Source organism: Bacillus sp. XT-2 (genome assembly GCF_025696525.1).
In the GTDB taxonomy this organism is placed as follows: Bacteria; Bacillota; Bacilli; order Bacillales; family Bacillaceae; genus Bacillus; species Bacillus halotolerans.
Window position 1 is genome coordinate 1 of the sequence record NZ_JAHVOC010000006.1, and the last position, 57,671, is coordinate 57,671.

Annotated in this window: 51 protein-coding genes, 5 tRNA genes, 2 rRNA genes and 3 pseudogenes (1 of these 61 running past the window's edge); 39 read left to right on the top strand and 22 right to left on the bottom strand. The window is 42.9% G+C overall.

Features of this window, described 5'->3' with window-relative positions; genetic code table 11:
- The 4 genes from KXD37_RS15565 to KXD37_RS15580 form a co-directional block, all read left to right on the top strand.
- Nucleotides 1-109: ribosomal RNA gene (locus KXD37_RS15565) — 23S ribosomal RNA — on the top strand; the annotation flags it as partial.
- A gap of 53 nt (nt 110-162) precedes the next feature.
- Nucleotides 163-278, top strand: a 5S ribosomal RNA gene (rrf, locus tag KXD37_RS15570).
- A 595-nt stretch (nt 279-873) separates the two neighbouring features.
- Nucleotides 874-2,307 carry a SulP family inorganic anion transporter gene (locus KXD37_RS15575; protein ID WP_059352999.1) on the top strand — a complete coding sequence of 478 codons (1,434 nt, stop codon included), beginning with the start codon at nt 874-876 and terminating at the stop codon, nt 2,305-2,307.
- A gap of 145 nt (nt 2,308-2,452) precedes the next feature.
- Nucleotides 2,453-3,373, top strand: coding sequence for a bile acid:sodium symporter family protein (locus KXD37_RS15580; protein WP_081638220.1), 921 nt, complete (start codon nt 2,453-2,455; stop codon nt 3,371-3,373).
- A gap of 9 nt (nt 3,374-3,382) precedes the next feature.
- On the opposite strand, the gene KXD37_RS15585 is transcribed toward KXD37_RS15580, so the two are convergent.
- The 13 genes from KXD37_RS15585 to KXD37_RS15645 all read right to left on the bottom strand — a co-directional run bounded on the left by KXD37_RS15585 (nt 3,383) and on the right by KXD37_RS15645 (nt 17,821).
- Nucleotides 3,383-4,135, bottom strand: coding sequence for an alpha/beta hydrolase (locus KXD37_RS15585; RefSeq protein ID WP_127696147.1), 753 nt, complete (start codon nt 4,133-4,135; stop codon nt 3,383-3,385).
- The gene (gene feuC, locus KXD37_RS15590; RefSeq protein ID WP_106021132.1) at nt 4,132-5,142 is read right to left on the bottom strand and encodes an iron ABC transporter permease FeuC; all 1,011 of its coding nucleotides are present in this window, start codon (nt 5,140-5,142) and stop codon (nt 4,132-4,134) included. Before feuC ends, KXD37_RS15585 begins: the two co-directional genes overlap by 4 nt.
- Nucleotides 5,135-6,139, bottom strand: a complete 1,005-nt coding sequence (locus KXD37_RS15595; RefSeq protein ID WP_024120017.1) for a FecCD family ABC transporter permease — start codon at nt 6,137-6,139, stop codon at nt 5,135-5,137. The genes feuC and KXD37_RS15595 overlap by 8 nt, the downstream gene beginning before the upstream one ends.
- 18 nt (nt 6,140-6,157) lie before the next feature.
- Nucleotides 6,158-7,111, bottom strand: a complete 954-nt coding sequence (gene feuA / locus KXD37_RS15600; RefSeq protein ID WP_099043616.1) for an iron ABC transporter substrate-binding protein FeuA — start codon at nt 7,109-7,111, stop codon at nt 6,158-6,160.
- A gap of 90 nt (nt 7,112-7,201) precedes the next feature.
- Nucleotides 7,202-8,782 (bottom strand): AraC family transcriptional regulator, encoded by a 1,581-nt coding sequence (locus KXD37_RS15605; RefSeq protein ID WP_106021238.1) that lies wholly within the window; start codon nt 8,780-8,782, stop codon nt 7,202-7,204.
- A 203-nt stretch (nt 8,783-8,985) separates the two neighbouring features.
- Nucleotides 8,986-10,230, bottom strand: a complete 1,245-nt coding sequence (locus KXD37_RS15610; protein ID WP_263463643.1) for an exo-beta-N-acetylmuramidase NamZ domain-containing protein — start codon at nt 10,228-10,230, stop codon at nt 8,986-8,988.
- 13 nt (nt 10,231-10,243) lie between these two features.
- A complete protein-coding gene (locus KXD37_RS15615) occupies nt 10,244-12,172 on the bottom strand; it encodes a glycoside hydrolase family 3 protein (RefSeq protein WP_263463644.1) in 1,929 nt (642 codons plus the stop codon).
- 22 nt (nt 12,173-12,194) lie between these two features.
- Entirely contained in the window at nt 12,195-13,532 is a 1,338-nt protein-coding gene (gene pbp4b, locus KXD37_RS15620; protein WP_095714752.1) for a penicillin binding protein PBP4B, read from the bottom strand.
- 54 nt (nt 13,533-13,586) lie between these two features.
- Nucleotides 13,587-14,954 (bottom strand): PTS transporter subunit EIIC, encoded by a 1,368-nt coding sequence (locus KXD37_RS15625; RefSeq protein WP_127696137.1) that lies wholly within the window; start codon nt 14,952-14,954, stop codon nt 13,587-13,589.
- 25 nt (nt 14,955-14,979) lie between these two features.
- Nucleotides 14,980-15,831, bottom strand: a complete 852-nt coding sequence (locus KXD37_RS15630; protein ID WP_127696135.1) for a MurR/RpiR family transcriptional regulator — start codon at nt 15,829-15,831, stop codon at nt 14,980-14,982.
- A 15-nt stretch (nt 15,832-15,846) separates the two neighbouring features.
- The gene (gene murQ / locus KXD37_RS15635; RefSeq protein ID WP_127696133.1) at nt 15,847-16,761 is read right to left on the bottom strand and encodes an N-acetylmuramic acid 6-phosphate etherase; all 915 of its coding nucleotides are present in this window, start codon (nt 16,759-16,761) and stop codon (nt 15,847-15,849) included.
- A gap of 110 nt (nt 16,762-16,871) precedes the next feature.
- Nucleotides 16,872-17,354, bottom strand: a complete 483-nt coding sequence (locus KXD37_RS15640) for a GNAT family N-acetyltransferase (RefSeq protein ID WP_101860238.1) — start codon at nt 17,352-17,354, stop codon at nt 16,872-16,874.
- A gap of 11 nt (nt 17,355-17,365) precedes the next feature.
- Entirely contained in the window at nt 17,366-17,821 is a 456-nt protein-coding gene (locus tag KXD37_RS15645) for a DUF523 domain-containing protein (protein WP_024120027.1), read from the bottom strand.
- Between the two features lie 181 nt (nt 17,822-18,002).
- Between KXD37_RS15645 and KXD37_RS15650 the strand changes: the two genes are divergently transcribed.
- From KXD37_RS15650 to KXD37_RS15775, 26 genes and pseudogenes are all read left to right on the top strand, one after another.
- Nucleotides 18,003-18,077: transfer RNA gene (locus KXD37_RS15650), tRNA-Glu, on the top strand.
- 3 nt (nt 18,078-18,080) lie between these two features.
- A tRNA-Val gene (locus KXD37_RS15655) sits at nt 18,081-18,156 on the top strand.
- Nucleotides 18,157-18,160: 4 nt separating this feature from the next.
- Nucleotides 18,161-18,233: transfer RNA gene (locus tag KXD37_RS15660), tRNA-Thr, on the top strand.
- A 19-nt stretch (nt 18,234-18,252) separates the two neighbouring features.
- A tRNA-Tyr gene (locus tag KXD37_RS15665) sits at nt 18,253-18,337 on the top strand.
- A 4-nt stretch (nt 18,338-18,341) separates the two neighbouring features.
- A tRNA-Gln gene (locus tag KXD37_RS15670) sits at nt 18,342-18,413 on the top strand.
- A 229-nt stretch (nt 18,414-18,642) separates the two neighbouring features.
- Nucleotides 18,643-19,206, top strand: a complete 564-nt coding sequence (sigW, locus tag KXD37_RS15675) for an RNA polymerase sigma factor SigW (RefSeq protein WP_010332813.1) — start codon at nt 18,643-18,645, stop codon at nt 19,204-19,206.
- A 13-nt stretch (nt 19,207-19,219) separates the two neighbouring features.
- Entirely contained in the window at nt 19,220-19,846 is a 627-nt protein-coding gene (rsiW, locus tag KXD37_RS15680; protein ID WP_059292084.1) for an anti-sigma-W factor RsiW, read from the top strand.
- Nucleotides 19,847-20,007: 161 nt separating this feature from the next.
- Complete coding sequence (cdaA, locus tag KXD37_RS15685) at nt 20,008-20,829, top strand: diadenylate cyclase CdaA (RefSeq protein WP_024120028.1); 822 nt, start codon at nt 20,008-20,010, stop codon at nt 20,827-20,829.
- The gene (locus KXD37_RS15690) at nt 20,822-22,276 is read left to right on the top strand and encodes a YbbR-like domain-containing protein (protein WP_024120029.1); all 1,455 of its coding nucleotides are present in this window, start codon (nt 20,822-20,824) and stop codon (nt 22,274-22,276) included. The genes cdaA and KXD37_RS15690 overlap by 8 nt, the downstream gene beginning before the upstream one ends.
- An 18-nt stretch (nt 22,277-22,294) precedes the next feature.
- Nucleotides 22,295-23,641 (top strand): phosphoglucosamine mutase, encoded by a 1,347-nt coding sequence (glmM, locus tag KXD37_RS15695; RefSeq protein WP_044162156.1) that lies wholly within the window; start codon nt 22,295-22,297, stop codon nt 23,639-23,641.
- A gap of 429 nt (nt 23,642-24,070) precedes the next feature.
- Entirely contained in the window at nt 24,071-25,873 is a 1,803-nt protein-coding gene (glmS, locus tag KXD37_RS15700; protein ID WP_024120031.1) for a glutamine--fructose-6-phosphate transaminase (isomerizing), read from the top strand.
- Nucleotides 25,874-26,168: 295 nt separating this feature from the next.
- Nucleotides 26,169-26,792 carry an undecaprenyl-diphosphatase gene (locus tag KXD37_RS15705; protein ID WP_083504421.1) on the top strand — a complete coding sequence of 208 codons (624 nt, stop codon included), beginning with the start codon at nt 26,169-26,171 and terminating at the stop codon, nt 26,790-26,792.
- Nucleotides 26,793-27,861: 1,069 nt separating this feature from the next.
- Nucleotides 27,862-29,379, top strand: coding sequence for an NADH dehydrogenase subunit 5 (locus tag KXD37_RS15710; RefSeq protein ID WP_106022456.1), 1,518 nt, complete (start codon nt 27,862-27,864; stop codon nt 29,377-29,379).
- Nucleotides 29,380-29,393: 14 nt separating this feature from the next.
- On the top strand, nt 29,394-32,012 hold the full coding sequence (locus tag KXD37_RS15715) for a DUF2309 domain-containing protein (RefSeq protein ID WP_263463645.1): 2,619 nt from the start codon (nt 29,394-29,396) through the stop codon (nt 32,010-32,012).
- A 76-nt stretch (nt 32,013-32,088) separates the two neighbouring features.
- On the top strand, nt 32,089-32,610 hold the full coding sequence (locus tag KXD37_RS15720) for a carbonic anhydrase (protein ID WP_263463646.1): 522 nt from the start codon (nt 32,089-32,091) through the stop codon (nt 32,608-32,610).
- A 63-nt stretch (nt 32,611-32,673) separates the two neighbouring features.
- Nucleotides 32,674-32,964: a DUF6407 family protein gene (locus tag KXD37_RS15725; protein ID WP_101860230.1), complete on the top strand. Its 291-nt coding sequence runs from the start codon at nt 32,674-32,676 to the stop codon at nt 32,962-32,964.
- 56 nt (nt 32,965-33,020) lie between these two features.
- The gene (locus KXD37_RS15730; protein WP_003241432.1) at nt 33,021-33,383 is read left to right on the top strand and encodes a DUF2294 domain-containing protein; all 363 of its coding nucleotides are present in this window, start codon (nt 33,021-33,023) and stop codon (nt 33,381-33,383) included.
- Nucleotides 33,384-33,598: 215 nt separating this feature from the next.
- Nucleotides 33,599-33,901: an ArsR/SmtB family transcription factor gene (locus KXD37_RS15735; protein WP_024120036.1), complete on the top strand. Its 303-nt coding sequence runs from the start codon at nt 33,599-33,601 to the stop codon at nt 33,899-33,901.
- 129 nt (nt 33,902-34,030) lie between these two features.
- A complete protein-coding gene (locus KXD37_RS15740; protein WP_103672228.1) occupies nt 34,031-35,203 on the top strand; it encodes an MFS transporter in 1,173 nt (390 codons plus the stop codon).
- Between the two features lie 170 nt (nt 35,204-35,373).
- Nucleotides 35,374-35,519, top strand: a pseudogene (locus KXD37_RS15745) (hypothetical protein); the annotation flags it as partial.
- A gap of 228 nt (nt 35,520-35,747) precedes the next feature.
- On the top strand, nt 35,748-36,263 hold the full coding sequence (locus KXD37_RS15750; RefSeq protein WP_101860228.1) for a HEAT repeat domain-containing protein: 516 nt from the start codon (nt 35,748-35,750) through the stop codon (nt 36,261-36,263).
- 4 nt (nt 36,264-36,267) lie between these two features.
- A pseudogene (locus KXD37_RS15755) lies at nt 36,268-36,351 on the top strand (TlpA family protein disulfide reductase); the annotation flags it as partial.
- A 218-nt stretch (nt 36,352-36,569) separates the two neighbouring features.
- Nucleotides 36,570-37,547 carry an alpha/beta fold hydrolase gene (locus KXD37_RS15760; protein ID WP_254518001.1) on the top strand — a complete coding sequence of 326 codons (978 nt, stop codon included), beginning with the start codon at nt 36,570-36,572 and terminating at the stop codon, nt 37,545-37,547.
- 1 nt (nt 37,548) lies between these two features.
- The gene (locus tag KXD37_RS15765) at nt 37,549-38,220 is read left to right on the top strand and encodes a response regulator transcription factor (protein WP_105955650.1); all 672 of its coding nucleotides are present in this window, start codon (nt 37,549-37,551) and stop codon (nt 38,218-38,220) included.
- Nucleotides 38,217-39,203, top strand: coding sequence for a sensor histidine kinase (locus tag KXD37_RS15770; protein WP_167492249.1), 987 nt, complete (start codon nt 38,217-38,219; stop codon nt 39,201-39,203). The genes KXD37_RS15765 and KXD37_RS15770 overlap by 4 nt, the downstream gene beginning before the upstream one ends.
- Nucleotides 39,204-39,260: 57 nt before the next feature.
- Nucleotides 39,261-39,524: a hypothetical protein gene (locus tag KXD37_RS15775; protein ID WP_038954136.1), complete on the top strand. Its 264-nt coding sequence runs from the start codon at nt 39,261-39,263 to the stop codon at nt 39,522-39,524.
- Here KXD37_RS15775 and KXD37_RS15780 read toward each other — a convergent pair.
- Nucleotides 39,509-40,279 carry a serine/threonine-protein kinase gene (locus KXD37_RS15780; protein WP_106021154.1) on the bottom strand — a complete coding sequence of 257 codons (771 nt, stop codon included), beginning with the start codon at nt 40,277-40,279 and terminating at the stop codon, nt 39,509-39,511. The two genes, KXD37_RS15775 and KXD37_RS15780, sit on opposite strands and share 16 nt — an antisense overlap.
- A 132-nt stretch (nt 40,280-40,411) precedes the next feature.
- Nucleotides 40,412-41,269, bottom strand: coding sequence for a hypothetical protein (locus KXD37_RS15785; RefSeq protein ID WP_127696116.1), 858 nt, complete (start codon nt 41,267-41,269; stop codon nt 40,412-40,414).
- A 129-nt stretch (nt 41,270-41,398) separates the two neighbouring features.
- Between KXD37_RS15785 and KXD37_RS15790 the strand changes: the two genes are divergently transcribed.
- From KXD37_RS15790 to KXD37_RS15805, 4 genes are all read left to right on the top strand, one after another.
- On the top strand, nt 41,399-42,574 hold the full coding sequence (locus KXD37_RS15790) for a DUF4885 domain-containing protein (protein WP_255004842.1): 1,176 nt from the start codon (nt 41,399-41,401) through the stop codon (nt 42,572-42,574).
- A gap of 355 nt (nt 42,575-42,929) precedes the next feature.
- Nucleotides 42,930-44,318 carry an amino acid permease gene (locus KXD37_RS15795; protein WP_024120047.1) on the top strand — a complete coding sequence of 463 codons (1,389 nt, stop codon included), beginning with the start codon at nt 42,930-42,932 and terminating at the stop codon, nt 44,316-44,318.
- 111 nt (nt 44,319-44,429) lie between these two features.
- Complete coding sequence (locus KXD37_RS15800; protein ID WP_010332841.1) at nt 44,430-44,678, top strand: sigma-G-dependent sporulation-specific acid-soluble spore protein CsgA; 249 nt, start codon at nt 44,430-44,432, stop codon at nt 44,676-44,678.
- 17 nt (nt 44,679-44,695) lie between these two features.
- Nucleotides 44,696-44,887, top strand: coding sequence for a DUF5370 family protein (locus KXD37_RS15805; protein WP_024120048.1), 192 nt, complete (start codon nt 44,696-44,698; stop codon nt 44,885-44,887).
- A gap of 30 nt (nt 44,888-44,917) precedes the next feature.
- Here the strand turns inward: KXD37_RS15805 and blaOXA are convergent, their stop codons facing one another.
- Nucleotides 44,918-45,727, bottom strand: a complete 810-nt coding sequence (gene blaOXA / locus KXD37_RS15810; RefSeq protein ID WP_188323486.1) for a class D beta-lactamase — start codon at nt 45,725-45,727, stop codon at nt 44,918-44,920.
- Nucleotides 45,728-45,886: 159 nt separating this feature from the next.
- Here blaOXA and KXD37_RS15815 point away from each other — a divergent pair, with 159 nt between their 5' ends.
- Nucleotides 45,887-47,140, top strand: coding sequence for a cytochrome P450 (locus tag KXD37_RS15815; RefSeq protein WP_263463647.1), 1,254 nt, complete (start codon nt 45,887-45,889; stop codon nt 47,138-47,140).
- A 39-nt stretch (nt 47,141-47,179) separates the two neighbouring features.
- On the opposite strand, the gene KXD37_RS15820 is transcribed toward KXD37_RS15815, so the two are convergent.
- Entirely contained in the window at nt 47,180-47,440 is a 261-nt protein-coding gene (locus tag KXD37_RS15820; RefSeq protein ID WP_024120051.1) for a hypothetical protein, read from the bottom strand.
- A gap of 268 nt (nt 47,441-47,708) precedes the next feature.
- Here KXD37_RS15820 and KXD37_RS15825 point away from each other — a divergent pair, with 268 nt between their 5' ends.
- Nucleotides 47,709-49,328, top strand: a complete 1,620-nt coding sequence (locus KXD37_RS15825; protein WP_024120052.1) for an APC family permease — start codon at nt 47,709-47,711, stop codon at nt 49,326-49,328.
- A gap of 39 nt (nt 49,329-49,367) precedes the next feature.
- On the opposite strand, the gene KXD37_RS15830 is transcribed toward KXD37_RS15825, so the two are convergent.
- Nucleotides 49,368-50,249, bottom strand: a complete 882-nt coding sequence (locus KXD37_RS15830) for a glycerophosphodiester phosphodiesterase (RefSeq protein WP_095714522.1) — start codon at nt 50,247-50,249, stop codon at nt 49,368-49,370.
- 98 nt (nt 50,250-50,347) lie between these two features.
- On the bottom strand, nt 50,348-51,682 hold the full coding sequence (gene glpT / locus KXD37_RS15835; RefSeq protein WP_024120054.1) for a glycerol-3-phosphate transporter: 1,335 nt from the start codon (nt 51,680-51,682) through the stop codon (nt 50,348-50,350).
- A 282-nt stretch (nt 51,683-51,964) separates the two neighbouring features.
- On the opposite strand from glpT, the gene KXD37_RS15840 reads away from it, so the two are divergent.
- The 3 genes from KXD37_RS15840 (at nt 51,965) to KXD37_RS15850 (ending at nt 54,476) form a co-directional block, all read left to right on the top strand.
- Nucleotides 51,965-52,213 carry a YbeF family protein gene (locus KXD37_RS15840; protein ID WP_024120055.1) on the top strand — a complete coding sequence of 83 codons (249 nt, stop codon included), beginning with the start codon at nt 51,965-51,967 and terminating at the stop codon, nt 52,211-52,213.
- Between the two features lie 95 nt (nt 52,214-52,308).
- The gene (locus KXD37_RS15845; protein WP_188323488.1) at nt 52,309-53,226 is read left to right on the top strand and encodes a helix-turn-helix domain-containing GNAT family N-acetyltransferase; all 918 of its coding nucleotides are present in this window, start codon (nt 52,309-52,311) and stop codon (nt 53,224-53,226) included.
- Nucleotides 53,223-54,476, top strand: coding sequence for an MFS transporter (locus KXD37_RS15850; RefSeq protein WP_188323792.1), 1,254 nt, complete (start codon nt 53,223-53,225; stop codon nt 54,474-54,476). The genes KXD37_RS15845 and KXD37_RS15850 overlap by 4 nt, the downstream gene beginning before the upstream one ends.
- 26 nt (nt 54,477-54,502) lie before the next feature.
- On the opposite strand, the gene KXD37_RS15855 is transcribed toward KXD37_RS15850, so the two are convergent.
- From KXD37_RS15855 to KXD37_RS15865, 3 genes and pseudogenes are all read right to left on the bottom strand, one after another.
- Nucleotides 54,503-54,931 carry a hypothetical protein gene (locus tag KXD37_RS15855; protein ID WP_188323489.1) on the bottom strand — a complete coding sequence of 143 codons (429 nt, stop codon included), beginning with the start codon at nt 54,929-54,931 and terminating at the stop codon, nt 54,503-54,505.
- 60 nt (nt 54,932-54,991) lie between these two features.
- On the bottom strand, nt 54,992-57,169 hold the full coding sequence (locus KXD37_RS15860; RefSeq protein ID WP_263463648.1) for a glycoside hydrolase domain-containing protein: 2,178 nt from the start codon (nt 57,167-57,169) through the stop codon (nt 54,992-54,994).
- Nucleotides 57,170-57,201: 32 nt separating this feature from the next.
- A pseudogene (locus KXD37_RS15865) lies at nt 57,202-57,671 on the bottom strand (DMT family transporter); it runs 494 nt beyond the window's last position.

Below are 57,671 nucleotides of genomic sequence, written 5' to 3' on the forward strand. Positions count from 1 at the left end.
TTCCGCAAGGAAGTAAGATCCCTGAAAGATGATCAGGTTGATAGGTCTGAGGTGGAAGTGTGGCGACACATGGAGCTGACAGATACTAATCGATCGAGGACTTAACCTAATTTCTAATGATGTCACACCTGTTATCTAGTTTTGAGAGAACACTCTCAATTGTTTGGTGGCGATAGCGAAGAGGTCACACCCGTTCCCATGCCGAACACGGAAGTTAAGCTCTTCAGCGCCGATGGTAGTCGGGGGTTTCCCCCTGTGAGAGTAGGACGCCGCCAAGCAAGGTAAAGACCAGTTCAGCTGAACTGGTCTTTTTTATATTTGTACTGATTCGTTTTTCTCGATGTTCATTTTTTCAAGGTTTCGGCTTTTGAAGCTCTCTAGTATTTTTAATACTAATACAATAGCCAGCATGATCAACATGCTGAGCGGCACGCCGGTTAACCGATTATGTTTATCACCCGCAGGATTTAACGGTGGTTTCATGCGCTGTAGATAGGCCGCAGCTTTCTGAGCTCTTTACGGAAGAAACGCCGCTGGAAAACTCGAGTCCGCCATCCAAAACTTGATGGGCATAGACCCGGTATCAATGTTCAAGCAGTCAAAACGATTCTTGTTTCTGATCCTGATATGATGTATCATGGCAAATGGCTCAAATATGTTGAGCCATTTTTTTTCTTCAGCATTTGACCTTGCACATTTGATTAAAATTTATTATGATACTCTTTGTATAATAACTCCTTACCTCAATACACTATACTCAACGTTTCCCCTTTTTCTCCGAAAGTTTTTCTTTTCATTTTCTTCCGTAAAATAATTAAGCTCCCAATACAACAGAAACGGTGCGGATTTATTTTTAAAAAGGAGTCGTTATATTTGAATAGTTTTACATTAAAACAGCAGTGGTTCGGTAATATCCGAAAAGATATTCTTGCTGGTATTTTGGTGGCGTTAGCCTTAATACCTGAAGCGATTGGTTTTTCTATTATTGCCGGCGTTGATCCAATGGTTGGTCTTTATGCTTCATTTTGTATTGCCATTATTATTTCTATTTTTGGCGGAAGACCGGGGATGATTTCGGCTGCGACTGGTTCGATGGCTGTTGTGATGGTGTCGCTGGTTGCCGATTACGGGCTTCAGTATTTATTTGCGGCCACCATTTTGACAGGTGTTATTCAGGTGATCTTAGGCATCAGTAAAATTGCGAGATTAATGAAATTCATTCCTCGTTCTGTGATGATCGGGTTTGTGAATGCGCTGGCGATTCTGATTTTTTCTGCGCAGCTGCCTCAATTTGAAGGTGCATCTTGGAGCATGTATGCGATGCTTGCCGGATCATTGGTTATTATTTATGTACTGCCTAGGTTTACGACTGCGGTGCCATCTCCGCTTGTCGCAATTATTGTGATGACGATTATTGCGGTCACATTCCATGTGGATGTGCGGACGGTTGGAGATATGGGCAATATCTCTAGTTCATTGCCTCATTTTCTAATACCTGATGTTCCATTTACCTTCGAAACGCTCAAAATTATTTTTCCTTATTCCATTGCTTTGGCGTTTGTCGGTTTGCTTGAATCTTTGCTGACAGCACAGATTATTGATGAAATGACGGATACGGACAGTGATAAAAATAAAGAGAGCCGCGGACAGGGAATCGCGAATATCGTCACTGGATTTTTTGGCGGTATGGCGGGCTGCGCTATGATCGGACAATCTGTTATTAATACAAAAGCGGGCGGCCGCGGACGGTTATCAGCCTTTGTTGCCGGTGCTTTTCTTATGTTTTTAATTGCCGTTTTGAGTCATGTTGTTGTAAACATTCCGATGGCTGCGTTAGTGGCTGTTATGGTTATGGTATCTGTCGGCACATTTGATTGGTCTTCTTTAAAAGGCTTGAAAAAAGCGCCGATTACAGATTCAATTGTAATGGTTGTGACGGTGATTACGGTTGTCGTGACGGATGACTTATCGAAAGGCGTATTCGTCGGTGTTCTGTTAAGTGCCGTATTCTTCGTAGCCAAAATCTCGAAGCTGAAGATCGTTTCTCATGCAGAAGATCAAAAGCTGAGAACGTATCAAGTGAAGGGACAGATCTTTTTTGCGTCAGTAACTGATCTTACGAATGCGTTTATCTATCAAGAGGATATCGAGCGAGTTGTCATTGACTTGACCGATGCTCACGTATGGGATGATTCAGGAGCGGCTGCGCTTGATAAAATTGTTGCGAAGTTTAAAGAGCAAGGAATTGAAGCTGAATTAAAGGGGCTGAATAATGCAAGTAAAGCCCTTATGAAACAGATGGCATAAAAGTATGAAAGTCCAGATTGATGAGATCTGAGCTTTTTTATATAACATATGGTTGAACTGCATTGATATAATAGAGAGAAAGAAATTTTTAATAGGGGACTTGTATATGATGCTTCAGAAGCTGAACCGTGTATTGGGGAAAGTCATGCCGCTTTTGACACCGACTAGTGTTGTGCTTGGCGTGCTGCTGTCTCAGTTTTTAAATGGATATGAAAGCGCAGTGCCTTGGATATTTGCTTTTATTACGTTTGCGGGCAGCTTGAGCGCGAACTTTCAGTCTTTAAGACACGCCTTGGCGCATCCTCTTCCTATGATTCTTGCATTATTTGTTCTTCATATTTTTATGCCGCTTTTCGCCTGGGGCAGCGGACATCTCATATTTCAAGGTGATCCATTAACGATCACGGGTTTGACATTAGCAGTTGTCATTCCTACAGGAATTACGAGTTTGATTTGGGCTGCAATGTACAAAGGAAATGTTGGTTTGACGCTTTCTATCATATTGATTGATACCGTGCTGTCGCCGTTAATCGTTCCGCTGAGTCTTTCTGTGCTGGCCGGTGCCCAGGTTCACATGGATATCTGGGGAATGATGAAGGGTCTGATTGTGATGGTAGTGATTCCTTCATTCCTGGGCATGCTGTTTAATCAGATGTCATCTCCAGAAAGAACCGCGGCGTTGAGCAGTACGCTGTCTCCCTTTTCAAAGCTGTGCCTGATGGCCGTGATTGCGATTAACAGCTCTGCGATAGCTCCTTATTTCAAAGCGATTGATTTAAGATTTTTAGGGATTGCTGTCACTGTTTTTTGTATCGCGTTAACCGGGTATGCTGCGGCGTGGTTTATCGGAAAAATGATGAAAAGGCGGCAGGAGGAAATTGTCTCTCTTATTTTTACGGGAGGCATGAGGAATATCAGTGCCGGCGCTGTTCTTGCCGTCACTTTCTTTCCGTCTCAGGTGGCTGTTCCGGTTGTGATTGGCATGCTGTTTCAGCAAATCCTGGCTGCCTTGTTCGGCTATATGCTGAACCGTTTCGAATTAAAACCGGTCTTGCAGAAGGCATGAAAAAACCGCTCATATGTTGGAGCGGTTTTTTCCGTATAGCCATTCCAGCGCATTGATAAATTGTTTGCAGAAATGCTTGCGGTGGTGCACCGCCCCTTTTTCAATGACGAGGCACAGCTGATCTTGAGTGAACCCTTTTTCTATTAGGCTCTCGTGCACGTATTTTGTTTTTTGGAGCATCGTCTGCTGAATCGATTGTTTTCCGGCGCCTTCTTCACTGCCGACAGACATAAAAATACGCGTTGAACCCGGTCTTACAGAGGAAGTATAGATAGTTTCTGCTGCGTTCTCGTACCAGTATGAACTTGAGAGAGATCCTATTTTTCCAAATAATGATGAATGTCTCAGAAAGGCGAACATTGAGATGAGGCCGCCTAATGAGGCGCCGATCATACCTCTGGATTGAGCCCTTCTGGAGACATTCCAATTTTCTTCCACAAACGGAATGAGCCGGTTTGTTATTTCAGAAAGATAGTCAGCCCCCTTACCGCCGAAGTCTAGAAACTGATCACTGAGTGATGCGGCGGGCCAAGGAGTGTACTCGTCGAGCCGGTTTTTAGGCTCTATGCCGATCAGCACGAGCTCAGGCACCCTGTTTTGATGAAACCTGTTTTCTATCAGTTCTAGTTGACCTTGAAACAAAGAACCGCCATCCTGTACGTAAACAGAAGGAAATGCCCTGCTGTCCGTACTGTAGGAAGGAGGGAGATACAGCTTAAACATCCTGTCGCCCGCCTTATGCTCTGATAAAGATCCGTTCAAACACTCTCCCCCTTTTTTTGCTTGAAAAGCAGGTATAAGAAATACGGAACACCGAGTATCGCCAAAATAATGCCGGCTGGCACTTCTGCGGGCTGGAAAAACAGTTTTCCGGCAAAGTCTGCGCTCAATACAAGCAGCATGCCGATCAAACCGCTCAAAGGCAAAATATAGCGGTGTTCGACACCGGCCAATCTCCGGGAAATATGAGGCGCGATTAAGCCGACAAATGCCATGCTTCCCGCTACAGAGACACAGGCGCTAATGATGGCGACACAGGCGACGAGCAGAATGGTTTTTTCTTTATTTGACGAAATGCCAAGGCTTCTGACTGTGTCTTCGTCAAAGCGGATGGTATCGAGCAAACGAGACTTGGCCAGAAGAATCGGAATAAACAGCAGCATCCACGGAAGAACAGCTGTGATATATGTCCAGTTTGCCGACCAGATGCTGCCGTTTTTCCATACCATGGCCATTTCATAATCTTGCGGGTCCATTTTTAATGATAGAAACAAAGACAAAGCGCTGAATCCTGAATTAATCGCGATTCCTACCAGAATAATTCTGCCTGAATCTAAATTGCCTCTGTTCCAAGCGAATATGTAAATCATGACTGCAGCAGCCAGTCCGCCGATCAGGCCGAAAAACGGCATTCCCATTGCCGCGACAATCGAAGTTACTTCTTTCTGGCCTTGGAACAACAGCATAAACGCCACAATACCTGCCCCTGCTCCCGCATTGATTCCCAATATTCCCGGGTCTGCAAGACCGTTTCGTGTGATGGCCTGAATGACAGCTCCTGCTATGCCAAGTCCGAGTCCGATAATGGCTGCCATGACAATCCGCGGCAGTCTTAAGTCAAACAGCAAAACTTCATACTGCGGATTGGGATTGATCTGAAAAAGAGTGGAGAGCAGCTCTGTCGGACGAACAGAAAATGATCCGCTGGTCATGCTGAAATAACTGACGAGGAGAATCAATACGATTAACACTGCATATTTTTTAGCCATTTTGCTCTCCTCCTTTTCGTTTGATCAAATAAAGGAAGAAAGGAACGCCGATAATAGAAGTCACAACCTCAATCGGTGTTTCAAATGGATAATTGATAAATCTGCTGGCGAGATCGCACAGCGTTAAAAAGACGCCGCCCAAGATGCAGGAACAAGGAATCAGTCTGTTATAATCTGAGCCGACGAGAAATCTCGTGATATGCGGGACGACTAAACCGACAAACGCAATTTTTCCGGCAAGCGCTACAGCACTTCCGGTTAAAATGATGACAGAGATCATTGCCATGATTTTGATCGTTTTTTTCTTTTGGCCCAAACTCTTAGAGATATCGTCGCCTAGTGATACAGCGGTCACCTTTTTGCTGAGAGAAACAGCTATGACGATACCCGCAAGGAAAAATGGAACGGCAAGCTTTAGAAAGTCGGGGCTCATTTGATGAAGTCTGGCGCTGTACCAGAAACTCAGATCCTGTGAAATTTGAAAATAGATCGATATGGCAGCCGCTAAACTATTAAGCAGCATGCTTGTGACTGTGCCAATGATGGCTAGCTGTACGGGCGTAAACCCGTTAGGCAGCATTGTTGCCAGGCCGAATACCAATGCAGCTCCAAATGCGGAGCCGATAAAAGAGTAAATAATCATTTCAAGCGAAGATGATTGCGGAAGCAGAACCATACAAAGCGTGATGATAAACGCGGAACCATCTGAAACACCCATAATTGAGGGCGATGCCAAATAATTGCGTGTGATGCCTTGCATGAGCGCTCCAGATACAGCAAGGGCTGCCCCAATGAGCAGAGCGCCGGCAGCCCTTGGAATCCGGGAATGCCATATGATTTGATGGTCTGTGTTTCCCGGATCAAAATGAAAAAGTGATGCAAAGACAATATCAGCATTAAGCTGCTTTGCGCCATAGAGGACGGAAAGCAGCAATGATAATGCAATAGCAAATGGAGAAGTAATCAAAATGATACGTGTCCACTGTTTTGAATACATACAAAAACCTACTCTAATTTAGTCTTGTGTTAATTTTTCAGATGCCGCTTTCAGGAAGCGGACTTTGCTCCAAGCCGTACCGCCTTGTGCAAGAGGATCAACTGAATTGACGTACACATGATCTTCTTTGACTGCTGTGAGGCTTTTCCAGATTGGATTTTTCTCTAAATCTTTTAATGCATCAGGTTTATCCGCATTTTCATCATCAGAAAATTGGACGAAAATGTGGTCAGGGTTCATTTCACTGAGTTTTTCTAATGAAATCAGCTCTTGCGCTTTTGCGGCTTTGACTTCATTCGGTGCTTTAAGGCCTAAGTCGCCATAAAGAGTTGAGTTGAAGTACACTTGTTCAGGATAAATGTAAATATTCCCTTGTCTGATTCTGATGACAAGCGTTTTTGAATCTTTTGCTTGTTTACTGATTTTCGTTTTTGTTTCTTTTAGATCCTGTTCATAGTCTGCAATGATTTTTTTCGCTTTTTTCTCTTTTCCAGTCAGCTGGGCAAGCAGCATCATATTTTCCTTCCAGTTTGATGAGATGTGTGAAACCGGAATGGTCGTGCCGGCCGTGCTTATTTTTTTCAGGGTTTTTTCAGGGAACTTTGTAGATGCCAGGATCACGTCTGGCTGCATCTCAAGAATTTTTTCAATGTTTGGTTCCATTTTTTCCCCTGTAGGTGTTGCTTTATCTGTGATGTCCTTGAACATTTCAGGGAATTTTCCGGAGAATGAGATTGCACCCTGCGGATGAACGTCCAGCAGTTTTGCGTCTTCCATGGATTCAACGCTTCCCGTAATGGCAATCTTATCTGTCGGTACGTTTACTTCGTACGTTTTATCCAAATACTCGATTTTCTTTTTCTCGGACTTTGTGCCGCTCGCTTTGCTCGCAGAGGATTCTTCCTTGCTGCCGCAAGCTGCCGCCGTGAGTGCGAGAAGCAAGATTAATAAGGTAAGAGATAGCTTTTTCATCTATAGTGCCTCCTGTTCAATTGATAACTATTATCAATTGGAATTATAGAGAATGAACAGACATAACACCATGGACAAATTCCATATTTATCATGGACTATCACCGGATAGCATAGAAATGGTTTGCTGAACAATCCGCTCGTGCCCGCAAGCCGAGTACTCATTCCATGGGTCTGAAGAGAGGTGATACACACGTCCGTTCCGCACTGCGCTTAGGTTTTGCCATATTTCCGACTGTTTTAATTGCTGATAATAAGCAATGGTTTCCGGCTCTTTAAAAAGAAAGAGCATGATACAGTCAGCTTGGCAATTTGTGATGTCTTCTAATGAAATCGCTTGTTCTGAAGGCGTGTCAGCCGGTTTGAATCCTAAATCTTCAAAGAAAACTTCGCGGACGCTGCGATTATGCGCCACATAAAAGCGCTGCTTATGCAGACGAAGAAAGAGATAACGAAACTCTTGAGCGTGCAGCAATGTCTTTTTAGCGGAAGCCGTCTGCTTGTCATAGGCTGCGAGCCACTTTTCAGCCTCCGATTCTTCCTTTAAAAACGTGGCGGTGTGCAGAAAGTGTGCTCTCCAGTTTTCTTCTGCAGGAAGGTAACATACTTCTGCAATGCTGTTCAGGCGCTTTTGTTCTTCTGAAGAAACAGAATCCATGCTGAAAATGATATCGGGTTCAGCTTGGGACAACGTCTGCAGGTTTTCCTCCCATTTTTCATTAAACCGGTATGCGCTGAGCTGTACTGGAATATCTGCTGAATAATGCTGATAATAGTAAGCCGTCCATTTTGGATGGAGTGCGGCTGCAAACGGTATGTGATGCAGAGGAATGAGCTGTCCCATTGTTCCCTTTCCATAGGCGGCTAGTTTTTGCCTGCGTTTTTTCATATAGCTTGTAGGTGAAGAACCTGTGTGCTTTTTAAAGATTCTGCTGAAATAAAATTCATCTTGATAGCCGGTTTGATGGGCGATTTCTTTCAGTTTACAGTTGGATCTTGCCATAAGCCGCTTTGCTCGGGTGATCCGAGTTTTTGTAATGAATTCTGTTACGCTCTGGCCAGTCCATTTTTTAAAGGTTTCGCTGTAATGCTTGGCGCTGATTCCTGCCATTTTTGAGAGCTGGGCAAGTGTAATTTTTGTATCGGCATGAGTTTCAATGTAATGTTTTGTTTTTTCAATCGCAGATTGTGTATCGTTTTGATCTGATACATGAGCTGTGAATAGATCATAAATCAGGCTCTGAACCTCTATCACACATTTTAATTGAGAAAGCTGAGCTGCTTCTGCCCAAATTTCAGCTAGTTCTTGAAGCCGGGCTGAAAGGTTTTCGATATGTGAAACATTCACAAGGTTTAGACTGGATAAATCAGTTTCAGTGCATGGTTTTAAGAGATCTTGCCGGGCTTCCGCTGTATAGCAGTGAAGTCTGATCAGACACATATCTATATTTCTCTCTTCTGCAGGTGTAATGCCGAATGTCTCATGAGGCGGACAAACATACAGTGTCTTTTTTTGGAGAGGAGCGGTTCTTGTTCCGATAGAAATATGTCCATCTCCTTTTAAATGAAAGATCAGCACGAATGAGTCGGTCAATTGCTGTTCTGAGAAGAGATCACTCGTTTTCTTCATATATTCAATTTGTACCGGATGATAAATCATTGAGTTTTGCAAGGAGAAGACCACCTTTTCAGAAACGCTCGCTTAAATGATAATCATTTTCAATAAGATTGTACCAAATAAATGAAAGTTTTCCTATATAAAGCGTGTTGTTTTTGGATTTAAAAAACCCTTGCCGCAATGTGCGGGCAAGGGAAAATGATCATGCTTTTGTTGGGTAAGAAAATGTTACACGTGTAACATACCATTCTTAAGTCTTAATATAGGAGATATTGTTTTCTGGTTTTATTGAATTGCTTCAGCTGTTTTTGATAGGTGTCAATGATTTCATCAATTGAAGCACCGTTCTTGATTTTCGTTCTAATCCAGCCGTTGCCTGCCAATTTATCAAATGAGCCAGACGCTAGGAACTGAAAATCATCAGGATAGAGGTCATGTATCATTTTAATAAGCGACAGTCCTGTTTTAACCGCTTCAAATTTTTCTCTGTCCGTAATATAGAGCTGCACGCCGTGGCAAAGTGTTCCTTGATGTTTAGAGAACGTTGGAGTGAAGGAGGAAGCTCTGAACGTAACGCCAGGCAGATCAAGACTGTTCATTTTTTCTGCAAGTTCTGTGCTTTTGATAAAGGGAGCCCCGATCAACTCGAATGGCTTAGTCGTTCCCCGTCCTTCAGATACATTCGTTCCTTCAATTAACCCTGTTGCAGGGTACACAAATGTGCTCTCTGCGGTTGGCATGTTAGGTGAAGGGAGGACGAATGGCAGTCTGGTTTCGTCAAAATCCATAGATCGTTTCCAGTGCTTCATTTTTACGACTGACACATCAGCATTAATATTAAATTCCTTGTTGAATAGTAAAGCCAATTCTCCAATGGTCATCCCGTGCTTTAACGGAATGGGATAGAGTCCGACAAAGGATGCGTACTCGGGCTCCAGCACTGGTCCTTCAACCTTTTTTCCGCCTTGGGGATTAGGACGGTCCAGCACGATAAAAGGAATTCCGTTTTCTTTAGCGGCTTCCATTGCATAAGCCATGGTATAAATGTACGTATAGTAACGAGTCCCGACGTCCTGGATGTCAAATAGAAGAACATCGACATTTTTCAGCATATCAGGAGTGGGTTTTTTCGTTTTTCCGTAAAGGCTGTATACGGGAACCCCGGTTTTTTCGTCAATGTAAGAGCCTACTTCGTCTCCTGCCTGAGCGTCGCCGCGAACGCCGTGCTCGGGCCCGAATAAAGCTGTCAGCTGTATATCGGGGTCTTCGTAAAGAATATCTACGCTGCTTTTAAGGGATGCACTCACACCTGTTGGATTGGTAATCAGTCCAACTCTTTTTCCCATTAGCTGCTTTTTGTGTCGTGACAAGAGGATATCAATGCCGGTCTGGACTTTAGGTTTTATTGCTGTTTGTTTTTCTGAATCAGGCGAAGCTGAGGCAGCCGTCATTGTCTCGAACATCATAAGCCCTGCGAGAAGAACCAATACCGTTTTCTTCATATGCTCCTCCTTATTAAAGCGGTTTTCCCGTTTTGATGTTTACTCCATAGCCAAATGGATAAAGGATGTCTCCCGGTTTTGTGACGGATGGAATGTCGACTGGCAGCGTGCCCTTTGGCTTTGATTGTCCGAAGATCGCTTTAACGCCGGCCGGAATATTCGGCTGAAGATAACGCCCGTTTGCATATCCTTTAAAACCATAGACGGCAATCAAAGCTCTTGCTTCTTCGAAATTGGCGGCATCATATGGATTGCGCAGACTCATTAAGACAAATTGCTTTTTGTGCTGCAGTGCGGCATTCATGACAGCTCTCGGAAAAGCGGTGGCCCATTTGCTTGAATCTGTTACCGTGTCGTCGATGACACCGTCGTTGACGACAGGGTCATTTTTTACAACGTAAGAGCCTGTAATAATATAATCAGCTTCTTTTACTTGTTTTTCATGCTCAGCATTAAATACCTTTTCTGCAAAGTTGATTTTGTTAAGAGAAACAGATTTGATTTTTTTTCGCTGCATTAAATCGTGAATGGTTTTTTCAATGGATGCTGTTTGTTCCTCGTAAGGTGCGGCAATTAAGATTCGGCTGCCTTTTTTGGGTTTGAACGGCAAGGTATGCTGATCATTTTTTAATACTGTCACTGCCTTTTCAGCGATTTTTTGCTCTGTCTTCGTATGGTGTTTGCTTCCCACTGTTTTGAGTGCTTTCTTCACCTTTTTATCTATGTTGCTGTCATGCTGAGCGGGGTAAATACCGCGCTTTATTTTCAGGGAAATGATTCTTTCCGCCGATTTGTTGATTTGCTGTAAGGGAATGTCTCCATTTTTAACAGCTTCTTTTAAGGAGTCAATCACGCTTGCCAATTTTTGTTCATCTTTCAAAGATGTAACTGAGACAGGCATTAACGCGATATCAACACCGGCCTTTATGGCCATGACGACCGCCTCTTCCTGACCGAAATGATCTGCTATGGCTTTCATATTGAGAGCATCAGTGACGATTACACCGCCAAATCCCATTTCCTCCCGAAGCAGCCCGGTCATTACTTTCTTTGAAAGTGTAGCGGGAACCATAATATCTGATCCATCAAGCTTGCTTTTATATGTGGTGTCATCAAAGGCTGGGAATTGAACATGAGCTGTCATCACCATATCTGCTCCGGCATCAATCGCTTTTTGAAAAGGATAGAGTTCAACCTCACGAAGCCGTTCCTGGTTATGAGAAACGAGCGGCAGTCCATAATGGCTGTCAACGTCAGTGTCTCCATGTCCCGGGAAATGTTTAAGAGCAGAGGCGATATGTTGCCGTTGCAAACCTTTCATGGAATATAAACCGAGTCGTGCTGTCAGTTCACGATCAGAACTGAATGATCTCACACCGATCACGGGATTATCAGGGTTATTATTAATGTCCAAGACTGGGCTGAAATCTGTATTGATGCCTAAGACAGAAAGCTCTTTTCCAATCATGCTGCCGGTCTGATATGCATTGATTCTGCTTCTTGTTGCGCCAAGCGCCATATTGCCTGGGAAATTAGTGCCCTCCCCTAATCTCGTCACGATCCCGCCTTCTTGATCAATGCTGAGTAAGAGCGGAATCTTAGGGCTGGCCTTTTGATATGCGTCTGTCAGCCGTACCGTTTGTTCAGTTGTTTTTACATTTTCTGCAAATAGTATGACGCCGCCGAATTGATATTTCTTGATGAGGCCAGCGACTTCCTCATTCATATTTGTGAAGGCTTGCGGAGAAGACTCACCTTCCTTTTTCCAGTTTCTGAAATCCGGCATCAGCATCTGGCCAAGTTTTTCATCTAACGTCATACGATCAACGATCTGTTTGGCATCATCGGAGCTGCGGGGTTTTGCTTCAGCTGTCTGACTGACGCCGAGAAAACATGAAAGAAAAAGGACGGTGGAAAGGATAAGCGAAATGACAGGTTTCATAACAACTTCCTCCTATCGTCGATTATTTCATTGCTTCATAAATCGCGGTAATGACGCTTCCGTAACTGCCTGTTGAAAATTGGTCACCCTCAAACACGTTCGGATTTTCCGCTGGATCAGCGACAGGTGAATGCTTTTTATTTGTTAACAAAGCGATGCCTAAATTGTATGCCGGATCAATGATGGTAACCGTTCCTGTCCAGCCAGTATGTCCGTACGCATTTTCGCTTGCATAAGGGCCAAACATCCATTCCATGCTTTTACTGCCGTTTCGCCGCCATCCAAGGCCGAATGTCGGATCTGTTGCTGATGGCGCCGTAAATAGGTCAGCTGTTTTCTGATCGAATAATGAAACGTTTCGGTACGTTCCTTTGTTTAACATGACTTGAAGCAGAATCGCCATATCATCAGCGTTTGAAAACAGTCCGGCGTGGCCTGAAACGCCTTCCATCGAATAGAATGCTTTTTCGTCATGTACTTCTCCTTGCAGCGTGTCTGTGCGGATATGAGGGAAATGGATAACACCGTCTCGTGTATTGCCCATACGTTCAGTGGCTGCGAACTGTTTTGCTTTAAAGCCCTTTTGCAGCGGATTGTACAACGTATGTTTCAGCTTCAGCGGTTTGTAGAGCTCTTGTTCCGTATAGACATCAAGCGGTTTGCCGGTGAGTTTTTCGACAATACAGCCGAGAAGCATGTATCCAATGTCACTGTATACGTGTTTTGTTCCTGTTTCATAATCCAGCGGGATTTTCATCAAGTATTCAATGGTTTTCTCCCGCTCTTGCGAATAATACATTCCGGCTTTTTCCGGGCTGTAAAAGTAGAAGCTGGATGGAAGCCCTGATTGGTGCTGCAGGACATCAATGACACGAATGTTATCTTTCCCTTTGATGCGATCTGTAGGCTGATCCTTGAAATCAGGCAAATAAGCAGATACCTTTTCATAAACGTCGAGTTTGCCTTGGCTGACTAAGCGCTGTAAAGCAAAATTGGCCGCATACATTTTTGTATTTGATGCCAAGTCAAACATCGTGCGGGTTTTCATTTTTGCCGGACGGCGCAACAGTTCAGCCCCGTCATATTTTTTACTGTAGCCGTATGCTTCTTTTTTGATCATACGGCCGTCCTTCACGACGACCAGAACGGCGCCGGGGAATCCTGCTGCAATGTCCCGTTCAATCATCTGATCAACCTTCCTTAGTTTCTTCGACGAAAACTGTGCAGTTTCTGGATTTATTGTTTTCGGCTCAACCTGGTTGTCTGCTTGATGAAGGGCGGTTTGTGCGAAGGCTTCGTTCGGCGTCAGAATGGACACGGTTAAAATAGCGCTGAGTAATGCTAATGTCTTCGTTCTCACAAGCTTGCTCCTTTCCGTGTTTCTATGCCGTTACTATTCCTAAAACGTCATCATTTAATCGAACTGGGCAGCCATTTCATCTTTATATCCGAAAGCGTAGGTCAATAAAAAGCCTGCCGCATAGGAAATAAAGAGACCAATGATATATAAGATGATTTGTGAAGGCAGCACCAGAAAAGAGAGCGGCAATCCGGAGACGCCGAGCGCAACTGTGGCTACCTGAAAATAAGCTTGAAAAGCTCCGCCGATACCCGCCCCTAAGCACGCTGTCAAAAACGGACGGCCAAGCGGCAGCGTTACACCGAATATAAGCGGTTCACCGATGCCGAGCAGTCCTGAAGGAAGACCCCCTGTGATCGCTTTTCTCAGCGTTTTTTTCTTTGTTTTAACGAAGATGGCGAAGGCTGCGCCCACTTGTCCCGCGCCTCCCATAGCAAGGATAGGGAGAAGCGGGTCATCACCGATCGAATTGATGAGTTCCATGTGCACCGGCGTCAGGCCTTGATGTAGCCCGGTGACAACAAGAGGGAGGAAGGTCGCGCCCAGAATAAAGCCTGCAGCGATTCCGCCGATGTCTAAGATGGACAGAAGCCCGGATGTGATGACATCTGAAATGAACCCCCCTAAAGGCATGAAAACGACGTACGTCAATATTCCAGTGATCAAAAGCGAAACTGTTGGAGTTACGATAATATCGAGTGATTGAGGAATAAAGCGGCGGACGAATTGTTCTGTGTAAGCAATGAATATAGCTGCGAATAGAACGCCGATGAGCCCTCCCCTGCCGGGAAGAAGCTGTTCTCCGAATAAGCTGATCTTTGCGATTTCCGGGTTAATGATCAGAATCCCTGCAAGAGCGCCGAGAGCGGGCGTCCCGCCAAATTCTTTTGACGCGTTAATGCCGACGAGAATGCCGAGATAAGTGAACAGGCCTGATCCGATGACTGTCAATACAATTGCTGTTTGTGATTCAGCAGAGAGCCAGCCGGCTTGGATTATCGCTTTGGTAATTCCGGTAATTAAGCCTGAAGCGACGAGTGCGGGAATGAGAGGTATGAAGATGCTGGCTATTTTACGTAAAAAAAGCTTAAACGGGGTGGCGTTCTTACGATTGATATCGGATTTCTTTTTGGCTGCGGCCTCTTTTAGATTAAAATCTTCTTCTGATGATACCAGCTTCGAAAAAGCGGCGGTGACATGATTAACGACACCAGTGCCGAGGATAATCTGCAGGGTTTCAGCTTCGACGACTCCAAGGACGCCATCAAGTTCTCTTAACGCCTTACTATCCGTTTTGCTGACATCGTAAGGCGTAATGCGCAAGCGGGTCATGCAATGCGTATAGGAAGAAATATTGGATTTCCCCCCGCATAGCTCAAGGATTTTTTCCGCCAGAGTATTGTAGTGTTTTTCTTTGCTCATACAAACCCCTCCCTTTCAAGATGCCTTATGTCTTTCTCATAGATTTGATTGCTTCTCTCGTTTTATCAATGCAGCCGACCGTTTCTTCATACTGCTCGGCCGCCATGCTTAAAAACAAAACATCAATCATAAAAAGCTGGGCGAGACGGGAGGAAGTGGCTGCGCTTCGAATCAGGGCCTCGTTGGAATGGGCTGTATATAATGAAACGTCGGATAATGCAGTGACGGAGGTTTGGCTGAATTGTGTGAGGCTGATGATTGTGACGCCTTTTTCCTTTGCCATCGAAAGCAGCTCGATGATTTCCTGTGTCTCACCTGAAAATGAAATGGCAAATACAATGTCTTTCTTATCTGCATTTGCGATTAAAGATGCCACAAGATGAGTGTCCGTGAAAGCAGTCGCCTGTTTATGAATTCGAAGCCATTTTTGCTGGGCATCCTTGGCGACAATTCCCGAGGCGCCCAGACCGAAAAAATGTACAGTGTTCGCTTGAAGCAGCAGAGAAACGGCGCGCTCAAGCTCTTGATAATCCATGAGATCTGAGGTGTCTTGAATTGCTTGAATAGCATTGCCGGCTGCTTTTTCAGAGATGGAAGGCAGCGATTCATGAGGAGCGATGTCCCGGTAGCCTTGAACAGCAGGTTTTGCCAGATCGCCCGCTACCCTCATTTTTAAATCCTGAAATCCTTTTAGTCCCAGTGATTTGCAGAGCCTGATGACGGCAGCGTCACTTGAATTAGCTAAGGCGCTGATTTCGCTGACTGTGCTTTCTATCGCTTTGTGGGGATGGGCTAATATGTAGTCCGCAAGCTTACGCTCTGATTGTGGCAGCTTGTGTTTCATTGATTGAATGATAGCTAAACCGCCTGTCGCCATTACTGTCTCTCCTTATCATGAATGGTAGTTTTCAATTGCTTTGTCTATAAAACCGTTCGCTTCATCAAGCAATGTCTTCGCTTTGTTTTGATCTGTGCTGGTTTTGAGCATAACAATTGCTGTTTTGACATGAAGATTCGCCTGTTCAAGTGTGTATTGCGCTTTCTCATAAGAAACGTCTGTAAGGCTTTGAATGATGCTGATGGCGCGTTCTTTTAGTTTTTTGTTGCTGACATTGACATCCACCATCAAGTTTTCGTAGACCTTGCCGATTTTGACCATTACAGCGGTGGATATCATGTTTAGAATCATTTTATGAGCGGTTGCGGCTTTCATACGTGTCGAGCCTGTAATGACTTCTGGCCCGACGACGACTTCAATGCTGTGATCAGCGTGTTTGCTGATGGCAGATTGACTGTTACAGGTAAGGGAGACGGTGTTTGCTCCGATTTTGCGGGCGTATTTCAGCGCACCTGCTGCATAAGGCGTACGGCCGCTTGCTGCAATCGCGATCACTGTATCGGCTGAGGTGAGATGGATGGATCGTAAATCCTCGGCCCCTGCTTCTTCATGATCTTCAATCCCCTCAGCCGCCTGCAAAAATGCGTTGGGACCGCCGGCCATTAATCCGATTACCTGATCAGGACTGACGCTGTAGGTCGGAGGACATTCAACTGCGTCCATCACACCGAGTCGGCCGCTAGTGCCTGCACCTGCGTAAATGAGCCGTCCGCCATTTTGAAAGGATTCATACGCGCATTCGACGGCTGCTTCGATATCGGGAAGGACACGCTGAACGGCGGCAGCGACTTTGATATCTTCATTGTTAATCATTTTTAAGATATCGAGGGTATTAGCTTTGTGTATTTTCGATGTTTGGCTATTGCGTGATTCCGTTGTAAGATTGTGAAGATTCAATTGTTCTGACATGAGGATGCCCCCTGTGTAAAAATAAATATATCTCAATATTCAGTATATTCATTTCTGTTATGATATTTCAACTATCATTTTTAATTTTTGAAACTTTATTTCAAAAGAGGCTATAAGAAATAATGAAGTATCAGCTGTTCGCCAAGCGGCCCGATTTTTCGGCGTCCTTTATCAAGAAATCCGGTTTTCATATAAAGCTGCTTTGCACGGGTGTTCAGGTGATTGACGGCTAAAATGATTTCATCGCACCATGGGAAATACCCGTTAACAAAAGAGGGGAGCTGAAGCATGGCTTTTTTCGCATAGCCTTGTCCGTGGTGGGCAGAGTTTAATGATAAGGAACTGAGCAATAAAGCAAATGGATTGTTGGAATAGGGAGCAATGGTTTCTTTTGACGTATGTAGAATGAAAAAGCCTATTGGCAGATCACCTTTTAAGATGACAACCGGATAGCGCTCCTGAATGCTTAGGGCCTGGGTCAGCACCTCTTTAGGGAGAGCGGTAAAGCGTTTGTCATCATCGTGTAAAGTAAATGCGTAAAGCTCCGGCAAATGCTCAGGCTTATAGAAGGATAAAGAGATATCTTGCATCATGATGAGCCTCCTTACAATATGTCGTCTAACTGGTTTTCAGAAATTACACGGTACCCCGCTTGTTTTAATAGCGCGGCGGTTACTCCGTTTCCAGCGATTTTTTTGCCTGAAAATGAGCCATTATAGATGAAATTGCTTCCGCATGATGGGCTGTTTTCTTTCAATATGACGGCAGAGGCGTTGATTTCTTTTGCATAGGCCAATGTTTGGGCCGCGCCCTTCATATATAAATCTGTTACATCTTCTCCTGAAGACGTTATGATTTTCGCGGCTCCACTAAGAACATCCTCACCAGTGCCTCCGATGATTTCTGCTGGTTCTCGGGGAGTGGAGAAGCCGCCGAGAAGTTCAGGGCAAGCCATCACTGCTTGTTTTTCTTCAATCAGTTTTCGGATTTTCTCTGATGCGGCATGCGAACCGTTGTATCTGCATTCAATGCCGCCGAGGCAAGAGCTGACTAGTATCATATTGGTTTCTCCTCTCTTAATTCGATCTATATCTATCTTAAAATAAATGATAAATGTTAGGAGGCTTTTTCAGTTAAAAAAGGGGTTAAAAAGTTTGAAAATAAAAAATTTAAATTTCCTCTTTACAAAAGGGGGGGAACCTGTATATAATAACTTTTGTCAGCTCGACGAGAACACAAACGGCCCGTTGGTCAAGCGGTTAAGACACCGCCCTTTCACGGCGGTAACACGGGTTCGAATCCCGTACGGGTCACCATTTGGAGGATTAGCTCAGCTGGGAGAGCATCTGCCTTACAAGCAGAGGGTCGGCGGTTCGAGCCCGTCATCCTCCACCATCTTGCCGGTGTAGCTCAATTGGTAGAGCAACTGACTTGTAATCAGTAGGTTGGGGGTTCAAGTCCTCTTGCCGGCACTGTTTTTCTTAAAAATATGGAGGGGTAGCGAAGTGGCTAAACGCGGCGGACTGTAAATCCGCTCCCTCAGGGTTCGGCAGTTCGAATCTGCCCCCCTCCACCATCATTGGGCTATAGCCAAGCGGTAAGGCAACGGACTTTGACTCCGTCATGCGTTGGTTCGAATCCAGCTAGCCCAGTCACAGACACCTTTGATCAAAAGGTGTCTTTTTTCTTTTTGAAAAATCATTCCAACTTCTAACTGTTCAGTCTGTATAATAATTTTAAAAATATGTTAAGGTAGTTTATTCACAAATTGCCATCTACACCCTGCCAAAAATTTGTTAAACTTATTTTATAAAAAAATTGAAACCTTTAGAAACGAAGCTCGTATACATACAGACCGGTGAAGGCAGAGGTTAGATAAATATGGAAATGATGATTAAAAAGAGAATTAAGCAAGTCAAAAAAGGCGATCAAAATGCATTTGCGGACATCGTAGATATTTACAAGGATAAAATTTATCAGCTTTGCTACCGTATGCTTGGCAATGTGCATGAGGCGGAAGATATCGCACAAGAGGCTTTCATCAGAGCGTACGTCAATATCGACAGTTTTGATATCAACCGGAAATTTTCAACTTGGCTTTATCGAATTGCGACCAACTTGACCATTGACCGCATTCGCAAAAAGAAGCCGGATTATTACCTCGATGCAGAAGTGGCGGGTACAGAAGGCTTGACGATGTATTCCCAAATCGCCGCAGATGGAGTTTTGCCTGAAGATGCAGTCGTATCGCTGGAGCTTTCACACACGATTCAGCAGAAAATATTAAAGCTTCCTGACAAATACAGAACTGTCATTGTATTAAAGTATATTGATGAACTCTCATTAATTGAAATCGGCGAGATTCTGAACATTCCTGTGGGGACTGTAAAAACGCGGATTCACAGAGGCAGAGAGGCTCTTAGAAAACAATTAAGGGATCTTTAAGTGGGGTGATGAAATGAGCTGTCCTGAACAAATTGTGCAGCTTATGCATATGCATCTTGATGGAGATATCCTTCCGAAAGATGAACAAGTATTAAAAGAACATCTGGAGGCATGCGAGGAATGCAGAAAGCATTTTTATGAGATGGAAAAATCCATTGCGCTCGTCCGGAGCACATCGCATGTCGAAGCCCCCGCCGATTTTACCGCTAACGTCATGGCAAAATTGCCTAAGGAGAAGAAAAGAGCTTCTGTGAAAAGATGGTTCAGATCCCATCCGGTTATCGCGGCTGCTGCGGTATTCATCATTTTGATGGGCGGAGGATTGTTAAACAGCTGGCACAATGACCACAACTTCAGCGTGTCGAAGCAGCCGAATCTGGTCGTGCAAAACAACACTGTGATCGTGCCTGAAGGTGAGACGGTCAAAGGTGATGTCACCGTCAAAAACGGCAAGCTGATTATTAAAGGGAAAATAGACGGGGATGTAACCGTTGTAAACGGAGAAAAGTATATGGCCTCTGCTGGACAAGTCACCGGTCAAATTGAGGAGATTAATCAATTATTCGACTGGACATGGTATAAAATGAAGTCTGCGGGGAAAAGTGTATTCAATGCATTAGACCCGAACGGAGAAGAGTAAAGCGTGTGGTGCGCTTTACTCTTTTTTTAGGTTCTCAAACGGCTGGCATATTTCACTTGCCAAAACGAAATGTGGTATAATGGGCTCGCTATGTAAAGTACATATGCGTAACACATTAAACTTCAAAATACGAAATGACTGAATTCTTGGAGGACGAGGAAATGGCTTTTGAGGATATCCCTTTTTTGCAGTACCTCGGCAATGCCGTTGATATTCTCCTTGTTTGGTATGTGATATATAAACTGATTATGGTGATACGCGGCACGAAGGCGGTTCAGCTCTTAAAAGGAATCGTTGTGATCGTGCTTGTCCGTATGGCCAGTCAATATTTGGGCCTCAGCACGCTTCAGTGGCTGATGGACCAAGCGATAACATGGGGATTTTTAGCAATTATTATTATCTTTCAGCCTGAGCTGAGAAGAGCGCTTGAACAGCTTGGACGGGGCCGTTTCTTCTCGAGGAGCGGCACGCCGGTTGAGGAAGCGCAGCAGAAAACAATTGAGGCTATAACGAAAGCGATCAATTATATGGCGAAACGCCGGATCGGCGCCCTTTTAACCATTGAGCGGGATACGGGTATGGGGGATTATATTGAAACGGGCATTCCTTTGAATGCAAAGGTCAGCTCTGAGCTCTTGATCAATATTTTTATCCCGAATACACCGCTTCATGACGGAGCGGTCATTATGAAAAATAATGAAATTGCCGCTGCCGCCTGTTATTTGCCGCTTTCTGAAAGCCCGTTCATTTCAAAAGAACTGGGAACGCGGCACAGAGCGGCTGTCGGAATCAGTGAAGTTACAGACAGTTTGACGATTATCGTGTCTGAAGAGACCGGCGGCGTCAGTGTGGCGAGGAATGGCGACCTTCACAGAGAGCTGACGGAAGAAGCGCTGAAAGAAATGCTTGAAGCAGAGTTTAAGAAGAACACCAGAGAGACTTCTTCTAACCGTTGGTATTGGAGGGGCAAGAAAAATGGATAAATTCTTAAACAACCGCTGGGCTGTGAAAGTCATTGCGCTGCTTTTCGCGCTCTTGCTTTATGTAGCGGTTAACAGCAACCAAGCACCAACTCCGAAAAAACCAGGTGAATCATTTTTTCCAACATCTACAACTGATGAGGCAACACTGACTGATATACCGGTTAAAGCATATTACGATGATGAAAATTATGTCGTGACGGGCGTTCCGCAAACGGTGAATGTCACGATAAAAGGTCCGACAAGCGCCGTGAAGAAGGCGAGACAGACAAAGAATTTTGAGATATACGCGGATATGGAGAAGCTGAAAACCGGCACGCATAAGGTCGAGCTTAAGGCCAAAAACGTGTCGGATGGGCTGACGATATCCATTAATCCGTCCGTGACGACCGTCACCATTCAAGAACGCACGACAGAAAGCTTTCCTGTTGAAGTGGAGTACTACAACAAAAGCAAGATGAAAAAAGGCTATTCTCCGGAGCAGCCGATTGTCAGTCCTAAAAATGTACAGATTACCGGTTCTAAAGCCGTGATTGATAATATTTCTCTTGTGAAAGCTTCGGTAAACCTGGAAAATGCAGATGAAACGATTGAAAAGGAAGCGAAAGTGACTGTCTATGATAAAGACGGAAACGCGCTTCCTGTCGATGTGGAGCCCTCGGTCATCAAAATTACCGTTCCGGTGACAAGTCCGAGTAAAAAAGTGCCCTTTAAAATTGAGCGGACAGGAAGCCTTCCTGACGGGGTCAGCATAGCGAATATCGAATCAAGTCCCAGTGAGGTGACGGTTTACGGCTCGCAGGATGTCTTGGATTCTCTTGAATTTATAGATGGTGTCAGCTTAGATTTAAGCAAAATCAAAAAGGATTCTGATATCGAGGCAGATATTCCGCTTCCTGACGGCGTCAAAAAAATCTCGCCGTCAAAGGTGACGTTGCATATAGAAGTAGATAGTGAAGCGGATCAGACGTTTGAGAATGTCCCTATTAAGACTGTAGGGCTGAGCAGCTCACAGAACATTGAATTTCTGGATCCGGAATCACAAACGATAGATGTTACGGCCAAAGGCTCTCCCGGCAACATAAAAAAACTGCAGAAATCAGACATAGAATTGTATGTGAATGTATCTGATTTAGATGACGGAGAGCACAGTGTGAAGCTTGAAGTAAACGGGCCTCAAAATGTAACCTGGTCCTTGGGGCAGAAAAATGCAAAAATCAAGCTTACGTCTAAAAAAACGAATACGACAACAAAAGATAACAGCAATACGACGTCAGGGAACCAGGATGACACTGATGACAAGACGAATGACAAAGAGAATAATCAGCGAGAAGATACAACGAACAGCGATAAAAACAATGATGATCAAAATCAAGACGAAAACCAAGATCAAAATCAGGATCAGGATGAAGATGAATCAAATACAGGTTCACAATCTTCATCAGAATAAAAAAGGAGCGATTATAAAATGGGCAAGTATTTTGGAACAGATGGTGTAAGAGGTGTTGCCAACAGCGAGCTTACGCCTGAGCTGGCCTTTAAAGTCGGACGTTTCGGCGGGTATGTGCTGACAAAAGACAAACAACGTCCAAAAGTGCTGATAGGCCGCGATACACGCATCTCCGGCCATATGCTGGAGGGAGCCCTTGTCGCCGGACTTTTATCAATTGGCGCAGAAGTCATGCGTCTGGGAGTCATTTCTACACCTGGTGTTTCCTATTTAACAAAAGCGATGGATGCAGAGGCGGGCGTCATGATTTCTGCTTCTCATAACCCAGTGCAGGATAACGGAATCAAGTTCTTTGGAGGAGACGGATTTAAGCTTTCTGATGAACAGGAGGCTGAAATTGAGCGTCTGATGGATGAACCGGAGGATAAGCTGCCAAGACCGGTTGGAGCTGACTTGGGACTTGTAAACGACTATTTTGAAGGCGGCCAAAAGTACCTGCAATTCTTAAAACAGACTGCCGACGAAGATTTTACAGGCATTCATGTTGCGCTTGACTGCGCACACGGAGCGACGTCATCGCTTGCGACACACTTGTTTGCCGATTTAGACGCAGACGTGTCGACAATGGGAACTTCTCCGAACGGATTAAACATCAATGACGGAGTTGGATCGACTCATCCCGAAGCGCTCAGTGCGTTTGTAAAAGAGAAAAATGCTGATATCGGCCTTGCGTTCGATGGTGACGGCGACCGACTGATCGCAGTCGACGAAAAAGGAAATATCGTTGACGGCGACCAAATTATGTACATATGCTCAAAATACCTGAAATCAGAGGGCCGCTTAAAGGATGATACGGTTGTTTCCACAGTCATGAGCAACCTCGGTTTCTATAAAGCGCTTGAAAAAGAAGGGATAAAGAGCGTGCAGACGGCTGTCGGCGACCGCTACGTGGTAGAGGCGATGAAAAAAGACGGCTACAATGTCGGCGGTGAACAGTCCGGCCACTTAATTTTCCTTGATTACAACACAACAGGTGACGGATTATTGTCCGCCATTATGCTGATGAATACATTAAAAGCGACAGGCAAGCCGCTGTCAGAGCTTGCGGCTGAAATGCAGAAGTTTCCGCAGCTTTTAGTCAATGTGAGAGTAACTGATAAATATAAAGTCGAAGAAAACGAAAAAGTAAAAGCCGTTATTTCTGAGGTTGAAAAAGAAATGAACGGCGACGGCCGGATTTTAGTGCGCCCATCTGGCACTGAACCGCTCGTTCGTGTGATGGCTGAAGCGAAGACGAAAGAACTGTGCGATGAATATGTTAATCGCATTGTTGAAGTCGTCCGGTCAGAAATGGGATTAGAGTAACGAAATCTATAAACAGAGAGCGAACAAGACAAGTGCGACTCACATATAATAATTGTGAGACAGGCGGCAAAGTTGTTTAAAAAACAATTGACCATTCTTGGCACATGCTGTAAAATCAAGCTTGTCTTGTTCTTGTTTTCTAGAGGCAGGAAAGACGGGATTTTGTTTCACTTATAATTATAGCGCCCGAACTAAGCGCCCGAAAAAAGGCTTAGTTGACGAGGATGGAGGTTATCGATTTTTCGGCGGATGCCTCCCGGCTGAGTATGCAGATCACAGCCGTAAGGATTTCTTCAAACCAAGGAGGCGACTCCTTGAACAAAGGGAAATCACATGATCTTCCATAAAACATGTAGGAGGGGACGATTGAAAGTCCCCTTGAAAAATGACTTTCTTCGTCTCCTTTTACAATCTTAGGAGGAAGAAATTATGTGTGGAATCGTAGGTTATATCGGTCAGCTTGATGCGAAGGAAATTTTGTTAAAAGGATTGGAGAAGCTTGAGTACCGCGGCTATGACTCTGCGGGTATCGCAGTTGCCAACGAACAGGGGATCCATGTGTTTAAAGAAAAAGGACGCATTGCCGATCTTCGTGAAGTTGTGGATGCCAATGTAGGAGCAAAAGCAGGAATTGGCCATACTCGCTGGGCAACACACGGCGAACCAAGCTATCTGAACGCTCACCCGCATCAAAGCGCACTGGGCCGCTTTACACTTGTTCATAACGGCGTGATCGAGAACTATGTTCAGCTGAAACAGGACTATTTACAAGATGTAGAGCTCAAAAGTGATACCGATACAGAGGTAGTCGTTCAAGTAATCGAGCAATTTGTCAACGGAGGACTTGATACAGAAGAAGCGTTCCGCAAAACACTTACACTGTTAAAAGGCTCTTACGCAATTGCTTTATTCGATAACGATAACAAAGAAACGATTTTTGTAGCGAAAAACAAAAGCCCTCTATTAGTTGGACTTGGAGATACATTCAACGTCGTGGCGTCTGACGCGATGGCAATGCTTCAAGTTACAAACGAATATGTAGAGCTGATGGATAAAGAAATGGTCATCGTGACTGATGATCAAGTTGTTATCAAAAACCTTGATGGCGACGTTATTTCACGTGCGTCTTATATCGCTGAGCTGGATGCCAGTGATATCGAAAAAGGCACGTACCCTCACTACATGTTGAAAGAAACGGATGAGCAGCCAGTTGTGATGCGCAAAATCATCCAAACGTACCAAGACGAAAACGGCAAACTGTCTGTGCCTGGCGATATCGCTGAGGCTGTAGCGGAAGCGGACCGCATCTATATCATTGGCTGCGGAACTAGCTATCACGCAGGACTTGTCGGTAAACAATACATTGAAATGTGGGCAAACGTGCCGGTTGAAGTGCATGTAGCGAGTGAATTCTCTTACAACATGCCGCTTCTGTCTAAGAAACCGCTCTTCATTTTCCTTTCTCAAAGCGGAGAAACAGCAGACAGCCGCGCGGTTCTTGTTCAAGTCAAAGCACTCGGACACAAAGCGCTGACGATCACAAACGTACCGGGATCAACGCTTTCCCGTGAAGCTGACTATACATTGTTGCTTCATGCAGGCCCTGAAATTGCTGTTGCGTCAACAAAAGCATACACAGCACAAATCGCAGTTCTTGCGGTTCTTGCATCAGTAGCTGCTGACAAAAACGGCATCGATATCGGGTTTGATCTTGTCAAAGAACTCGGTATTGCAGCAAACGCAATGGAAGCCCTTTGCGACCAGAAAGACGAAATGGAAATGATCGCTCGTGAATACCTGACTGTATCCAGAAACGCTTTCTTCATCGGACGCGGCCTCGACTACTTCGTATGTGTCGAAGGCGCATTGAAGCTGAAAGAGATTTCTTACATCCAGGCAGAAGGCTTTGCCGGCGGCGAACTGAAGCACGGCACCATCGCCTTGATCGAACAAGGAACACCAGTATTCGCACTGGCAACACAAGAGCACGTAAACCTAAGCATCCGCGGAAACGTCAAAGAAGTTGCCGCTCGCGGAGCCAACACATGCATCATCTCACTGAAAGGCCTAGACGATGCGGATGACAGATTCGTATTACCGGAAGTAAACCCAGCGCTTGCTCCATTGGTATCTGTTGTTCCATTGCAGCTGATCGCTTACTATGCCGCACTGCATCGCGGCTGTGATGTTGATAAGCCGCGTAACCTTGCGAAGAGTGTTACTGTGGAGTAAAATGTTTAACCCCTTTGGTTGTTTTTGCCGACTTTAAAATAAAGTTACGACGTTTATAAAAATGTTGCGATGCTTTTTCCCTTAGATAATTTTTGTCTAAGGGTATTTTTCTATTTTAACTAAAGAGGCAGGTAACTAAAAATTATAAGGGGATTCCAATTGATTTTGGACCCCCTTTTTACATAAATGATGTGACACTAATCTTACAAAAATGTAACTTTAATCTCAAATAATGTAATTTGATTCGATGGCAGGTCATCTAATTTTCTTTTATTATGTTCTAAAAAGAGATTGGATGGTGTTAGGTTTGGATATTTCAGAAGTTAATATATCACTGTTTAGACTAGTTAATGACTTAGGAAAAGAACATCCCTTTTTGAATCCTGTATTTAGTTTTATTGCTGAATATATGGTTTTTTTACTTGCACTAAGTGTTCTTTTTATTTGGTTTACAAGAGATACGGATAATAGAATTATGATTCTTTGTGCATCTATCGCTTTCATTTGTGCCTTTACGATAGGGAAGGTTTCAGGGGTATTTCACTCGAATTATCAACCTTTTGTTGAATTGGGAGAGGTTAATAAACTGATACATAAAGAAAAAGACAATTCTTTTCCAAGTGACCATACAATTTTATTCTTCTCATATTGTATTTCATTCTGGCTCTTTAAGAGAGGCTGGTCAATTTTATGGGTACTGTTAGCTGTTCTTGTGGGAGTCTCCCGTATATGGGTTGGGGTTCATTATCCTTTTGATGTTTTAGCAGGAGTATTAATAAGCCTAGCAGTTTCAACTTTTATATATTTAACATTCCCTAAACTAAATATTACTCAAACTACCATGAAAATTTATGAAAAATGTGAAAACATACTTCTTTATCGCTTCAAAAGAAAGGAAAACAAGTCAAAAAACCTTTAGATTTATTCAACAATCGGGTGCTAATGTTCAAAAAATCGTAACCTAAAATGATAAACTCTTTTATAAAGATTCCACCTGTATTCAAAGCTGTAGAATCCATTTTGATCTATCTTTTTTTCTATGGATTCTTTAAATTTGCCGTAAACTGAAGGTTCATGTGTTATTTTTGATCAACCTATATTTTAAAGCTACAGTTTTAGCCAAAGGGGTTTTTTGTTTTAAAGATGGCTATGTTTAATTTTTCAGATATTTAGGATTGCCATAAGAATATGAAAATATTAAAGAAGGTATTTTTAAGGAAAGTGACATCTACGGAGAAATTGGGGAATTCTAGCTATAACAATATCCACAACAGCTAGTTCAATTTCTTGGTTGTTAAGGCTGTTGAAAATAAAGTAGGAACCAGTATTCATTTATAGTTCCTAATTGAACTCAGTTATTTACTAAACAAGAAAATAGAAAAATGATTATAAAATTCTTCTTGTATTTCTACAAAAAATTAAAGTGATAGATATCATAAGCCTTGGATAAAGATTCAGGATGTATATTTAAAGGGAAAGAAGGATTTGATACTTCTTTCTCTGTATTCCAACATCTTGACAATGCTTAAAATTTAGCATATCTTATACTTAACTTAATAATCGGCCCAGATGTTTATTTTCGTTTGTTAAATTATTAGGTCTTTAGCATTCTTTCAACTAATCTTGACAGGATGAAAAAGTATCCTAATTTAAATGGAGGAGAAACATAAGTCGATTTTATTTGATAATTAAGCACTATATTAAAATGTAGCGATGATTTCATTCCTTTAGAAGGAAGTTAAAACATAGCATATAGTAAAATGACCAATAATAAGGTAGCTCTTCAAAAAACTTCGCAGAAGTTAGTTGAAGTGAAGCCGACAATTTTCAAGATTCAATGATTAAAAACATCATTGAAATTTTGAAATTGTCGGCTTTTTTATTGGAAAAAAATAGAGATATATAAAATTTGTATTAAATTATAGAAAATATGATCTGATCTAAAGGTCTTTTGAGCAATAACGACTTTTAAAAAGGGAGAATTTGAAATGTTAGTTTCGCTGAGTTTGTCATCATTGTTAACATTATTTTTTATTACGCTTATTGCTTCTGGGATAAGTGGACTATTGTTTTTACATCCTCGCGTATCCTTGGGTTTTGTTCGCATTCATATTGGTATCTTGGCTTTACCGCCGTTGGTTTCCTTAGTGATTCTTGCCAATAGGAGTGTGAATGGGAATGTTGGCCCTTGGTACTTCGATTCCTTAGCTTGGTTATTGACCTTCTTTGTTTTGACAATTGGCCTAATCATTCAGCGTTTTTCTGTACGTTACTTAATGGGTGATCGATCTTATCGAAAATATTTTACGCTTTTTACTTTCACTACAGGTGCTGCTTCAATTGCGTGGTTAAGTGGTGACCTCCGCTTGATGGTTATTTCTTGGGGAGCAACTCTTGTCGGTTTAACCCTGCTTATTAGGTTAAACAGTGCTTGGCAAGTCGCTAGTGAAGCAGCAAAGGTTACTGGCCGATTATTTTTGTTAAGCTGGCTTTCTTTGTTTTTCGCGATAGTTTGGCTTTTTCAAGTCACAGGTCAATGGCAGTTATCATTGGTTTTAACAAATGAAAGCTTAGCTCAACTGGGGGCATGGGAGAGAACAGGGATTAATCTATTGATTGTATTAGCAGTGATCATTCCTGCGGCTCAATGGCCATTCCACAGATGGTTAATTGAGTCTATTGTTGCTCCAACTCCTGTTTCTGCGATTATGCACGCAGGTTTAGTAAATGCAGGCGGGATTATACTAACTCGATTTTCACCTCTATTTAATGGTGGTATAGCATCGATTATTTTACTTCTGCTTGCTGGCATCTCTGTATTGATTGGAACTGGTATTAGTTTGGTCCAGGTTGACTATAAACGCCAGCTAGTAGGCTCCACGGTTGCACAAATGGGGTTTATGCTCATTCAGTGTGCATTAGGAGCCTATATCGCAGCCATTATTCATCTTATTTTACATGGTTTATTCAAAGCTACGTTGTTTTTACAGGCTGGTTCGGCGGTACGGCGTTTCGAAGTATCGACTCGTGTTAATGAAAGATCAACCTATTTATGGATCATGGCTGGCCGGACGTTAGCCTTAATGATAGGTGTTGCTTTTTGGCTTATTGCTCCTGGAGAGGGATATCAATTCATTAGTGCCTTAATCTTAGGGTGGTCATTGTCCGTTTCTTGGACTCAGCTCGTGGCTTTTGGAGAGGGGAAAATGGGTCGAATTGCCGGCTTAACATGTTTAGGAGGAGCAGCCTTTGTATATTTTATCATTCATAACCTCTTCTATAAGTGGCTGCATACAAGCGTTTTTCAAAGTGTTCAACCTCCAATGTCAGCTGTCATCATTGTCGTATGTCTATTGCTATTTGGCAGTGCTTTAGGTACTTGGGTTGCTCGTCATCGTTCTTCAGTTTTCTTCGCAGTACTCTATCTTTGGTTAGTACGATTAGGTGAAGCAAAACCCAAGACAGTAGAGAGTCATCCAGACTACCTTAAACAATATTTATCATAAGGAGCTAATCTGAGATGGGCATGACATCCGTATTAACGAAAGAAAATGTAAAAAAGAAAGAGACAGATATTGATGTTCAAAAAAGTGATCTTAACGTTTTCATTCAATCCGCCAGCCGAGTGATCGCGCCACTCTGGCCTATTTCTACATTTGCTGCACGCAATCCGTGGATGGGACTTGAAAACCAACCTTTTGATCAGGTTGCGAGCTGGTTGAAAAACACTCGTGATGTTGATATATACCCTAGTGCGTCTATGATTCGTTCAGCAAGGAATAAAGGCGAGATTGATGAAGATTTTGTGGAAATGGGGCTGCAGCGCTGGCTTGATTCACATTCCTTTACCATCCCGCGGGACGCGGCAGAGCGATTTTGTCATGCTGGATTAAAGTTAGATCCATTGCCTTCCAGTCTCTTATCATCGCATAAGCTGGAGAAATTGGCAGATGAATGTAGTGGATTGGATCATATCGAGAGTTTTTATATGCAACCAATAAGTTCAGATATAGAGACTCAAGAGGGTGAAAGGGTAGTCAATATACTAGATCATCATGTCATTAAGTGGTGTAAATTATATCTTGATGACTCTCAAGCAGGTTGGACAATGCCCAACCGTGAGGAAGGTTTCTATCGTGCCTGGCAGCATCTCATTCAGTATGATCCAGCACTTAGTAAAAAGCAGCGTGAAAGGTTAAAAGGTTGGCCGCAAGAGGCACATGTGGCTTTACAAGAAGCGTTATTCGCACTAGAAATCCCAGAATCAGAAATCCAGTGTTATCTTGAAGGCCATTTACTTTCCTTACCCGGATGGGCAGGGATGATGCTTTGGCGCTCCCAACAATCGAGCCATGAACATGCACTTCTAACAGAATATTTAGCAGTTCGGATATCCATGGAGTGGGCTCTTATAAAGCCATATTTACCTATTAATAATGAACGATTTGAGAATAAAATTTCAATTACTCCCCTTATAGCAGCTTGGATTCATTGGGGGGGCCTTACATTAGAGGAATGGTCACAGATGCCGGCCAATGAACAAAACGAATATTTATCATTTGCCTACAGCTTTGATGAGAAACTTCGCAGGAAACTTTGGCTAGAAGCTTGGGAACAAACACACACTGATCGATTAAGTCAGAAGATCATCTCGAAGCAACGTGAAACCAACGGTAAAAAATCTGCATTAGCTCAATTAGCATTCTGCATCGATGTCCGGTCAGAACCTTTTCGTCGTCAACTGGAAAAAGAAGGGCCGTTTGAAACGATTGGTATGGCTGGTTTCTTCGGGGTGCCAATTGCAACTTGTGAACTTGGCAGTAAACACAGTCATGCCTCTTTGCCGGTCATACAAAAACCGCAAAACAAAATAAAAGAGTTCGCAGATGAAGATGTACTCGAAAAATACAACCAACGCAAGCAGGCAGTTCATTCCTTAAGCTATACATTTAAAAAGATGAAACAGAATGTACTTGCGAGCTTACTTCTACCTGAGCTAAGTGGACCTTGGCTTAGTTTGCAAATGGTGGCACGCAGCTTTGCGCCAAGAAGAGCAGATCGTTTTATTCGTAATCTTCGTGAGACTTGGTTACGGAAACCTGATACAAAACTCTCGCTTCATCATGTTAATGACACAGAGGCAGAGATACCTGTGGGTTTTACTGAAGAAGAAAAAGTGAACCATGCTCGGCAAGCACTAAAAATGATGGGATTAACAGAGAATTTTGCACCCTTAGTCGTGATTTGCGGACATGGCAGTCAAAGCACCAATAATCCTTATGCCGCGGCTCTTGATTGTGGTGCCTGCGGTGGAGCGGCCGGCGGATTCAATGCAAGAGTTTTAGCTGCTTTATGTAATCTTTCAGAGGTAAGAGAAGCTCTATTAACTGAAGGAATGAAAATCCCTGAGGATACAGTTTTTGCCGCTGCTGAACATAATACAACGGTGGATGAATTACATTGGCTTTATGTGCCAGAGCTTTCCGAAGCTGCACAGGAAGCATTTGATCATATTGAAGCTGTTATGCCGAAAGTAAAACATCATGCAAATGCAGAACGACTGGCCCAATTACCGAATGTCCAATCGAAACTTAAAAATCCGAAGGCTGAGGCACACCGGTTTGCGGAAGATTGGAGTGAGATACGTCCGGAATGGGGACTGGCTCGTAATGCCGCTTTTATTATCGGCCAACGTGAACTCACTCAGGATTGTGATTTGGAAGGAAGATCCTTTCTTCATAATTATGATTGGAAGCAGGATGAAAGCGGTGAACTCCTAGCAAATATTATTGCAGGACCTGGAACTGTGGCCCAATGGATTAATTTACAATATTACGCATCAACAGTAGCACCCCATTATTATGGCAGCGGAAATAAAGCAACTCAAACCGTTACTGCAGGTCTCGGAGTGATGCAGGGGAATGCAAGTGACTTGTTAGCCGGACTGCCTTGGCAATCCGTCATGCAATCAGACCATGAGGCTTATCATTCTCCTCTTCGTTTGTTGATTGTCATCCAAGCGCCTAGACAACATGTGGAACGGTTATTAAATAATGACCCAGTATTTCTGCAAAAAGTTCAAAATGGATGGGTTCGACTGGCTAGTATTGATCCAGAAGGATGTTGGGAAAGCTGGTAATTATGAATCTAAACATTTCTCAAATGGATTTGTTACTTAATATAAAAATGATAAATATAAGGAAGAGGTGTGTTATATGAATGTAAATAAAAAAGTATTATTTTTGACGGACATGGAAAACGGCTTGGAGCCTATTTTACAAGAAGTGACTAATACTCCAGCAGAAAATATGCTGACTATCCAAAGCTATGGTGCCGCTATCTCACACCCTTATGGAGAAATAATGAGGTCTGTTATTTTTGCGATTTACCAGGAAGATGTTGAGGAGGTCTTTGTAGTAGGAACAAAAGATAAGCGGACTTCAACAGGTCATGGACTAACTCAACTTGAAACAATGAAAGATAAAATACAAACATTGGATTATCTCTTTCAAAATTGCAAGCCTGAATTTTTAGGTGGTACAGTCGATGAATGGCTAAATGAAGATAGCAGTGGCGCTGTTGAAAAAAGTGTTGATATCATTCGTCAACATCCACTTGTGCCGTCATATGTTAAAGTCAGAGGTTTAATCGTTGATCATAAGGATGGGGAATCCTCAATTGTGGAGGTTCCTTCTATTAAAACAGGTCAAGCCTTACCTGATCATTGCTTGTCATGATGGAGTGAAGTGGTCAGCTTCTACACCCATATATGGGGAGAAAGCAGTTTTAAGGAGAATGTAATGGGCGCTAGTATAACTGATTTTGTCACGAAAACAATAGAGAAAATGAGCTCGTTTGATCGAGAAAATATGGAATGTATGAAAAAAGTAATAAGAAAAGCAATTCATTTTTATCATTTAAAATCTTATGAAGAAGTTGAGGAAACCCATTTAGGGAGCGTTCGATTTTTGCATGTACACTCTATGATGGAAGAAAATATGTTATCCAAAATTGTAGCGGTCACAAGAAACGGCACAACTGATTTGGATATTGAAGGTGTATATGAAGGATATGTTGTAAGAGAATATTAATGAGACGAAATAACTAATAGAATATGCCAATTTTTTTGCCAGGAGATGTGTTATATATGAAAAAAACGAAAGGTTCTATTGAATCAGAGATCAGTAAGTCCATTACGCAATGGGAGAAGGATTATCTTGGGCGTGGGTCTGTATCTGTTAAAACTGATATACTGCGGGATATGATCATCGTTAATTTAAAAGGAATTTTAACACCAGCAGAATATGCAGTTTGTGGATCAAAAGAGGGTATGTTATCTATCAAACAAACTCGTTCGGAGCTAGTTGAATCAGGGATAGAGGGTCTAAAGGATATTATCCTAACGATAACTGGAGAAGAAGTGAAAAGTTTTCATACCGATTTAAGCTCTCGGACAGGCGAACGAGTGATGGTATTTAAATTATGTAATGATCTTGAGAAAAATCTATAATATTTGGAGAGATAAAAAAGCAGAATGAGAGCAAAGTATATATAAAGCAGCGCTTTCTAATGGTCAATCTAACAGTAGATATGCGAAAGTAAGTTCTGTAATACCTCCAACTGAACTGAAATAAGTCTTCACACTTTTAATGTCTAAAAAGAAGTCAGTCATCAAAAACGAAAAAACGAATTGACATATCGGAATATAACGATATAATAAACGATATGGAACCAATTGAAGTATTCAAAGCCTTATCAAATGAATCAAGGCTGCAAATTTTGCAATGGCTGAAGGAACCTGATCGTCATTTTTCACCCCATGAAGGGATTGATATGAACACAATCGGGGTATGTGTCAGTCAAATAACAGACAAATTGAAAATGACGCAATCAACGGCTTCCCAATATCTCACCATCCTTTTAAGAGCCGGCCTGATTAAGGCTCAACGAATCGGAAAGTACACTTATTACAAAAGAGATGAAGAAGCCATTGGGAAACTTGCGGACTTTCTTAAAACAGAGATATAAAAATAAACATCAAAAGATGTTTATTTTTACGCCATACATATCGACATATTACGATGTGTTTATTTTTTAAAACAACATATCGATAATTCGTGATATGTTGTTTTAATAAAAATTAAGGAGTGAATGTTTATGTCTAACACCTGGAAAATTTATATGTTAGCCATTGTCAGCTTTTTAGTCGGAACTTCAGAGTACATCATTTCCGGTATTTTGGATCACATTGCGCATACACTCGGGATCACCTTGGCCGCCGCGGGCCAGCTCATTACGATCTTTTCACTTGTATATGCTCTTTTAACACCCGTACTCATGGCGTTGACAGCAAGTATGGATAGACGCAGATTGATGATTTATGCTCTCGGTTTGTTTGTGTTCGGCAATATCTTGGCCTTTGTTCTGCCTGGTTATGGTTGGTTTATTGCAGCGCGGATCATTATGGCGATGGGAGCGGGTGTGGTTGTTGTCACCGCATTAACGATTGCCGCTAAGATTGCGCCGGAAGGGAAGCAGGGCAGTGCCATCGCTACGGTCGTTATGGGATTTACCGCTTCTTTAATCATTGGTGTTCCGCTTGGAAGAATGATAGCAGTAGCATTAGGCTGGAAGTCTGTATTTGGTGCAATTGCTTTGTTGGGATTAATCGCAATGGCCGTTATATTCTTTACTCTTCCGCATACTGAAGGGGATAAACCTGTACCTTTGCTTCAACAGCTTGCTCTTTTCAAAAAACGGAAAGTGGCGATGGGATTATCAATCACTTTCTTCTGGCTTGGGGGATATTCTGTTGCTTATACCTATCTGTCACCGTATCTCTTGAACATTTCAGGAATTAGCGGCAAGTTGCTTAGCGGTGTTTTGCTTATATTTGGAATAGCCAGTTTGGTTGGATCAAAGTTTGGGGGATATAGCACCGATAAATGGGGAGTGCCCTTTACACTCGTTGGCGGGATGACATTGCATATCGTCACACTGATTCTGCTGTCACTTGTCACCCATTCCCATATCGGAGTGTTGGTGATTCTGATATTATGGTCGTTTGCCGCATGGTCTACCGGTCCGACACAACAATTTCACCTGGCCACAATAGAACCGGGAATGTCAGGTGTTTTGCTTAGCATGAATCAGTCAATGATGCAATTCGCCATGGCAGTCGGCGCAGGAATAGGGGGAGTTTTTGTAGAAAACGTATCATTGGCCTCGATTACCTGGATTGGTGCATTAGGGGTTATGATTGCAATTATTGCATCATTGATGATTTTTCATTCACAACCGAAACAGGCGCTAAAAGATATTAATCAATAATATACTGCTTTGTTTTACTGTTTAAAATTCAATGGGTTCATTTCGAAAGATCTAACATCCGCTTGTTATCAAGCGGGTGTTTTTTTATCAAAGTCAGTCCATAAGCTTTCCAAGGGCCGGTATCGTTCTGTATGTGTCAAAGGCCATTGAAGCTGAAAGAGATTTCTTAAGGCTTTGCCGACGGCGAGGTGAAGTACGGCACGATTGCCTTGCTCGAAAACTGGAAACACAAGAGCATGTAAACCTCAACATCCGCGTAAATGTCAAGGAAGTTGCCACTTGGGGAGTAAACACTTGCATCATCTCACTCAAAGGGCAGCCGAGATTCTTATAGTAGTATTACTGATACTAACTGACAAACAAGTTAACAGTAGTATATATGATGTCAAAATGGTCAGTTTGTTAGTCGTTTTATTAGCTCCTCACAGGAGTATTTACAGTGTTTGTGGTATTTATAAGTTAATTGAAAGTTAAGGCGCTTACTGATATATCTTTGTGGAAAATATGCTGAGTATCTGTTATCAAACGAGAGAGGGGCTCTTTTATGAAATCAAATGGTGATGAATTGTCGTTGTCTGTTCAGAATTTAGCGAATACAAATGAGATCACAATTGTTCAAGCGATAGGGGAGCTAAAGAAATCAGGACAAGATGCAATACCTGTTTTGGTTGAGGCCTTAAAAGAGGAAGGTTCTTTGCGTAATATTGCGGCGGCCGTTTTAGGCGAGTTTGGGGAAGGTGCGGGTGAAGCAGCGGAGGAACTGTCATGTTTATTAAAAAGTCATGCCGAAGATACAAGGATGGCTGCGGCCATTTCACTTATGAGAATCGGGAAGGCCAGTCTGCCCTTTGTCATCAAAATCGCTCAAGAAAGTGAAGGACAATCTCGTTTTTGGGCATCCTGGTGTATTGCATGGATCGATCCTTCTTACATTGAACCGAAGATGTATGAATGCCTAAAACATGAGCATGAACATCCTTCAGGAATGGTTGCTCCGTTTGCGGCTGAAGAGGCATTAGGAAAGCTGATTGCTTTTCAGCTTAAAGATAAGGAGGATTGAAAGGATGAAAGCTGAACAAATAATAAAAGAATGGCCAATTCATTTGCCCTGGTTGAATCAATCACAGAATGATTTGACATTCTTGTCAGTATGTATGGCAAACGGTCATTCCTATAAGCAGGAAGGTTTTTTTAATCATGAAATATTTTTTTATTAGTGGGTATATTCATCAAATGTTCTGCTATGCTCCAAATATACACCTTTCCGTAAGGGCAAAGTCAAATATGAAAATAAAACTGTTCCAAAGTTAATCAGTTATTTATTTTCATATCGTATCCTTTCAGTATCACGTGAAAGGAGCATCATATGAAAACGTTATGGAAAGTCGTAAAAATCTTTTTTGGCAGCATAGGTGCTTTGATTTTGCTTGCAGCCGTCTCGGTCTTTATCTACCACCATTACCAGCTAAATAAGGAAGCAGCACTCCTTAAAGAAAAAGGCACATTAGTCGATGTTGACGGTAAAAAGATGAATGTGTATCAAGAGGGAAGCGGGAAGGATACGTTTGTGTTTATGTCTGGTTCGGGGATTGCTGCGCCTGCTTATGAGATGAAGGGGTTGTACAGCAAGTTTTCAAAAGAAAACAAGATTGCTGTAGTGGATCGTGCAGGCTATGGCTACAGCGACGTGTATGATGATGACAGGGATATTGATACAATATTAGAACAGACGAGAAAAGCGCTTCTGCAAAGCGGGAATAAGCCTCCTTATATTTTAATGCCTCATTCCATATCCGGGATTGAAGCGATTTATTGGGCGCAGAAATATCCTGAGGAAATTAAGGCGATTGTTGCGATGGATATTGGATTGCCTCAGCAGTATGTCACGTATAAAATGAGCGAGATTGACAGACTGAAAGTGAGAGGGTTTCATCTGTTAACCTCGATTGGTTTTCATCGATTTATGCCTTCCGCAGTATACAATCCTGAGGTGATTCGTCAGTCATTTTTAACTGATGAAGAAAAAGAAATCTATAAAGCCATTAATTTTAAGCAATTTTTCAATGCTGATATGGAGCATGAGCTGTTACAGTCTGACCAAAATGGCAGCAAATCTGTAAATTTGCCGGCGCCAAAAGAAACTCCCGTCCTCATTTTAGATGCGGTCTCTGACCAAAATAGAAATTCAAAGTATGCCATACAAAACCGAAAAGATTATGAAGAGTTTGCGGCTCAATTTAATACAGCCGATATAAAGGAACTAAGGGGAACACACAGTATTTATTTATATCAGCCCGATCAAATATATAAACTTTCCATGGAGTTTATTAGAAAGGTTCGCTAAGATGAAGGGTTATCATATTTTAATCGTGGAAGACGATGTCATGATTGGTGATCTGCTGCAGAAGATTTTGCAGCGTGAGGGATATCATGTGATGTGGAAAACAGATGGAGCGGATGTGCTTTCGGTCATTCAGAAGGCTGATTTGGTCATTATGGATGTGATGCTGCCGGGTGAGGACGGGTATCAAATGTCTAAGAAAATAAAAGATTTAGGGTTAAACCTTCCTATTATTTTTCTGTCCGCCCGCAATGACATGGACAGCAAGCTTCAAGGGTTGAAAATTGGCGAGGATTACATGGTAAAGCCTTTTGATCCGAGAGAGCTGCTGCTGAGAATGAAAAATATGCTTGAGCATCATTATGGCACCTTTACGCAAATCAAACATTTGTATATTGATGCAGACACCAAAAAGGTATTCAATGGGAGTTTGCACCATGAAGTGCTGTTTACCGCGATTGAGCGGAAAATATTCTTTTATCTGTATGAAAACAGAAACAATATTTTAACAAAGGAACATTTCTTTGATTATCTATGGCAGCTTGAAGACAGAAATCCGAATATCGTGAATGTGCACATTAAAAAAATCAGAGCGAAAATTAATGATTTAGCGGGTGAGATCATTGAAAATATCTATGGAGAAGGGTATCGGCTGAATACCGTTGTGAAGAAATGAAGCTAAAGACAAAATATCAGCTGTTATTATGTACGGCCGTCATTAGTGTTCCGGTACTGTTGCTAGCGGTTAGCATTTTGATGTCGGTGATTTATGACAGCATGTTTAAACCGATCAATCATGGCATGCCCTTTCACAGGTCTTTTGCGTATCCGGCAATGCTGGCCGTATTTTTATTATCACTTTTATTGTTAGCTTTTTTATTTTCAAAATCGATCCATTCTCTGCTGCGTAAAATCAATCTATTGAATCAAACCATTCGGCATCTGGCGAGTGATCAAAAGGTGCCCGATAAAATAGAAGTGAAACGCGCTGATGAAATTGGCGAATTGATCAAGTCGGTCAACTTGTTAATTGAACGGACAACGTACCGGGAACTGGAACTAAGACAGCGAGAGGAAATAAAAAAGGAGCTGCTGCAAAAACTAAGGCATGATATCAATACACCTTTAACAGCTCTCAGGCTGCAGTTATTTTATTTGGAGAGCCAGTGCCAGGATCAAACCGCATTTGAATCTTTGTACCAGCAAATTGAATATATTGCGGAATTAACGAATGAATTCAATCATTACTCAGCCGAAACGTTAGAGAGTTCTTATATTGTAAATGACGAAGTCAATATTTCTGATCTATTAGAAACCACAGTGAAAAAGTGGGATTATTTATACAGTATCAATGGCATTGAATTGCAATTTAAGCCGTCAGGTCAAAGTTTGATATGGATGAGCAACAGTTTATGGATCCAAAGGTTATTCGATAACATTTTTCAAAATACGCTAAAGCATTCGAAAGCTGAAAAGCTGGAAGTCACGATAGAAAAAGGAGCTGTTTCGATTCGCGATGATGGCATTGGATTTGATAGAGATCAAGATAGTAACGGGCTTGGGTTGAAGATTATTGAGGATATATGCCGGTTGCTTCATATTAGCTATGAGCTGCAGACAAATGAAAATGGGACTGCGTTTTTGTTTTCAAAAAAGTGATCCGGCTATGTTTTTCTTTCTTCCGAACAATTATATATAATAGGAAGCAGAAAAGGGGTGAACAGCATATGTTTAAAAAAATCATCAAAACGATCAAGTACCTCTCAAGCAGCTCGAGTGATCGCCATCGCAGACACCGGCATTACAGCAGCAGCCGGCGCCGCCATTACCGGAGCTACAGCAGCAGCTCTGGCAGAAGAAGACATTATGATCGTTATGGCGGCAGCCACCGCTACAAACGCCGGAGCTACAGCAGCAGTTAATCGCAAAAAAAGTTCTTGTTCCGCATTGGGACAAGGGTTTTTTTATGTCACTGATTGAATCGCACGCTTCAGGTCTTCGCGAATGGAAGCCGTGTGCTGATACTCTTCATCAATGCCCAATAATTTTTTCAGCAGCAGGGTTACTTCTTTTGTCAGCGTTAATTCCTCCAGCCAAGTGGCGTTTTTCTTCTTTTTCCCTTTATATTGAGAGTACAGCAGGAACAATAGGGTTTCTCCGAGATCGAAGAAGTCATCCTGTTTTCTGAGCTTTAATTCCTCATCTTCTTCATGAGATAACTGTTTGGCAAGGCCGAAATCGATGAGACATACGTTACCGTGATTCATCATAATGTTTGGCGTTCTGATGTCAGTGTGAAAAATGAGACGTTCATGCAGGTATTCTACAATGTCCAGCAGCTGAGACATCAGCTGTAATGCCATCAGCTCTGTAAACGGCTGTTTTTGAAAAAATAACAATTCCTCTATATTATCGCCCTCGACCAGCTGCATGACATAGTAGGCTTGTCCGTCTATGATGAAGTCTTCTATGAAGGCCGGGATTTGCGGGTGGCTGATGCTTTTGAGCAGACCAATTTCCTGCTGAAATCGGACTCTTTCCTTTTGTTTTTTGGCTTTTGTCGGACGGAGCTGTTTTAAGACGTACGGTGTTTGCGTATGGATATCGGTGCACACATAAACCAAGCCGTAGCCGCCCATGCCGAGGCATTCTTCGATTTTGTATTGGTTGTTCAGTATGACGCCATTCTTCAGTGGGCGGTCAAATAATAGCTTTTTTAACTGTTTTAATGCCATTCGCGCTGCACTTCCCTTGGTTGTACTGATTATAGTTTATCAAAACAATTGCATCTTGGGCTAAGTCTATTCTATGGAAGCTTAGCATAAAAAAGAGCCGGATCATGGAATCTGAGCCAGCTCAGTATGACATTAAAACTGCTTTGTGACATCGTATTGATAATCTATTTTTGCCTTTACATTACTCATCGTTGATTTCGCAGTCGCTAATGTATTGTATTTAAAACTCCATACCTTTGCCGCACTGAGTTGGTCTGTTAAGGATATATCATAAGATCCCGAAGTTGAGCTATTCACAAGAGCACGGCGCCATTCGCTGTTTTCACTCGTCATGATGATATGTCGTGTATTTCCCTGGCTTGGTGTTTGAGTAGCGGTTGTTTGGACTCTTGTTACAGTGGCATCACGAGGAATTCCTGATTGGTTTGTTAAGTCAAGCTTGATGACGCTGGAGTCAGAACCTGAGGGGCTAAGGCTTGTATTTCCTTTATTTTCAGCCACGCCGCTGAATTGGAACGTTCCGCTGCCGGATTTGATCCGGTCTTCAATTGAAAGTGTGAAATACATGTTTCCAGTATAGGTGCCGCGGGACACTTTCACATAGAATGTATCAGTGGTGTTTTGGGCGTCGGCATTTGCATAAATAAAAGAAGAAAATGTATTAGGATTAATGACTTCTGTGCCTTGCGAAACAGGTACTCTGTTCTTATCGTAAATTTCGATTTTCATCCCTGTGTACGCACTCTGGTATGTACTTCTTACGTATACTTTTTCTCCCTTATTGGCTGTAAATGTGAAATAGGCTTCATCTTGTCCGGCTTCCAGTATCGTTGTGTCTATATTCTTATATTTCCAATATCCGATTGGGGCTGCTGTATCAAATGAATTGTTCCCTGCAATGGCAGTGATTCCGGCTGCGGAAGCAGAATAAGTACAAGTAAATAGAACTGACAGCATGATAGCGAATTGAATGATCCATTTTTTAGCCATGAGAAAACCTCCTTTTTTTTCCATCATACATAATAAAGTTTCAAGTGTAAATAAATGTTTTAAGAGGTTAATATATACAAAGGATTTGCCGATAAATAGAGAAGAGAGAATTATTCAGGAGGGAATCGAATGCGTCTGGATCGTCAATATATCCGCACCCAGCTCATGGCACAGAATATCACAAAAAAGGTTTCGGCTGATAAAGGCAGGAGTACATCTGCAGAGGTGCTGGAAAAGGCATACAGCCGGCTTGAGACACGGTCCTCTGAGAAGGGAATCGATCGGCTCAATTACTCAAAAACCAGTGTAGCGGGGAACAACGGGACTTTCAGCAAAGTGTTTCAATCAGCAAATGACCGAACAGTGACAGACACAGGGGAAGAAACTGTGATTCGATCCAATAATCCTTATGAATCTGAGAGCGATATCCGAATCAAAATTCTAGATGAAAAGTACAGCCGGATGAATGCGATAAACAAAACGAAGTCCGATCCTTTAGGTTATATAAAGGATAAGTATCAAAATTCGAAGTCTCCTTATTTCAGAAGTGATCTGTCAGCTGCAGAAAGACAGGCTGCTTACGATAATGAAACAGAATGGCTATTCAAAGGAAAGGCGCAAAACTATAACCTCCAGGATGCAGCGTTTCGCAATCTTACGTTTAATGGGGAAGCGGAATCGGAGAATGCAAAGGTGTTCCAGCGAAGCCAGGTTAACCAACAGCTTCAAATGCTCCTGAATCGGAACCATATTCAAATCCCGGCGGGTACAGAACTTACGTTTACCATTACACCCATCGATTATAAGGTAAAGGTGAGCGGAACAGACGACAAGGAGCTCATCGGTCAAATTGAGCGATTGCTGCAATCTGGAGACAACAGCAAAGAGCTGTTTTTACATATCTTGAAAAGCCAGACCAGCGATTCAGCACAATATTCCGAAGCGGCGTATCAAAAGTACCAAGCAGTTCGTGAGATGTACGAAGTCACAGGCTACCATTTGAAGGATTTAGAAGTTGTCGATGGCCGATACATCACACCTGACGGACGAGATCTATTAGAGGTATATAAAGAAAAACTTGAGAATGATCCTATGCAAAAACAAACTGCTTCCTATGCTATATCTCACTATGGTTCACAGCTCAGTAACATTGCGGAAATCGGGTATGATGCTATCCCTGATTTCATTCTGTCAATTGGCTACAGGAATGGGTCATTGAGAGATTTGGGGCAAAGCAAGGGCTATGGGACAGGTGATACAGAGTGGCTTGAAACATTAAAACGTCAAACCGGCGTGAATTATTAGGTAAGCTGTTCATCTTGAACAGCTTATTTTTTTATGCCCATTTCATGAAAGCAGCTGTATCATGCATCGTTTTCAATATTGTCATGATTTCATTATATTCATATAAAAGATTTTAATTAAAGTGATAGATCCAACCCATTGAATGAAAGTGTTTACCCGAAAAAAACAATTGTATTTTCCAGAGAAATTTATTATGATGAAATAAGTAATTTTGGAGATTATCTAACAATTTTATGATTGAATTTTCTGATATTTGTAGCTTAATAAGAAATGAAGAACGTTTTGGAGGCTGGTCGGCCTTGATCCTATTTCGGTTGAGCTGTACATGTATTCGTTTTTAAGAGGAGGAAGCGGAGTGGAAAATAAAGAATTGAAGAGGGGTTTGAGCGCCCGTCATATTCAGATGATTGCCTTGGGCGGTACGATCGGTGTTGGTTTATTTATGGGTTCTGCCAGTACGATTTCATGGACTGGCCCTTCTGTCCTTCTGGCTTATGCGATTTGCGGAATTTTTATCTTTTTTATCATGCGTGCAATGGGTGAAATGCTGTATGTGGAGCCGAGTACCGGTTCTTTTGCAACATTCGGCCATAAATACATTCATCCCCTTGCTGGTTATATGACGGCGTGGAGCAACTGGTTCCAGTGGATTATCGTCGGCATGTCAGAAATTATCGCAGTCGGTTCTTATATGAAATATTGGTTCCCGGATTTGCCTGCTTGGATACCTGGTATCGTAGCTATGGCAATTCTCGGTGCGGCGAACTTAATTTCTGTTAAGTCGTTTGGCGAGTTTGAGTTTTGGTTTGCGATGATTAAAATCGTGACGATTATCTTAATGATTATTGCCGGAATCGGGATTATCTTCTTTGGCTTTGGCAACGGCGGAGATGCTATCGGTTTGTCTAATCTGTGGTCTCACGGAGGCTTCTTTGCGGGCGGTTTCTCAGGATTTTTCTTTGCATTGTCTCTGGTTATTGCGGCTTATCAAGGGGTTGAGCTGATCGGGATTACTGCCGGAGAAGCAAAGGACCCGCAAAACACGCTGCGCAACGCGATTCAAAGCATTATCTGGCGTATTTTGATTTTCTATATCGGTGCTATTTTTGTGATCGTGACGGTATATCCTTGGGATGAGCTGAATTCACTTGGAAGCCCGTTTGTGTCTACGTTTTCTAAAGTTGGAATTACAGCAGCGGCCGGCATTATTAACTTTGTCGTTATCACGGCGGCGATGTCAGGCTGCAACAGCGGGATATTCAGCGCGGGACGTATGCTTTATACATTAGGTGTCAATGGACAGGCACCGAAATTCTTTGCGAAGATTTCTCGCAATGGTGTGCCGCTGTATGGCACAATCGCGGTGCTGATCGGATTAGCTGTCGGCGTTGTGCTGAACTATGTTGCGCCGCCGAAGATTTTCGTTTATGTATACAGCGCAAGCGTGCTGCCGGGGATGATTCCTTGGTTTATCATTTTGATCAGCCACCTCGGATTCAGAAAAGCGAAGGGCGCGGCGTTAGATAAACATCCGTTCAAAATGCCGTTTGCACCTTTCACAAATTATTTGACGATTGCTTTCTTGCTGATGGTTCTTGTCGGCATGTGGTTTAATGATGATACTCGGATATCTTTAATTGTAGGGGTTATTTTCTTAGCTCTTGTGGTCATCAGTTATTATGCTTTTGGAATTGGGAAGCGCGTGCAGGCGGATCTTACAAAAAGAAATCAAGCAGCTGAATAATACAGGAAAAAGAGACATTGACTGATGTCTCTTTTTTCATTTTTTACGTATGGATTTTTCTCATTTCAGCAACCTATAGGATATAGAACGCAAAGGAAAGGTGCTTATACTATGGATGTTACACTCGGTTATTTGCGCGAGTCACTTTCAAATCATCTTGAAAACGAAGTCTGTCTGCGGATTTGCAAGAAGATGCTGGCGAAGCGCTATGCCAATGAAGAGGAGTTTGTAAAGGATTTGGATGACGATGAGATGTCATATTTGAATCAGGTGCTGGAAAAGGAAATTAAGTATGCCCAAGACGAACAGGATCAAAAACGGGCCAAGGAATTAAATGAGGTGTATGAATTACTGCTTTGAGAAAGGCGGGAATGAAATTGGGTGCGATTGAACGAAGCGGATATACGTTTCAGCCGGAGTTTAGTGTCGTCCGGCAAAATGGGGCGATCCACGTGTATCATCATGGAGAATTTGTTGAAGAAATTGAATTCGAGTTTAACGGAAATTACCCGGGTCATGATTTGATTGAAGAGCTTGTGAATCATTATTGCTTTGAGCATGACATTTAAGAGCCCTGTACGTTTGCAGGGCTCATTCATTTATGAAGTGATCAGGCCATATTTTTTTAGAATATCAATTGTGATGTTTTTGGCTGTTGTACCGGAGTCATCAACATTTGTGACAAACGTATAGGAGCCGTGCTCTGTTTTGATGAATCCGACAAACCATCCTAATTCCATGTCTGTCAGGCGGGTTCCGGTTTTACCGTAAAGCGTATAATGATCTCCTTCTTCTTGAATCATCATGCGTTTGACCGTTTTCATGACCGTTTTGTCAAACGGGAGCTTCTCTTTGTAAAGCTTCTCCATAAAGGCTTCTTGTTCCAACGGAGAAATTGTCAGAGAGCTTTGCAGCCAAAACTGGTCGATTCCGCCGCTGATATCTTCGTTTCCGTATGACAGGGTATGAAGCCATGTTTTCATTCTTTCCTCGCCGATGTCCCTCGCTAATGCTTGGTAATACCATATGGCAGATTCCCGCATGGCTGAGCCAAGTGTATGGTCGCGGTTCCATGATTCGAATTCGCGTTTGACGCCATCCCAGCGTTTGACATCGTATTCATCCCGGACGGCTTTTACCTGCAAGCCGATTAAGGCATTGGTCACTTTAAAGGTAGATTGCGGAGTTTGTCTTTTGTTGGCCCGTTCCTTGTTGTAGACAAATGTCTTATCCTTTTCTAAATCATGAAGGATGAAGGTTCTGTCAGTATCCTTGAACTCCTTATCCACATCCATTCGGCTGACATTCAGGTGTTTTTTTGTTTCATTGGCGGGCGCTTTTGCATGAACGGACAAACCTCCTGTCACGGCAATGACGAGCACAAGAAAAGCATATATCCATTTCTTCACTTTGATCTCCCCTTTGTTTTGATCATCTATCTTTTCTCCATTTCTGCTTTTCTACCTTTAAAAGTAATGAAAAAATGCTTGGAGACAAATACTGTAATGGGGTTTATCTTCGTGAGATAACGTGAAAACAGAAGTAAAAAAGGAAGGCAGGATTGCGGGATGAATGAGCAGATTCCACATGACAAAAGCCTCGATAACAGTGTGGCTTTGATGCGGGAAGGATATTTGTTTATAAAGAATAGAAAAGAGCATTACCATTCGGATTTGTTCCAGGCGCGTTTGCTTGGAAAAACATTTATTTGTATGAGCGGCGCGGAGGCTGCGAAGGTATTTTATGATACCGAACGGTTTCAGCGGCAGGGTGCTCTCCCGAAACGAGTGCAGAAATCGCTGTTTGGCGTCAATGCGATCCAGACAATGGATGGCGACGCTCATATTCATCGGAAGCTGCTTTTTCTGTCATTAATGACACCGCCCCATCAAAAACGGCTGGCTGAGCTGATGACAGAGCAGTGGGAAGCGGCTGTTACAAGATGGGAAATGGCGGATCAGGTTATGTTGTTTGATGAAGCAAAAGAAATCTTATGCCGGGTGGCTTGCTATTGGGCGGGTGTTCCGCTGAAGGAAACGGAAGTGAAAGAGAGAGCGGACGATTTCATCGACATGGTAGACGCGTTCGGTGCTGTGGGACCGCGGCATTGGAAGGGAAGAAGAGCGAGATCCCGAACAGAAGAGTGGATTGAAAAAATGATTGAAGAGGTCCGCGGCGGCAGGCTGAAAACAGAAAATGGATCAGCGCTGCATGAAATGGCTTTTTATACGCAAGAGAATGGGAGCCGGCTTGATGCCCGCATGGCAGCCATCGAGCTCATTAATGTGCTGCGTCCGATTATAGCGATAGGTTACTTTATTTCGTTTTCAGCGTTGGCGCTGCATGAACACCCGAAGTATAAGGAATGGCTTCGTTCTGGAGGCAGTCAGGAAAGAGAAATGTTTGTGCAGGAGGTGCGCAGATTTTATCCCTTTGGGCCGTTTTTAGGAGCCGTTGTCAAAAAGGATTTTATATGGAATGATTGTGAGTTTAAAAAGGGTGCATCAGTGCTGCTTGATGTGTATGGAACGAATCATGATCCCCGTATGTGGGACAAGCCTGATGAGTTCCGGCCTGAGCGATTTAAAGAGCGGGAGGACAATCCGTTTGATTTCATCCCTCAAGGCGGGGGCAACGCGGAGAAGGGCCACCGCTGTCCGGGGGAAGGGATTACCATTGAAGTGATGAAAGCGAGCCTGGATTTTCTCGTGAATCAGGTTGAATATGACGTGCCAACACAATCGCTGCATTACAGTCTTGCCAGAATGCCGTCATTGCCTGAAAGCGGATTTGTGATGAGCAGCATTAGACGGAAAAGCTAAATATAAAAGCTCTCTTCCTTTTCGAAGAGAGCTTTTTGATTACTTCTTTTTTTCATCGTAGTATTGAACAGGATACATGGAGCCTTCGGATACCATTTTGTTGTCCTCAATGTCATGCGGGTGCGGGTGACCGGCTTTATCGACTGGGAACGTTTCCATGTCTGGTTGTTTTGTTATCTTCATTTTCATGCTGTGAATGAATTCTCTTGCCTTTTGGCGGTTTGACGGGTCTTTTAATAGATAAGAAGTGATGCCGACAGTTGAAACAGCGAGACCGGAAAGTAACAGCTTTTGTTTCATGGTAATAACTCCTTTCTATTTTAAAAATAATGTTTCCTGTATCATTCCCGTTCTGCTTAAGGCTAAACCTCTGTGTATTTTATCAATTGTTTTACAGTAAATTCTATTTTAGGTGAAGCTAGTTACTAAATTCCTATATTGGAAGGCGAGATACATTGATTTTTTATTATTTTAGTTATCATTCGATAAATATTGACAAAGTAAAGTAATCAGAATAATAATATAACTTAGCAACAGAATGTCATCATACATGAAAGGTGTTTACGATATGAATCAGTTACATCGAAGAATGGGAACGTTTGCCCTTATGATGGTCGGGCTCGGGTCGATGATCGGATCAGGCTGGTTATTTGGGGCGTGGCGCGCTGCCCAAATTGCGGGGCCTGCTGCTATTATTTCATGGGTTATCGGCATGATTGTTATTTTATTTATTGCTCTTTCTTACAGTGAATTAGGTTCTATGTTCCCTGAGGCAGGAGGAATGGTGAAATATACGCAATATTCACACGGTTCGTTTATCGGATTTATTGCAGGCTGGGCCAACTGGATTGCAATTGTATCCGTTATTCCTGTTGAAGCTGTAGCCTCTGTTCAATATATGAGTTCGTGGCCATGGGAATGGGCGAAATGGACAAGCGGTTTGGTGAAAAACGGAACGCTGACAGGAGAAGGATTGGTGTTCGCTTCTGTTTTGCTGCTGATTTATTTTCTGCTGAACTACTGGACAGTCAATTTGTTTTCGAAAGCGAATTCATTAATTACGATTTTTAAAATCATTATTCCAGGCCTGACAATTGGCGCTTTGCTCTTTGTCGGATTTCATGGAGAAAACTTTACAGCGGGCCAAAGCATTGCACCGAATGGCTGGGCAAGTGTTCTGACTGCGGTTGCGACTTCAGGTATCGTGTTTGCGTTTAACGGATTTCAAAGCCCGATCAATATGGCGGGAGAAGCCAAAAATCCCGGGAAATCGATCCCGATTGCGGTTGTCGGTTCTCTGTTAGTTGCGACAGTCATTTATGTGCTGCTGCAGATTGCTTTCATCGGAGCGGTGAATCCGTCTGATATCGCTCACGGCTGGAGCCATCTTAATTTTAATTCTCCTTTTGCTGATTTGGCGATTGCATTAAATATTAACTGGCTTGTCATCGTATTATATGCGGATGCTTTTGTGTCACCTTCCGGAACAGGTATTACGTATACGGCAACGACTTCCCGCATGATTTACGGAATGGAGAAGAACAAATACATGCCGAGCGTGTTTGGCAAGCTTCATCCGATTTACGGCGTTCCGCGCCAAGCGATGTTTTTTAACTTGATTGTTTCGTTTATCTTTTTGTTCCTGTTCAGGGGGTGGGGTGTGTTAGCGGAAATTATTTCTGTAGCCACGTTAATTTCTTATATCACCGGCCCGGTTACAGTGATGACATTGAGACGGACAGGGAAGGATTTGTACAGGCCTCTTCGATTAAAAGGCTTAAGCGTGATTGCGCCGCTTGGATTTATCTTTGCGTCGCTCGTGCTGTATTGGGCGCGCTGGCCGTTAACAGGGCAGGTTCTGTTTATTATTTTGATCGGACTTCCGATTTATTTCTATTATCAGGCCAAGGCGAAATGGAAAGGATTTGGCCAAAACTTTAAAGGTGGCATATGGATGGTGTTTTACCTGCTTGTCATGATGATGATTTCCTATTTGGGCAGTGACAAATTCGGCGGTCTGAACGTCATTACGTATGGCTGGGATATGGCCTTGATTGCCTTTGTATCGCTCGGTTTCTATGTGTGGGCGCTGAAGAGCGGATTCAAGACAGAGTATTTGAAAGATGCGAAGGAGATTAATAGCCAGCTGGTAAGCGCACAGTCAGAAGCTGCTGCGGGAAAAGAATAAAAGAAAAAACCTTGCGCTGTGGGCGCAAGATTTTTTCTTTTAATAACCCTTTTTTACTTTGTGGAAAAGGTCAGGATAGTTGGTGAACACTCCTGTCACTCCCCAGTCCAGCAGGCGGCGCATATCTGCTTCTGTATTGACTGTGTAAGGATGCAAAAGCAGACCGTGGCTGCGGATCATGCGGACATTTTCTGCATTCAACGCTTTATAATCCGGACCTGCGCCGACAGCGTAGGTTTTGATTTCCTCCAAATCAGCATCTGTCATTGAAGCTATTTGCTTTGCTTCCATCAATTGAACAGTCGGCAGGTTAGGCTGTAATTGATGAATTTTTAACAGGCTTTCTTTGCTGAACGATTGGATGATCACTTGGCCGCGCTTTGAATGCTTGCTTAGCAGTTTATGCTTCTGTAAGGAAGCGATCAGTTTTTCCTCCATGCCTGGATAGGTGTCAGGCGATTTTGTTTCAATGTAATAGTTCGCATGTTTGCCAAAACGGTTTAATACCTCTTCTAATGTAGGAACTTTAAGGCCGGCGTACTGCGGCTTCGCTTTTGCCGGGTAAGCTTCATTAAACCAAGAGCCGGCATCAAGTTTCTTAATCTCCGCGAGCGTATGATCCTTCACCCAGCCCGTGCCGTTTGTGGTGCGGTCCAGTTTTTCATCGTGCATAACAATGAGTTGCCCGTCTTTTGTCATCTGTAAATCCAACTCAATATAATCGGCTTTCATTTTCTGAGCGGTTTCGTAAGACAGGATCGTGTGCTCAGGCACATATCCGGAAGCCCCTCTGTGCGCGACTGTCAGGATACGGTCAGGAGACAGCAGGTTTCCTTTTGAGGCTGCTGAAACTGGTGTAACCATAAACGACAGCAAACCAAAAGATAGCAGAACCAAAGCTAGTAATCTATTTTTTCTCATCTTTTCTTCCTCCTTATGAACAAGCAGTAACAGCTTTTATGTTAGAAAACGGATGTAAATGGCATGTTGGAAAAATATTAATCTTTTATAATCTTTTCTTAAACATGCTCCGCCCGTTTTCCCGTATTCCATGTCAAAGCCAAGAACACGATGGCCAGTATACAAGATGAGATCAGCATGATGAAGCCGCCGTTCCAATCAAATCGGTCAACGACAAATCCCATAATCGCGTTTGCGAAAGCAGACCCGCCGATGTATCCGAAAAACCCGGTCAAACCAGCTGCAGTTCCGGCTGCTTTTTTCGGAGCAAGATCAATGGCTTGCAGACCGATGAGCATCACAGGCCCATAGATTAAGAAGCCGATGCTGATCAGAGCGATGTTGTCTACCAGCGGATGGCCGGCCGGATTCAGCCAGTACACCAATACGGCAATGAAAACACCTGCCATAAACAGAACGCCTGCCGGTGCGCGGCGGCTCTTAAAGAAGCGGTCGCTGATCCAGCCGCACAGGATCGTTCCCGGTATGCCGGCGTATTCGTAAAGGAAATACGACCACCGGGAGTCTTCAGGAGAGAACCCTTTGGCTTCTGTTAAGTAAGTAGGCGCCCAGTCCACTACGCCGTACCGCACAAAGTAAACAAATACGTTTGCAAATGCGATGTACCAAAGAAACTTATTATTAAGTACATATTGAAAAAGGATTTCTTTTGTCGTTAATTCTTTTTCTTGATCTTTGAAAGCGTGTTTTGGATAGTCGTTCCGGTACTCTTCAATTGGCGGAAGCCCGCAAGATTGAGGGGTATCCCGCACCAAAAGGACAATTAAAAATGAAATCAGAATCGCAATAATGGCAGGGAAGAAAAATACGCTTTTCCAAGTGACAAACATAGCAATCCCAAGAGTGACAAGCGGAGCCAGAATCCCGCCGCCAATGTTGTGAGCGACATTCCAAATCGACATCTTCGTGCCGCGTTCGCTAATAGAAAACCAATGGGCCATCGTTCTGCCGCATGGAGGCCAGCCCATTCCTTGGAACCATCCATTGATAAACATAAAAATAAACATGATGGTGACGCTCGAAGTTACCCAGGGCATAGAAACAAAAAGAATATTAACAATTGCAGATAAAAATAAGCCTGTCGCGAGAAAATACCTCGGGTTGCAGCGGTCGGACACCATGCCCATAATAAATTTACTAAAGCCGTACGCAATGGATACGGCGGCCAGCACCAATCCAAGCTCGGTTTTTGAAAAACCTTGTTCCTGCAGATAAGGAATGGCAAAAGCAAAGTTTTTCCGCAGCAGGTAATAGCCTGCGTAGCCGATAAAAATACCTAAGAATACTTGCAGCCTGAGCCGTTTATAAGCTGCATCCGTCTTTGAATCATCCAGTCTCTCAATGTGCGGAGCCGGTTTAAATAAGTGAAACATCAAATCATCCCCTTTGCTGTTTGTGTTGGATGTGTGGCGTGCCCTCCTTCTGAAAAACAAAAAGAGCCAGAAAACACCCCCTTGTCAAAAGGGGTGGAATTCCTGGCTCTCCTCATCTCCATCCAAGCTATTAACTTATCGTGATAGCGCTTTCTTAAATTATCATAGTCTGGAGTGAATGTAAACGGGTAATTTTAAATTGTGTGAAAAAGTAAATGTTATCCTTTTGGTAGTTATGTTTTTTTGCAAATAACATAAAAATCTGGGGGGAGGCTGTTGCAGGTGGATAAATTAGATATCGCATTCGGCATTTTACCGTTAGCAATTATTGTGTTATCGGTCGCCGGGACTTATGTTTGTAAAAATGTATATATGATGCCGTTAGTTAGTTTGATCATTTCTCTCGTGCTTACGTTTACGGTTTTTAATCAATCTTTTTTGGGATGGGCCGTTGTCTATAGCTTGTTTTCGCTGATTTTATCGTATATTACATTGATGGTGTTGAGGAAGAGGAAGGCATCTGGAAAATGAAATTTTCCTCCGCTTTTTTGACATATCGTTGACTATGGCAACTATATGTGATTATAATTGCTTTAATCAACGATATAAGAAAGTGGGGAGAAGTTTTGAAAACCAATGAATCAGCAACGGGCTTAAAATTCAGAAAGTTCAATCGTTTTTACACGAATGTTCTTGGCTTCCTTAACGAACACATTTATGACAGCCCGTTTTCCTTAACGGAGACACGGATTTTATTTGAGATTTACAATACGCCAAATTGTACGGCGAAAGATCTTCAGGATAAGCTGGGGCTTGACCGGGGATATGTCAGCAGAATACTGAAACAGTTTGAAAAAGAAGATTTGATTTATAAAGAGAAGAGCAAAGCTGATGCCCGCCATCATTATATATATGTGACGGAAACGGGGGAAGCCATTTATAAAAAGCTTGAGAAGAAAGCGAATGAACAGGTTGAGCTGATGCTGAAGGAAATCGATGACAAAGAGCAGCACAAGCTTGCGACGGCTATGGAGGAGATTGAAGCCATATTGTCTCAGTCGCTCTCATCCAGGTCATCAGGCATTTCAATCAGAGATTATTATCTTTCGGATGATATTCACCTTCTCATTGAAAAGCAAAGGAAATTTTATGCAGAGACTCATGGCTGGGATGATACATTTTTAGCTTATCTCCATGAGACATTTGACGCGGAAATTGAAAAGATATGGATCGCGGAAAGCGGCGGAAAATTTGCAGGCTGTGTGGGATTGGTCAAACAAGATAAAAAGACGGTGCAGCTGAGATGGTTCTTGGTTGATGCCGCGTTTCGAGGCAGAGGGCTGGGCACGCAACTGCTTGAGCATCTCGTTACATATAGCAGAGAGAGGAAGTTTGAACGGATTTTTCTTTGGACAGTGAGCAGTATGGCTGAAGCCCGTCCGCTTTACGAGAAATTTGGATTCAGACTGAGTGAAGTGAAAGAAGAAACGCCATTATGGGGACAGCATCTGACAGAAGAACGATGGGATTTAGAGCTGTCATGAAAAGACTCCACTATGCTTGGATCATCGTTTTTATCACCTTTTTGATTTTATTGGCCGTACAAGGTGTGCGCCTGTCGTTTGGTGCGTTTGTCGAGCCTTGGGAGCGGGAGTTTTCGCTGGATAGGGGCACCATCTCGCTGATTTCAACGCTGAGCTTTATCGTTTACGGGATATCCCAGCCTGTGATCGGGCGGCTTGTGGACAGATGGGGCGCACGGGCAGTTTTATCATGGAGCACGTTACTGACCGGGATCAGCATTTTCTCGACATGTTTTATCACTTCACCGTGGCAGCTCTTTCTGCTTTACGGGTTGGGGGTGTCACTCGGAGTTGGCGGAGCGTCGAATGTAGCAACCAGTGTGCTGGTGGTGAATTGGTTCAGCAAAAAGCGCGGCCTTGCCTTTGGAATCATGGAAGCGGGCTTTGGAGCGGGGCAAATGCTGCTGGTTCCCGGCTCGCTTATGCTGATCCATTGGTTTAGCTGGAAGCTGACGGTTGTGGCATTGGGGTTGCTGTTAATGGTCATTGTCCTTCCGGCAGCCCTTTTATTGCTGCGAAATCATCCTTCAGAAAAAAATGAAGAGCCGATCGGCGGGACTGCTGAGGAGGAGTTAGAAACAGGATCAAAAACCAAAGCAGGCTCAGTAACCGCGATGTTTCGTATGAAGCAGTTTTGGCTGTTGATCCTTCCATTTTTAATCTGCGGCTTTACGACCGTCGGGCTGATGGATACCCATTTGATTCCCTTTTCTCATGATCACGGTTTTTCTACGACTGTTACGAGCGCCGCTGTCAGTCTGCTGGCCGGTTTTAATATCGCTGGTATCTTACTGTCCGGAATCATAGCGGATCGGTGGAGCAGCCGGAAAATCCTCTGTTTTTTATATGCGGTGCGCGCGCTGTCGATTGTGATTCTGATTTACAGCCACGAACCCTACTTGCTTTTAGGCTTTGCGGTTCTGTTTGGATTGGTGGACTTTGCAACGGTAGCGCCGACGCAAATGCTTGCCACCCAGTACTTTCAGAATTACTCGATCGGCCTCATGATCGGCTGGCTGTCACTTGCCCATCAAATTGGCTCTGCCCTTGGAGCGTATGTGCCCGGCGTCATTTATACCGTAACAGGTGAGTATACGCTGGCTTTTTATTTATCGATTGGAATGCTTGTGCTTGCAAGCGTGATGAACGTGATGCTGAGGGAGCCTGCGGCGATGAATCGTGACAGTGCGGCTGTGATGGAGAAGGGATAAGAGAGAAAAAGCATCTCTGGCGAGGATTATTCAGAGATGCTTTTTTTGTATTTTTGTTCTAATACGAAGTCGATCATACCGACAATGCGGGTGTTTTCGGATTTTTGTTTGAAGTTTTGGGAGATTTGAATTCTTTTAGCATTTGCAAAAGATGCAACAATCCAAAACAAGCCGATTAACGCAAACAACATTTGTATAGACATGGCTATTAAGTCATTATAATGAGTGCTGAAAAAAAATATATATAGTGTTATTAATGTGACTGAAAATACGATTTTAATAGAATGCTTGAATGTGAGTTCAGGTTCAGTTAAGCACATTTTCATTTGATTTAATGTCAATGAATCTTGTTTCATAAGATATGTCAATAATTCATTATCATTATTCCTGACAGGAAACAATTCAGTTTCAATTTTTTTGACTGTTTTCCTATAAATTTGCATATCAAATTTCATGTAGAATCCTCCTTGAAAATAAATCCATGAATACTCTATGAGTATTCATGGATTATAAAACTATTTAAAAGCTGCTAATAACGAACCGAACAGTACTGCCGCTGCTCCTGCCTCAGGTGCTAAGAGTACTAAAGCACCAATACCTACAACTACAATAATACCTGTACCTACCAGCAGCATGTTGTTTACAATAGTATCCCAATTTGGTGTGTATACTTCTTCTTCCGAATCTGGTAATCTAAAGTGCTTCTGTTTTATTTTAAACGTAATCGTAGTCGTAAGTCCAGTTGTGGCACTGTCACCTACTGGAATATCAGGGGTATAGATTTTAACTTGAATATTTAATGATTGAGCAGTTGGATTTACATAAACCTCCAGATAACCATTACGTACTGACAAGCTGAGACTGTTTAAAAGGTTTTGATAAGAATCAATTTGTGACGCAGTGAGAGACGTTTGGGTATCGCCCAATAAACCCGTGATATAGGCACCTGGTTTACCATTTGTAATGGTAATTGTGTTTGGTGAGCCTTCACTTGGTATGGTTGCCAGAAGTGATGTGGATAGAATAATATCCAACTCTGGTGATGTGAAAATGGTTTCTGTCGTATCAAATTCAAACATCGCGTTTGCGAGACCTGAGAGATTTTCTAAAGCTGGAATGGTAGATAAAATGTCTGTCAGTGTACGCAGTCTTGCATCATATACCGGATCAGACGGTGGATTTACATGGCTTACTCCAGAGTCTTTTCCTGAAAAGCCGTCTTTATCAATCCCGATGCTTCCAGAACCGCTTCCGATTGTTACTTCATAAAATTGATCAAAGGCCCAGTTATTTGGCATCGGATAGCCGAGATTGCCGCTGAAGCCAGTTGACATATTTGCCACAAAACTATACTTTGTGAGTCCTGCTTCTTGGGTTCGGATACAAATATTTCTTGGTCCGTATACGCCTATTTCGTATTTAGGCGCAGTAGAAAACGTCTGCATTTTCGCAAAAGCTGACTTGATTTCCTGGAAATAAGGAATAATTTTATCTGTTACTTCATAATCGTAGGCATCAAAATCGACAGCAAAATAAATGGTCGTGCCTGACGGGAAACCTAATCTTCGAGCCGCTGAAGCAGCACTGTACGCATCTCTTGTGCCTTGGTCTTTTACAAAATAAGAAGATTGATAGCCGCCGTCTTGATAAATCGGAAAGATGTTTAATCCGGCATCAAAAATAACTGCAAGTTCTTGAGATGTCAGGGCTTTTGATGTGAGGCCGCTGCTTGTCCGCACATTTCCGGTTAAATATCTGCCAACTGTTTTATAACCGTTATTCCGCAGTGTTTGGGCTTTTTCTGCAGTAATAATAGTAGCGGTGTCACAAGCTGAAGCGGCGCGTGTTGTGTCTCCTGAGCTTGATAATAAAGCTTTAATGGTCGGCATATCTGCATAACCTGTTTGCGGCAGGCACATGAACTCTTGAAATGCTTTAACGGCTGAAACAACACCGACGCCATATTTGCCGTCAAACTCACCAGGGTCGAATGATTTTCCGTTGCAATAAAGGGCGTACTGAACAATTAAAATAAAGCCTGTTCTTGAATCACCGGGAGTTAAAGTAGGGCATAAGCTTGTTGTGCCGTTTCCGAAAAATCCATTGGCGACACTTGTGCTCATACCTTCTTCTTTTTGCAAAGCATAAATAAGGGCCTTGTTGGTATCGCGGGCATACAGTCCGTCACAAGGCATTAAACCGATATAGTCATTGTAGTCCCGGTTTAAGTTTTGTTGAATCTGACGGATCCTTGAATCGCCCCCAGACACTAGCTTAAAAGCGCTCATGTCCAATAAGGCTTTCATAATCAAGGTGGTGACAATTCCATCCTGAGTTGTCAGTCCTGCAGCTTTCTGAAACTCCTTCACCGCATTTTCTGTTTTTTCGTAAAAGACGCCTGTAAAACCGCCGGGATTAAAGCCTTTGCACCATAAAGCCCCCTGTAAAATAAAATTCATGTTGCTTGGTTTTGAATCTGGAGCTTGGCGTTTAAGAGGCTTAAATAAGCGCTGTGTTGTCGGCCCGAAGTTATCAGCTGGCTCTGAGATACCTAGTTCAATTTGAAGCGCCCGAGTCAGACCGTAGATCGTATCCCACCCAGTTTTCCCGCTTTCTTCTACTGGGTTATACCCATGTTTGCCCCTGTACGTCTCGTTCAGCCACTGCTGTGTGATTAAAACCATTTCATCCATTTCGATTCCTCCATTCTTTTGATCGCGTTCATTTATAGGTGGCAAACGTAGGACGAAATAAAAAAGGATACCGATACGGCATCTTTTTTAAACCCGTTTCTCTTTCCATTTCGCTTTCGGTTTCAGCTCTGAAATGTAGAGTCCTAACAGTGTAAGCGCCCCTCCCAGAAGAGCAATCCATGTCATTTTTTCCTGCAGAATCAAGATGGAAGAGATGATTGTGATAACCGGCACCATGTAAATATAAGCGCTGGATTTCACGGCGCCGAGCACGCCGACCGAGTAATTCCATGTGGCAAAGCATAAAGCGGATGCGCCAATGCCGAGGTAAAGCATGTTGAGTGCATTTGAAGCGGTTGAAAAGCGGCTCGGGTCAAGATGGAAGTCAAACAAGAATAAAGCGGGAATCATAAACAGCAAGCCGTACAAAAATACTCTTTGTGTCAGCTCGATGATGTGATAACGGTGAGCGCTTAATTTCTTCATAAATATCGAATAAAAT

Coding starts and splice junctions, on each gene's coding strand:
- KXD37_RS15580 (WP_081638220.1), top strand. CDS start 2,453: ATGCCGCTTTTGACACCGACTAGTGTTGTGCTTGGCGTGCTGCTGTCT.
- feuC (WP_106021132.1), bottom strand. CDS start 5,142: ATGGCTAAAAAATATGCAGTGTTAATCGTATTGATTCTCCTCGTCAGT.
- KXD37_RS15595 (WP_024120017.1), bottom strand. CDS start 6,139: ATGTATTCAAAACAGTGGACACGTATCATTTTGATTACTTCTCCATTT.
- feuA (WP_099043616.1), bottom strand. CDS start 7,111: ATGAAAAAGCTATCTCTTACCTTATTAATCTTGCTTCTCGCACTCACG.
- KXD37_RS15610 (WP_263463643.1), bottom strand. CDS start 10,230: ATGAAGAAAACGGTATTGGTTCTTCTCGCAGGGCTTATGATGTTCGAG.
- KXD37_RS15615 (WP_263463644.1), bottom strand. CDS start 12,172: ATGAAACCTGTCATTTCGCTTATCCTTTCCACCGTCCTTTTTCTTTCA.
- KXD37_RS15625 (WP_127696137.1), bottom strand. CDS start 14,954: ATGAGCAAAGAAAAACACTACAATACTCTGGCGGAAAAAATCCTTGAG.
- KXD37_RS15630 (WP_127696135.1), bottom strand. CDS start 15,831: ATGGCGACAGGCGGTTTAGCTATCATTCAATCAATGAAACACAAGCTG.
- murQ (WP_127696133.1), bottom strand. CDS start 16,761: ATGTCAGAACAATTGAATCTTCACAATCTTACAACGGAATCACGCAAT.
- KXD37_RS15640 (WP_101860238.1), bottom strand. CDS start 17,354: ATGATGCAAGATATCTCTTTATCCTTCTATAAGCCTGAGCATTTGCCG.
- KXD37_RS15645 (WP_024120027.1), bottom strand. CDS start 17,821: ATGATACTAGTCAGCTCTTGCCTCGGCGGCATTGAATGCAGATACAAC.
- sigW (WP_010332813.1), top strand. CDS start 18,643: ATGGAAATGATGATTAAAAAGAGAATTAAGCAAGTCAAAAAAGGCGAT.
- rsiW (WP_059292084.1), top strand. CDS start 19,220: ATGAGCTGTCCTGAACAAATTGTGCAGCTTATGCATATGCATCTTGAT.
- cdaA (WP_024120028.1), top strand. CDS start 20,008: ATGGCTTTTGAGGATATCCCTTTTTTGCAGTACCTCGGCAATGCCGTT.
- KXD37_RS15690 (WP_024120029.1), top strand. CDS start 20,822: ATGGATAAATTCTTAAACAACCGCTGGGCTGTGAAAGTCATTGCGCTG.
- glmM (WP_044162156.1), top strand. CDS start 22,295: ATGGGCAAGTATTTTGGAACAGATGGTGTAAGAGGTGTTGCCAACAGC.
- glmS (WP_024120031.1), top strand. CDS start 24,071: ATGTGTGGAATCGTAGGTTATATCGGTCAGCTTGATGCGAAGGAAATT.
- KXD37_RS15705 (WP_083504421.1), top strand. CDS start 26,169: ATGGTGTTAGGTTTGGATATTTCAGAAGTTAATATATCACTGTTTAGA.
- KXD37_RS15710 (WP_106022456.1), top strand. CDS start 27,862: ATGTTAGTTTCGCTGAGTTTGTCATCATTGTTAACATTATTTTTTATT.
- KXD37_RS15715 (WP_263463645.1), top strand. CDS start 29,394: ATGGGCATGACATCCGTATTAACGAAAGAAAATGTAAAAAAGAAAGAG.
- KXD37_RS15720 (WP_263463646.1), top strand. CDS start 32,089: ATGAATGTAAATAAAAAAGTATTATTTTTGACGGACATGGAAAACGGC.
- KXD37_RS15725 (WP_101860230.1), top strand. CDS start 32,674: ATGGGCGCTAGTATAACTGATTTTGTCACGAAAACAATAGAGAAAATG.
- KXD37_RS15730 (WP_003241432.1), top strand. CDS start 33,021: ATGAAAAAAACGAAAGGTTCTATTGAATCAGAGATCAGTAAGTCCATT.
- KXD37_RS15735 (WP_024120036.1), top strand. CDS start 33,599: ATGGAACCAATTGAAGTATTCAAAGCCTTATCAAATGAATCAAGGCTG.
- KXD37_RS15740 (WP_103672228.1), top strand. CDS start 34,031: ATGTCTAACACCTGGAAAATTTATATGTTAGCCATTGTCAGCTTTTTA.
- KXD37_RS15750 (WP_101860228.1), top strand. CDS start 35,748: ATGAAATCAAATGGTGATGAATTGTCGTTGTCTGTTCAGAATTTAGCG.
- KXD37_RS15760 (WP_254518001.1), top strand. CDS start 36,570: ATGAAAACGTTATGGAAAGTCGTAAAAATCTTTTTTGGCAGCATAGGT.
- KXD37_RS15765 (WP_105955650.1), top strand. CDS start 37,549: ATGAAGGGTTATCATATTTTAATCGTGGAAGACGATGTCATGATTGGT.
- KXD37_RS15770 (WP_167492249.1), top strand. CDS start 38,217: ATGAAGCTAAAGACAAAATATCAGCTGTTATTATGTACGGCCGTCATT.
- KXD37_RS15780 (WP_106021154.1), bottom strand. CDS start 40,279: ATGGCATTAAAACAGTTAAAAAAGCTATTATTTGACCGCCCACTGAAG.
- KXD37_RS15785 (WP_127696116.1), bottom strand. CDS start 41,269: ATGGCTAAAAAATGGATCATTCAATTCGCTATCATGCTGTCAGTTCTA.
- KXD37_RS15790 (WP_255004842.1), top strand. CDS start 41,399: ATGCGTCTGGATCGTCAATATATCCGCACCCAGCTCATGGCACAGAAT.
- KXD37_RS15800 (WP_010332841.1), top strand. CDS start 44,430: ATGGATGTTACACTCGGTTATTTGCGCGAGTCACTTTCAAATCATCTT.
- KXD37_RS15815 (WP_263463647.1), top strand. CDS start 45,887: ATGAATGAGCAGATTCCACATGACAAAAGCCTCGATAACAGTGTGGCT.
- KXD37_RS15820 (WP_024120051.1), bottom strand. CDS start 47,440: ATGAAACAAAAGCTGTTACTTTCCGGTCTCGCTGTTTCAACTGTCGGC.
- KXD37_RS15825 (WP_024120052.1), top strand. CDS start 47,709: ATGAATCAGTTACATCGAAGAATGGGAACGTTTGCCCTTATGATGGTC.
- KXD37_RS15830 (WP_095714522.1), bottom strand. CDS start 50,249: ATGAGAAAAAATAGATTACTAGCTTTGGTTCTGCTATCTTTTGGTTTG.
- glpT (WP_024120054.1), bottom strand. CDS start 51,682: ATGTTTCACTTATTTAAACCGGCTCCGCACATTGAGAGACTGGATGAT.
- KXD37_RS15850 (WP_188323792.1), top strand. CDS start 53,223: ATGAAAAGACTCCACTATGCTTGGATCATCGTTTTTATCACCTTTTTG.
- KXD37_RS15855 (WP_188323489.1), bottom strand. CDS start 54,931: ATGAAATTTGATATGCAAATTTATAGGAAAACAGTCAAAAAAATTGAA.
- KXD37_RS15860 (WP_263463648.1), bottom strand. CDS start 57,169: ATGGATGAAATGGTTTTAATCACACAGCAGTGGCTGAACGAGACGTAC.